This window comes from Desulfocurvus sp. DL1XJH-121, from assembly GCF_054819825.1.
In genome coordinates this window covers 230,686-287,335 of record NZ_JBTVWW010000002.1, presented here as the reverse complement: position 1 = coordinate 287,335, position 56,650 = coordinate 230,686, and the positions used below count along the sequence as shown (strand labels likewise).

General features: G+C 66.3%; 52 protein-coding genes, 2 tRNA genes and 3 pseudogenes (2 of these 57 running past the window's edge). 27 read left to right on the top strand and 30 right to left on the bottom strand.

The features are described from left to right. A protein-coding gene (locus ACYYG1_RS02775) for an MATE family efflux transporter (protein ID WP_461208742.1) crosses the window boundary here: on the top strand, positions 1–709 show its 3' portion. Its footprint begins 677 nt before the window's first position; 709 of the gene's 1,386 nt are visible here — the last part of the coding sequence; the start codon falls outside the window, past its left edge; the stop codon is at positions 707–709. A gap of 128 nt (positions 710–837) precedes the next feature. Continuing rightward, positions 838–3,591 (top strand): excinuclease ABC subunit UvrA, encoded by a 2,754-nt coding sequence (gene uvrA / locus ACYYG1_RS02770; RefSeq protein WP_461208741.1) that lies wholly within the window; start codon positions 838–840, stop codon positions 3,589–3,591. A gap of 271 nt (positions 3,592–3,862) precedes the next feature. Here the strand turns inward: uvrA and ACYYG1_RS02765 are convergent, their stop codons facing one another. Beyond that, a complete protein-coding gene (locus ACYYG1_RS02765; RefSeq protein WP_461208740.1) occupies positions 3,863–4,336 on the bottom strand; it encodes a rubrerythrin family protein in 474 nt (157 codons plus the stop codon). A gap of 254 nt (positions 4,337–4,590) precedes the next feature. On the opposite strand from ACYYG1_RS02765, the gene ACYYG1_RS02760 reads away from it, so the two are divergent. Next, a complete protein-coding gene (locus tag ACYYG1_RS02760; protein WP_461208739.1) occupies positions 4,591–7,047 on the top strand; it encodes a SulP family inorganic anion transporter in 2,457 nt (818 codons plus the stop codon). A 426-nt stretch (positions 7,048–7,473) separates the two neighbouring features. Here ACYYG1_RS02760 and ACYYG1_RS02755 read toward each other — a convergent pair whose 3' ends face one another. Further along, entirely contained in the window at positions 7,474–7,716 is a 243-nt protein-coding gene (locus ACYYG1_RS02755; RefSeq protein WP_461208738.1) for a hypothetical protein, read from the bottom strand. A 498-nt stretch (positions 7,717–8,214) separates the two neighbouring features. Between ACYYG1_RS02755 and ACYYG1_RS02750 the strand changes: the two genes are divergently transcribed. The 5 genes from ACYYG1_RS02750 (at position 8,215) to ACYYG1_RS02730 (ending at position 10,683) form a co-directional block, all read left to right on the top strand. After that, entirely contained in the window at positions 8,215–8,508 is a 294-nt protein-coding gene (locus ACYYG1_RS02750) for an ArsR/SmtB family transcription factor (RefSeq protein ID WP_461208737.1), read from the top strand. Between the two features lie 56 nt (positions 8,509–8,564). Further along, positions 8,565–9,866 (top strand): permease, encoded by a 1,302-nt coding sequence (locus ACYYG1_RS02745; protein ID WP_461208736.1) that lies wholly within the window; start codon positions 8,565–8,567, stop codon positions 9,864–9,866. A 27-nt stretch (positions 9,867–9,893) separates the two neighbouring features. Then, positions 9,894–10,127 carry a thioredoxin family protein gene (locus tag ACYYG1_RS02740; RefSeq protein ID WP_461208735.1) on the top strand — a complete coding sequence of 78 codons (234 nt, stop codon included), beginning with the start codon at positions 9,894–9,896 and terminating at the stop codon, positions 10,125–10,127. A 13-nt stretch (positions 10,128–10,140) separates the two neighbouring features. Continuing rightward, positions 10,141–10,521, top strand: coding sequence for a putative zinc-binding protein (locus tag ACYYG1_RS02735; RefSeq protein ID WP_461208734.1), 381 nt, complete (start codon positions 10,141–10,143; stop codon positions 10,519–10,521). 86 nt (positions 10,522–10,607) lie between these two features. Then, positions 10,608–10,683: transfer RNA gene (locus ACYYG1_RS02730), tRNA-Thr, on the top strand. Positions 10,684–10,745: 62 nt separating this feature from the next. On the opposite strand, the gene ACYYG1_RS02725 is transcribed toward ACYYG1_RS02730, so the two are convergent. Continuing rightward, positions 10,746–11,930 (bottom strand): glycosyltransferase family protein, encoded by a 1,185-nt coding sequence (locus ACYYG1_RS02725; RefSeq protein WP_461208733.1) that lies wholly within the window; start codon positions 11,928–11,930, stop codon positions 10,746–10,748. Between the two features lie 31 nt (positions 11,931–11,961). Then, positions 11,962–12,867 carry an EamA family transporter RarD gene (gene rarD / locus ACYYG1_RS02720; RefSeq protein WP_461208732.1) on the bottom strand — a complete coding sequence of 302 codons (906 nt, stop codon included), beginning with the start codon at positions 12,865–12,867 and terminating at the stop codon, positions 11,962–11,964. Positions 12,868–13,112: 245 nt separating this feature from the next. On the opposite strand from rarD, the gene ACYYG1_RS02715 reads away from it, so the two are divergent. Continuing rightward, positions 13,113–13,766, top strand: a complete 654-nt coding sequence (locus ACYYG1_RS02715; protein WP_461208731.1) for a GntR family transcriptional regulator — start codon at positions 13,113–13,115, stop codon at positions 13,764–13,766. 157 nt (positions 13,767–13,923) lie between these two features. Here ACYYG1_RS02715 and ACYYG1_RS02710 read toward each other — a convergent pair whose 3' ends face one another. From ACYYG1_RS02710 to ACYYG1_RS02650, 13 genes are all read right to left on the bottom strand, one after another. Further along, complete coding sequence (locus tag ACYYG1_RS02710) at positions 13,924–14,838, bottom strand: diguanylate cyclase domain-containing protein (RefSeq protein ID WP_461208730.1); 915 nt, start codon at positions 14,836–14,838, stop codon at positions 13,924–13,926. After that, entirely contained in the window at positions 14,835–15,731 is an 897-nt protein-coding gene (locus ACYYG1_RS02705; protein ID WP_461208729.1) for a M48 family metallopeptidase, read from the bottom strand. The genes ACYYG1_RS02710 and ACYYG1_RS02705 overlap by 4 nt, the downstream gene beginning before the upstream one ends. Positions 15,732–15,737: 6 nt before the next feature. Next, positions 15,738–16,190: a YbjQ family protein gene (locus ACYYG1_RS02700; RefSeq protein WP_461208728.1), complete on the bottom strand. Its 453-nt coding sequence runs from the start codon at positions 16,188–16,190 to the stop codon at positions 15,738–15,740. A 1-nt stretch (position 16,191) separates the two neighbouring features. After that, positions 16,192–16,506, bottom strand: a complete 315-nt coding sequence (locus tag ACYYG1_RS02695) for a YbjQ family protein (RefSeq protein WP_461208727.1) — start codon at positions 16,504–16,506, stop codon at positions 16,192–16,194. Between the two features lie 212 nt (positions 16,507–16,718). Then, the gene (locus tag ACYYG1_RS02690; RefSeq protein WP_461208726.1) at positions 16,719–19,211 is read right to left on the bottom strand and encodes a Lon protease family protein; all 2,493 of its coding nucleotides are present in this window, start codon (positions 19,209–19,211) and stop codon (positions 16,719–16,721) included. A gap of 13 nt (positions 19,212–19,224) precedes the next feature. Then, positions 19,225–19,659: an Hsp20/alpha crystallin family protein gene (locus ACYYG1_RS02685; RefSeq protein WP_461208725.1), complete on the bottom strand. Its 435-nt coding sequence runs from the start codon at positions 19,657–19,659 to the stop codon at positions 19,225–19,227. 183 nt (positions 19,660–19,842) lie between these two features. Beyond that, positions 19,843–20,442 carry a sigma factor-like helix-turn-helix DNA-binding protein gene (locus ACYYG1_RS02680; protein WP_461208724.1) on the bottom strand — a complete coding sequence of 200 codons (600 nt, stop codon included), beginning with the start codon at positions 20,440–20,442 and terminating at the stop codon, positions 19,843–19,845. A gap of 954 nt (positions 20,443–21,396) precedes the next feature. Then, positions 21,397–22,449: a phenylalanine--tRNA ligase subunit alpha gene (gene pheS / locus ACYYG1_RS02675; protein ID WP_461208723.1), complete on the bottom strand. Its 1,053-nt coding sequence runs from the start codon at positions 22,447–22,449 to the stop codon at positions 21,397–21,399. 2 nt (positions 22,450–22,451) lie between these two features. Next, a complete protein-coding gene (gene rplT / locus ACYYG1_RS02670; RefSeq protein WP_461208722.1) occupies positions 22,452–22,805 on the bottom strand; it encodes a 50S ribosomal protein L20 in 354 nt (117 codons plus the stop codon). 83 nt (positions 22,806–22,888) lie between these two features. Continuing rightward, on the bottom strand, positions 22,889–23,098 hold the full coding sequence (rpmI, locus tag ACYYG1_RS02665) for a 50S ribosomal protein L35 (RefSeq protein WP_461208721.1): 210 nt from the start codon (positions 23,096–23,098) through the stop codon (positions 22,889–22,891). Between the two features lie 138 nt (positions 23,099–23,236). After that, positions 23,237–23,761, bottom strand: coding sequence for a translation initiation factor IF-3 (infC, locus tag ACYYG1_RS02660; protein ID WP_461208773.1), 525 nt, complete (start codon positions 23,759–23,761; stop codon positions 23,237–23,239). Then, complete coding sequence (gene thrS / locus ACYYG1_RS02655) at positions 23,742–25,679, bottom strand: threonine--tRNA ligase (protein WP_461208720.1); 1,938 nt, start codon at positions 25,677–25,679, stop codon at positions 23,742–23,744. Before thrS ends, infC begins: the two co-directional genes overlap by 20 nt. Before the next feature lie 124 nt (positions 25,680–25,803). After that, positions 25,804–25,878, bottom strand: a tRNA-Val gene (locus ACYYG1_RS02650). Between the two features lie 194 nt (positions 25,879–26,072). Between ACYYG1_RS02650 and ACYYG1_RS02645 the strand changes: the two genes are divergently transcribed. The 6 genes and pseudogenes from ACYYG1_RS02645 (at position 26,073) to ACYYG1_RS02620 (ending at position 30,408) form a co-directional block, all read left to right on the top strand. Beyond that, entirely contained in the window at positions 26,073–26,357 is a 285-nt protein-coding gene (locus ACYYG1_RS02645) for a hypothetical protein (RefSeq protein WP_461208719.1), read from the top strand. Between the two features lie 244 nt (positions 26,358–26,601). Then, positions 26,602–27,953: pseudogene (locus ACYYG1_RS02640) on the top strand (ABC transporter substrate-binding protein). A 158-nt stretch (positions 27,954–28,111) separates the two neighbouring features. Then, complete coding sequence (locus tag ACYYG1_RS02635) at positions 28,112–28,792, top strand: ABC transporter permease (protein WP_461208718.1); 681 nt, start codon at positions 28,112–28,114, stop codon at positions 28,790–28,792. A gap of 15 nt (positions 28,793–28,807) precedes the next feature. Beyond that, a pseudogene (locus ACYYG1_RS02630) lies at positions 28,808–29,374 on the top strand (oligopeptide/dipeptide ABC transporter ATP-binding protein); the annotation flags it as partial. An 18-nt stretch (positions 29,375–29,392) separates the two neighbouring features. Continuing rightward, positions 29,393–29,695 carry a GIY-YIG nuclease family protein gene (locus ACYYG1_RS02625; protein WP_461208717.1) on the top strand — a complete coding sequence of 101 codons (303 nt, stop codon included), beginning with the start codon at positions 29,393–29,395 and terminating at the stop codon, positions 29,693–29,695. A gap of 92 nt (positions 29,696–29,787) precedes the next feature. Continuing rightward, the gene (locus ACYYG1_RS02620; RefSeq protein ID WP_461208716.1) at positions 29,788–30,408 is read left to right on the top strand and encodes a 3'-5' exonuclease; all 621 of its coding nucleotides are present in this window, start codon (positions 29,788–29,790) and stop codon (positions 30,406–30,408) included. 91 nt (positions 30,409–30,499) lie between these two features. Here ACYYG1_RS02620 and ACYYG1_RS02615 read toward each other — a convergent pair whose 3' ends face one another. Beyond that, the gene (locus ACYYG1_RS02615) at positions 30,500–31,477 is read right to left on the bottom strand and encodes a hydrolase (RefSeq protein ID WP_461208715.1); all 978 of its coding nucleotides are present in this window, start codon (positions 31,475–31,477) and stop codon (positions 30,500–30,502) included. Positions 31,478–31,551: 74 nt separating this feature from the next. Here ACYYG1_RS02615 and ACYYG1_RS02610 point away from each other — a divergent pair, with 74 nt between their 5' ends. Then, positions 31,552–32,946 (top strand): L-serine ammonia-lyase, encoded by a 1,395-nt coding sequence (locus ACYYG1_RS02610; protein ID WP_461208714.1) that lies wholly within the window; start codon positions 31,552–31,554, stop codon positions 32,944–32,946. 168 nt (positions 32,947–33,114) lie between these two features. Here ACYYG1_RS02610 and arfB read toward each other — a convergent pair whose 3' ends face one another. After that, entirely contained in the window at positions 33,115–33,543 is a 429-nt protein-coding gene (gene arfB, locus ACYYG1_RS02605) for an alternative ribosome rescue aminoacyl-tRNA hydrolase ArfB (protein WP_461208713.1), read from the bottom strand. Between the two features lie 99 nt (positions 33,544–33,642). Here arfB and ACYYG1_RS02600 point away from each other — a divergent pair, with 99 nt between their 5' ends. The 6 genes from ACYYG1_RS02600 (at position 33,643) to ACYYG1_RS02575 (ending at position 38,746) form a co-directional block, all read left to right on the top strand. After that, positions 33,643–34,053: a NifB/NifX family molybdenum-iron cluster-binding protein gene (locus ACYYG1_RS02600; RefSeq protein WP_461208712.1), complete on the top strand. Its 411-nt coding sequence runs from the start codon at positions 33,643–33,645 to the stop codon at positions 34,051–34,053. 3 nt (positions 34,054–34,056) lie between these two features. Next, on the top strand, positions 34,057–34,350 hold the full coding sequence (locus ACYYG1_RS02595; protein ID WP_461208711.1) for a hypothetical protein: 294 nt from the start codon (positions 34,057–34,059) through the stop codon (positions 34,348–34,350). A 10-nt stretch (positions 34,351–34,360) separates the two neighbouring features. After that, a complete protein-coding gene (locus ACYYG1_RS02590; protein WP_461208710.1) occupies positions 34,361–34,846 on the top strand; it encodes a YchJ family protein in 486 nt (161 codons plus the stop codon). A 221-nt stretch (positions 34,847–35,067) separates the two neighbouring features. Further along, positions 35,068–35,766: a M48 family metallopeptidase gene (locus tag ACYYG1_RS02585; RefSeq protein ID WP_461208709.1), complete on the top strand. Its 699-nt coding sequence runs from the start codon at positions 35,068–35,070 to the stop codon at positions 35,764–35,766. Positions 35,767–35,906: 140 nt separating this feature from the next. Continuing rightward, the gene (locus ACYYG1_RS02580) at positions 35,907–37,295 is read left to right on the top strand and encodes a sensor histidine kinase (protein ID WP_461208708.1); all 1,389 of its coding nucleotides are present in this window, start codon (positions 35,907–35,909) and stop codon (positions 37,293–37,295) included. Next, entirely contained in the window at positions 37,292–38,746 is a 1,455-nt protein-coding gene (locus ACYYG1_RS02575) for a response regulator (RefSeq protein ID WP_461208707.1), read from the top strand. Before ACYYG1_RS02580 ends, ACYYG1_RS02575 begins: the two co-directional genes overlap by 4 nt. A 740-nt stretch (positions 38,747–39,486) precedes the next feature. Here ACYYG1_RS02575 and ACYYG1_RS02570 read toward each other — a convergent pair. Beyond that, positions 39,487–40,314 (bottom strand): mechanosensitive ion channel family protein, encoded by an 828-nt coding sequence (locus tag ACYYG1_RS02570; RefSeq protein WP_461208706.1) that lies wholly within the window; start codon positions 40,312–40,314, stop codon positions 39,487–39,489. Positions 40,315–40,497: 183 nt separating this feature from the next. Here ACYYG1_RS02570 and ACYYG1_RS02565 point away from each other — a divergent pair. Further along, a pseudogene (locus tag ACYYG1_RS02565) lies at positions 40,498–40,653 on the top strand (transcriptional regulator); the annotation flags it as partial. Between the two features lie 146 nt (positions 40,654–40,799). On the opposite strand, the gene ACYYG1_RS02560 reads toward ACYYG1_RS02565, so the two are convergent. The 6 genes from ACYYG1_RS02560 to ACYYG1_RS02535 all read right to left on the bottom strand — a co-directional run bounded on the left by ACYYG1_RS02560 (position 40,800) and on the right by ACYYG1_RS02535 (position 50,156). After that, positions 40,800–42,251 carry an adenosine deaminase family protein gene (locus ACYYG1_RS02560; RefSeq protein WP_461208705.1) on the bottom strand — a complete coding sequence of 484 codons (1,452 nt, stop codon included), beginning with the start codon at positions 42,249–42,251 and terminating at the stop codon, positions 40,800–40,802. Between the two features lie 179 nt (positions 42,252–42,430). Next, positions 42,431–43,957: a YifB family Mg chelatase-like AAA ATPase gene (locus ACYYG1_RS02555; RefSeq protein ID WP_461208704.1), complete on the bottom strand. Its 1,527-nt coding sequence runs from the start codon at positions 43,955–43,957 to the stop codon at positions 42,431–42,433. Positions 43,958–44,008: 51 nt separating this feature from the next. Further along, entirely contained in the window at positions 44,009–44,590 is a 582-nt protein-coding gene (locus ACYYG1_RS02550) for a flavin reductase family protein (protein WP_461208703.1), read from the bottom strand. A 240-nt stretch (positions 44,591–44,830) separates the two neighbouring features. After that, the gene (gene lepB, locus ACYYG1_RS02545; RefSeq protein ID WP_461208702.1) at positions 44,831–45,430 is read right to left on the bottom strand and encodes a signal peptidase I; all 600 of its coding nucleotides are present in this window, start codon (positions 45,428–45,430) and stop codon (positions 44,831–44,833) included. Between the two features lie 234 nt (positions 45,431–45,664). Further along, positions 45,665–47,470, bottom strand: a complete 1,806-nt coding sequence (lepA, locus tag ACYYG1_RS02540; protein ID WP_461208701.1) for a translation elongation factor 4 — start codon at positions 47,468–47,470, stop codon at positions 45,665–45,667. A gap of 439 nt (positions 47,471–47,909) precedes the next feature. After that, positions 47,910–50,156: a methyl-accepting chemotaxis protein gene (locus ACYYG1_RS02535; RefSeq protein WP_461208700.1), complete on the bottom strand. Its 2,247-nt coding sequence runs from the start codon at positions 50,154–50,156 to the stop codon at positions 47,910–47,912. A 358-nt stretch (positions 50,157–50,514) separates the two neighbouring features. On the opposite strand from ACYYG1_RS02535, the gene ACYYG1_RS02530 reads away from it, so the two are divergent. Beyond that, positions 50,515–51,378: a LytR/AlgR family response regulator transcription factor gene (locus ACYYG1_RS02530; RefSeq protein ID WP_461208699.1), complete on the top strand. Its 864-nt coding sequence runs from the start codon at positions 50,515–50,517 to the stop codon at positions 51,376–51,378. 125 nt (positions 51,379–51,503) lie between these two features. Then, positions 51,504–53,441, top strand: a complete 1,938-nt coding sequence (acs, locus tag ACYYG1_RS02525) for an acetate--CoA ligase (protein ID WP_461208698.1) — start codon at positions 51,504–51,506, stop codon at positions 53,439–53,441. A 215-nt stretch (positions 53,442–53,656) separates the two neighbouring features. On the opposite strand, the gene ACYYG1_RS02520 is transcribed toward acs, so the two are convergent. Continuing rightward, positions 53,657–54,544, bottom strand: a complete 888-nt coding sequence (locus tag ACYYG1_RS02520) for a Tim44 domain-containing protein (protein WP_461208697.1) — start codon at positions 54,542–54,544, stop codon at positions 53,657–53,659. A gap of 153 nt (positions 54,545–54,697) precedes the next feature. Between ACYYG1_RS02520 and ACYYG1_RS02515 the strand changes: the two genes are divergently transcribed. After that, the gene (locus ACYYG1_RS02515; RefSeq protein ID WP_461208696.1) at positions 54,698–54,988 is read left to right on the top strand and encodes a peptidylprolyl isomerase; all 291 of its coding nucleotides are present in this window, start codon (positions 54,698–54,700) and stop codon (positions 54,986–54,988) included. Positions 54,989–55,091: 103 nt separating this feature from the next. Here ACYYG1_RS02515 and ACYYG1_RS02510 read toward each other — a convergent pair whose 3' ends face one another. Further along, positions 55,092–55,295, bottom strand: a complete 204-nt coding sequence (locus ACYYG1_RS02510; protein WP_461208695.1) for a hypothetical protein — start codon at positions 55,293–55,295, stop codon at positions 55,092–55,094. A 221-nt stretch (positions 55,296–55,516) separates the two neighbouring features. On the opposite strand from ACYYG1_RS02510, the gene ACYYG1_RS02505 reads away from it, so the two are divergent. Further along, the gene (locus ACYYG1_RS02505; RefSeq protein WP_461208694.1) at positions 55,517–55,858 is read left to right on the top strand and encodes a NifB/NifX family molybdenum-iron cluster-binding protein; all 342 of its coding nucleotides are present in this window, start codon (positions 55,517–55,519) and stop codon (positions 55,856–55,858) included. Between the two features lie 76 nt (positions 55,859–55,934). Here ACYYG1_RS02505 and ACYYG1_RS02500 read toward each other — a convergent pair whose 3' ends face one another. Both ACYYG1_RS02500 and ACYYG1_RS02495 read right to left on the bottom strand, forming a co-directional pair. Then, entirely contained in the window at positions 55,935–56,033 is a 99-nt protein-coding gene (locus ACYYG1_RS02500) for a MetS family NSS transporter small subunit (RefSeq protein ID WP_461208693.1), read from the bottom strand. A gap of 2 nt (positions 56,034–56,035) precedes the next feature. Next, positions 56,036–56,650, bottom strand: partial view of a sodium-dependent transporter gene (locus tag ACYYG1_RS02495; RefSeq protein ID WP_461208692.1) — the final stretch only. Its footprint extends 888 nt past the window's final position; the window shows 615 of its 1,503 coding nt (coding positions 889–1,503); the start codon falls outside the window, past its right edge — the gene reads right to left on this strand; its stop codon occupies positions 56,036–56,038.

The window sequence follows — 56,650 nt, the reverse complement described above, 5'->3', positions numbered from 1 at the left end:
TCGCACCCGCTCCGCCTGGCGGCCGGACGCCGCGCTCATGGCGCGGCTCCTGCGCTTCGGCGTGCCCGGAGGCCTGCAGATGTTCCTGGACGTGGTGGGCTTCATGGGCTTCGTGCTCATGGTCGGCCGCCTGGGCACGGACCAGCTGGCCGCCACCAACATGGTCCTGTCCCTGAACCATTTCACCTTCCTGCCCATGGTCGGCCTGCACATCGCCGCCGAGACCCTCATGGGCCAGGCCATGGGCGCGGGCAGGCCCGGGGACGGGGCCCAGGCCACCCTGAGCTGCCTGCACCTCTGCGTGTTCTTCGGGCTGCTGGTGGGCGCGGTGTTCATCCTGGCCCCGGGGCCGCTGCTCGCCGCGTTCAAGCCCTCGGCCTACACCGCTGCCCAGTACGCGCCCATCGCGGAAACGGGCCGGGTGCTCCTGATGTTCGTGGTGGCCTACACCGTGTTCGACGGCGCGGCCATCGCCTTTTCCGGCGGGCTCAAGGGTGCCGGGGACACGCGCTTCACCATGCTCCTGGCCGGGGCGCTTACGGTTTTCGGCCTGATCCTGCCCGTATATTTCGTGGTGGTGGTCCTGGGCTTGGGGCTCTTCCCGGCCTGGTCCTGCCTGGTGCTCTACCTGATCATCTACTCCGGTGCCGTGTGGCTCCGGTTCCACTCCGGAGCGTGGAAAAAGCTGCGGGTCGTGGAAGAGGACTGAACCGGATCCCAATATTAGGAATGATTCCTATTTTGCTTGCCTTTCCCCACCAAGTGACTACACTTCAACCCGCACCCGCCGCCCGGGCGGCATAACCTTTCCGGAACACGAGAACCCGACGAACGACCATGAGCCACGAGCAGATCAGCATACAGGGCGCACGCCACCACAACCTGAAGAACCTGAGCCTGGACATCCCGCGCGGCCAGCTGGTGGTCATCTGCGGGCCCTCGGGCTCGGGCAAGTCCACCCTGGCCTTCGACATCATCTACGCCGAGGGCCAGCGCCGCTACGTGGAGTCCCTGTCCGCCTACGCGCGCCAGTTCCTGCCGCAGATGGACAAGCCCAAGGTGGACAAGATCGAGGGCCTGTCCCCGGCCATTTCCCTGGAACAGCAGACCATGTCCCGCAACCCGCGCTCCACCGTGGGCACGGTCACGGAGATCTACGATTTCCTGCGCGTGTTTTACGCGCGCCTGGGCGTGATGCACTGCCCCCAGTGCGGGCGGCCCATCCGCTCCCAGACCTCCGACGAGATCGTGGACGAGATCCGCGCCCTGCCCGAGGGCACGCGGCTGTTGCTCCTGGCCCCCCTGGTGGAACACCAGAAGGGCGCCCACGCCGAGCGCCTCAAGAAGCTGCGCGGCGAGGGCTTCGCCCGTGTGCGCGTGGACGGCGAGGTCCTGGACCTGGAGCCCCTGCCCGAGCTGGACGGCAAGAAGAAGCACAGCGTTGAGCTGGTGGTGGACCGCCTCGTCGTCAAGGACGACATGCGCGGACGGCTGGCCGACTCCGTGGAGCTGGCCCTGCGCTACGGCGGGGGCCGCCTGTCCGTGGCCGTGGTGGGCGGGGACCGGGACGGGGAAATTAGACCCTTCAGCACCGAGTCCGTGTGCGCCCATTGCCGCGTGAGCCTGCCCGCGCTCTCGCCGCAGCTCTTTTCCTTCAACAGCCCCCAGGGCGCGTGCCCCGTGTGCTCGGGCATCGGCAGCGTGGACTATTTCGAGCCCGCGCTCCTGGCCCCCAACAAGGGCCTGTCCCTGGCCCAGGGCGGAGTCATCCCCTGGAAGAACCCGCGCGTGTTCGCGCGCTACGCCGGGGACCTCAAGAAGCTGGGCAAGGCCCACGGCTTCACCATGGACACGCCGCTGACCGAATTCAGCGAGGCGGCGGCCAAGGCCCTGTTCTTCGGCGACGGGGACTGGGAGGGCGTGGTCAACATGCTGGAGACGGGCATGAGCTTCGGCTACGCCTGGCGCGACGAGCTGTCCCGCTTCCGCCAGGCCCGGCCCTGCCCGGCCTGCGACGGCGCGCGCCTGCGGCCCGAGTCCCTGGCCGCCAAGGTCGAGGGCCTGTCCATCTTCGACTTCACCAGCCTGCCCATCCGCCGGGCCCTGGCCTGGCTGGGCGAGCTGTCCTTCAGCGAGCGCCAGGCCCCGGTGGCCGAGCCCCTGATGAAGGAGCTGACCCACCGCCTGGGCTTCCTGGTCAACGTGGGCCTGGACTATTTGTCCCTGGCCCGCAACATGTCCACCCTGTCCGGCGGCGAGGCCCAGCGCATCCGCCTGGCCGGGCAGCTGGGCTCGGGCCTGGTGGGCGTGACCTACGTGCTGGACGAGCCATCCATCGGCCTGCACCCCCGCGACAACGACCGGCTGCTGGGGACCCTGCGGGACCTCCAGGGCCGGGGCAACACCGTGCTGGTGGTGGAGCACGACGAGGCCACCATCAAGAGCGCGGACCACGTGGTGGAGCTGGGCCCCGGGTCCGGCTGGCTGGGCGGCGAGATCGTCTACCAGGGCGACGTGCCCGGGCTGTTCAAGAGCCAGGACAGCCTCACGGCCAAGTACCTGCGCGGGGACATGGCCATCGAAATCCCCGACAAGCGCCGCGAGCCCAAGGGATTCCTCTCCCTCAAGGGCGTGACCACCAACAACCTCCAGAACCTGGACGTGGACATTCCCCTGGGCACGCTGACGTGCGTCACCGGGGTCTCGGGCTCGGGCAAGAGCTCCCTGGTCATGGACACGCTGTACAAGCACCTGGCCCTGGACCAGGGCGTGAAGGTGGACACCCCCGGGCAGCTGGCGGGCATCGAGGGCCTCGGCCAGATCGAGCGCGTGGTCTCCATCGACCAGACGCCCATCGGCCGCACCCCGCGCTCCAACCCGGCCACGTACACCAAGATCTTCGACGAAATCCGCAAGATATTCGCGGGCACCAAGGCCTCGCGCCAGCGGGGCTACAAGCCCGGGCGCTTCAGCTTCAACGTCAAGGGCGGGCGCTGCGAGGCCTGCCAGGGCGACGGCTACGTGCGCGTGGAGATGCACTTTCTGCCCGACGTGTTCGTGAAGTGCGACGTCTGCGAGGGCAAGCGCTACAACCGCGAGACCCTGGACGTGACCTTCAAGGGCCTGAACATCTCCGAGGTCCTGAACCTCACGGTGCGCCAGTCCCTGCAATTCTTCGAGAACCACCCCACCCTGGTGCGGCGGCTGTCCGTGCTCCAGGAGGTGGGCCTGGAGTACCTGCGCCTGGGGCAGCCCGCCACCACCCTGTCCGGCGGCGAGGCCCAGCGCATCAAGATCAGCCGCGAACTGGGCAAGCGCAGCCTGCCCGGCACCCTGTACATCCTGGACGAACCCACCACGGGCCTGCACATGCACGAGGTGGGCAAGCTCATCAAGGTCCTGCACCGCCTGGTGGACAAGGGTGCCAGCGTGCTGGTCATTGAGCACAACCTCGACGTGGTGCGCGCCTCGGACTGGGTCCTGGACCTGGGCCCGGGCGGCGGGGAGAACGGCGGCCGCATCGTGGCCCAGGGCACCCCCGAGGACATCGCCAAGGACGCAAACTCCGTGACCGGCAAGTTCCTGGGCTGACCCCCGCGCCGGAGCCTCGAACCAAAAGCAAAGCCCCCCGCACGATGCAGGGGGCTTTTTCATGGGCCGTCAGACAACAGAAGGCCCCGCCCGAACCCGGACGGGGCCTCCTGAAATCCATCTCAATCTGTTGAACGAATCCTCTTCGCAGGCCGTTCAAAAATAGTGAGATGCAAGGCGCAAGGGCAATGCGAAACCGACGCGTATCCCAATACGCGAGGTTTCGTATTGCTCGCAGCAACGCAGCAGATCGCTGTTTTTCAACGGCCTGCTAGTCGATGCGGTTGAAGGCCTTGGCCGCTGCCTTGCACACCGGGCAGGTGTCCGGGGCGTGGTTGGCCACGGTGTGGCCGCACACGGAACAGACGTAGTAGCAGTCCACGGGCTCGGGGTCGTCCAGGGTCTCCAGGGCCTTCTTGTACAACTCCGCGTGGGTGGCCTCCACCGTGTTGGCGGAGGTGAAGCTGATCAGGGCGGCCTTGTTGCCTTCGGCCTCGGCGTCCTCGATCATGGGCGGGTACATCTCGGTGAACTCGTAGGTCTCGCCGCCCAGGGCTTCCTTCAGGTTCTCCTCGGTGGTTCCGATGCCGCCCAGGGCGCGCAGATGGTTGTGCGCGTGCACGGTCTCGGCGGCGGCCGCGGCGTGTCCCTCCTTGTCCGCCTTGTCGGCGAAAGCAAGGTATTTGCGGTTGGCCTGGGACTCTCCGGCAAAGGCGGCCTTCAGATTCTTTTCAGTCTTGGACATGGGAGGATTCCTCCTTATTGGTAAAAGTTACTGATATCTTTTATCGCCCGTCCGGCGCTCCGTCAAGCGAAAATCCGGAAAAATGGATTTTTGTTTCCCTTTCAATTCCAGGCTGTTATCCCTACGCTTCCTGCCATGCCAGTGCCAAGCCCTCAGCTTTGCGCGCCTTATGCCGATAGGAGAGTACGGACGTTGCGCTTTACCCCGCAACGGGTTTATATGGAAGGTGAATTATCCTCACAGGAGCGAGGCTGGTGGCAGTACTGCAATGCGAAAACTGCGGGTTCAACAAGACCGTACCGGAAGCCTATCTGGACGCAAAGGTCCGTTGTCCCAAATGCAGCCACGTCAACGTCATCCAGCCCGACGCGGACGACCTGGGCCTTGAGGACGTCATCGGCGAACCCGAGCCCCGGGACCAGCCCCAAAAAACCGCGGGCGAAGGCCCGGCCACGGACCTGGAAGAGGCCCTGGCCGCAGGCGGCCCGCCCCCGCCGGACGACACGCCGGGCTTCTTCGAGGGCGGAGCGGCCAAGAACATCCTGGCCGGAGGCGTCTCCGGCCTGCTCACGTTCCTGATCTCCGTGGCCATCGCCGGGCTGATCTTCCCGGACGGCGATCTGGCCGCGCACTTCCCACACGCCGTGAGCATGGCCCTTGTCTGCGCCGTGATCATGAGCCTGGTGGTCTCGTTTCGCAGCAGCATCACATTTTCCGCCGCCGGCCCCGAGAGCCTGGCCGGGCTGTTCCTGTTCCTGATCCTGACCTCGGTGCGCCGGTCCATGGCCGGAGGCGATCCCCAGGCCGTGTACCCCACCATCATCGCCGCAGCCTGCGCGGGCGCCATGCTCACGGGCCTGTTCCTGCTGGCCGCCGGGGCCACGCGCCGGGCCGACTACACGCGCTACATCCCCATCCAGGCCATCGGCGGGCTGCTGGCGGGCATCGGCGTCATGATCGTGGCCGTGGGCATGCGCCTCACCCTGCCCGCCCAGGACAGCGCCGCCGACCTGCTGCTCCTGGCCCAGGACCCCGGCCAATACGTGAAATGGATGCCGGCCGCGGCCTTCGGGTTCTGCCTGTTCTGCGTGCTGCGCTGGGTGCGCAATTCCTATTTCATCCTGCTCCTGGTGGCGGCCAGCGTGGGCGGATTCTTCGGCTGGCTCCACCTCCAGGGCGTGAGCCTGGACGAGGCGCGGAACCTGGGCCTGGTATTCCAGCCCTACGTCCCGGACCTGTTCTGGACCAAATTCTACGACGCCTCGTTCCTCGAGCGCATCGACTGGCTGGTGATCCTCGGCCACAGCGGGCATTTCATCGCCCTGGCCGGGCTGATGGTGGCCTCGGCCATGGTCCGGGTCACGGAAATGGAGAGCATGGACTCGCGGCCCCTGAACCTGAACCGCGAGTTCACGGCCCTGGGCCTGGGCAACATCCTCAGCGCCCTGGCCGGGGGCATGCCCGGCACCATCTCCCACGACCGCAGCCTGGCGCGGCGCTCCGCCGGCGCGCGGGGCCGTTCCTCGGGCCTGATTTCGGGCCTGGTGCTGGTCCCGGGGCTGTTCTACGCCCACGAGATCCTGCCCTTCATCCCGCGCTTCTTGGCCTCGGGCATCCTGGTGGCCCTGGGCCTGGGCCTCATCTGGCGCTGGCTGCTGGAGTCCAAGGGCCGCTTCACCCAGAAGGGCGATTTCGCCGCCCTGTGGCTGGTGTTCCTGCTAACCGTATCCCTGGGGTTGCTCACCGGGCTGGCCGTGGCCGCCGGGCTGGCCGTGCTGGTCACGGCCGGGCGCTACGGGTCCGTGAGCGTGGTAAAGCACGACATGTCCGGGGCCCATTTCCACAGCAGCGTGGACCGCGGCCCCGCGCAGATCGCCCTGCTCAAGGAACACGGCGATTCCATCTACGCCATGACCTTGCAGGGATTCATCTTCCTGGGCACCACCAACGGCCTGACCAACATGATCCACCGCCGGGCCGAGGACGTGGATCGCCCGCGCCTGCGCTACGTGATCCTGGACTTCACCTTCATCAGCGGGCTTGACTCGTCCGTGGCCGTGAATTTCGTGAAGCTCAAGCAGACGGCCGTGCGCCAGGGCTACACCCTGATCTTCGCCAACGTGCCCTTTGAGATGCAATCCCAGCTCGCCCGGGCCGGATGCGTGCTGGACGACATGAAGAACGGCTCCACCATGGTCGTGTCCCTGGACTACGCCCTGGAATGGGCCGAGAACCAGCTCCTGGAAAGGGCGGGCCTGCTCCGCGACAACAAGCAGTCCCTGTCCGAGCTCCTGGCGCCCATCTTCCCGGAAAAGCGCTACATCCCGGCCCTGATGAAGATCCTCAGGCAGGTGCGCGTGAAAAAGGGCGACCCCGTGTTCAAGCAGGGCGCCCCCTCGGACAGCATGTATTTCATCGAAAGCGGCACCGTGAACGTGCAGCTGGAGCTGGAGGGCGGGCGCATGCACCGCCTGAAGAAGATGGGCCCGGGCACAGTGTTCGGGGAAATGGGCCTGTACACCTCGGCCCCGCGCACCGCGTCCATCGTGGCGGCCGAGGATTGCGTGCTGCACCGCCTGTCGGCCAAAGTCATGAGTCTGCTGCAGACCCAACGCCCGGAAATCGCCTCGGCCATCCACCGGTTCATCGTGAGTCTGCTGGCGGACCGCGTGGCCGGGGCCAACGCCACGATTCGCGATTTGATGCGTTGAGCAGGGGGGGATTTGATTTTTAGGCCCGGCCTCCGAGATGGGGGCCGGGCTTTTTTGTTTTTGGGGAGGAATAGGCTCGCTGGCGCAAGACAGCTGGTTCAAACGCTTTCGCATTTGAACCAGCTGCCAAAGGGGCCGGGGGGCGAGCCCCCCAGGCCCCTCTGGACTCCCCTGCCCCCCTTTTGGAGTGGGGGCGTTACCGGGCCAAAGATACTATTGGGCCGCTCCGAGGCGTGTCTTCCCGTGAAGGCCATGCGTGTCGGCGGGGCAGGGGCTTTGGCGGGGCTACGCGATACGCCTCCGCGTCGCCCCTATCGCCCCGATGCAAGGGGTGGGCATGTGCGTCCGACAGTCGTGCTGCTGGAAGAGAGTGGCCGCAGGGTCATGACGCCGAGGGTGCAGGTGGTCCCTGCGTAATTCCTCGGGCTACACGGTACGCCCGGGAATTCGCTTTACGGTCCCGATTTCCGGGGTGGGTATGGGTGTGCGCTGTTGAAATCGGCTGATGAGCTTGGACGTTGAGCGGATGAGGGTCAGGATCATTGGACATTGCCCGACGCTACGGTTCTTATCCATAAATTGCCGCACTACCCAGCGCCGGGTCATCAGACCTCCAAGCCCCGCCGCGATATTCACTTCATGATTATCCGGCATGGTTCGCAGCACCATTCGCGCCCCGCCCTCCGGGACTCCCCAAGCCCCGGCGCGCTGCCCGGCGTAGCGGCTGTGATGGAAATCAGCGAAGCGGAGCCGGACTCGTGCGACGGGACGGCATCACCTGTGCCGCGACACGACGGGGATGAATCATTGAGGGACCGCACCCTCGCGGCGAGCCAGCGCCCCAGGCGGGTGCGGGGGGCGCAACGGCTGTGATGGTAATCAGAAAAGCGAAGCCCCCCGTACACGCATGGGGCGCGGCCGCGTCACCTCCCTCCCCTCATTCCCGACAGACCAACGCCCTACCCGCGAGGGAACGCGGTGGGCGGGCGGGAGGGCAGAAGTGGTTTTGCACCACGACAGAAACAGTATCGCCATTATTACATGCCCTTACGAAAGCATCACGTCTCCCTTCAATTTTCCCCACCCCCACCCCTTGACGCTCCCCAGCCGAAGGGTTATTCCAAACTTACGTTTGGTCATTTTGCCAAATGTTTCAACGGAGCACCCATGCGCAGCATCTACCACAAACCCGAATACGAGGCCCGGGCAGGGATCATGAAGGCCCTGGCCCATCCCGTGCGCCTGTTCATGGTGGAGGAGCTGTCCCATGGCGAACGCTGCGTGTGCGAGTTGACGGACATGGTGGGCCTGGACGTGTCAACGGTGTCCAAGCACCTGTCGGTGCTCAAGAACGTGGGCATCGTGGCCGACGACAAGCGCGGCAAGCAGGTCTTCTACCGCCTGCGCACGCCCTGCGTTTTGAATTTCTTCCAGTGCATCACCTCGGTGCGGGAAGGGTAGATTTTTTTACGACAAACGCTTGGCTATTTCGCCAAACGTGCACAAGGAGAAACGCTGTGCAGTGGAAACGGGAATGGAAACCCCTCGGTTGGGCCGTGGGCCTCTTTCTGGTCTGTTATTACCTCCCCGTGGGCGGGGCGCGGTTCGACAACGCCGTGCTGGAGGCCTTTCACCTGGTCAAGTGGTACGCGCGCGAGCACGTGCTCCTGTGTCTGATTCCCGCCTTCTTCATCGCCGGGGCCATCGGCGTGTTCGTCAGCCAGTCCTCTGTGATGCGCTACCTGGGGCCCAAGGCGCCCAAGGCCCTGGCCTACGGCGTGGCCTCCTGCTCGGGCTGCATCCTGGCCGTGTGCTCGTGCACCATCCTGCCCCTGTTCGCTGGCATCTACCGCATGGGCGCGGGCCTTGGCCCGGCCACGGCCTTTCTCTACGCCGGGCCCGCCGTGAACGTCCTGGCCATCGTGCTCACGGCGCGCATCCTGGGGCCCGAGATGGGCATCGCCCGGGCCGTGGGCGCGGTGCTGTTCAGCGTGCTCATCGGCCTGGCCATGCATTGGCTCTACCGCAACGAGGAAAAGGGCAAGGCCATGGCCATGGCCCAGATGCCCGACGAGGCCCCGGCCCGGCCCCTGTGGCAGACGGCCCTGTATTTCGCCGCCATGGTGGGCGTTCTGGTCTTCGCCAACTGGGGCCGTCCGGATCAGCCCCAGGGCTTGTGGCAGGCCATCTACGCCTCCAAATGGCTGCTCACGTCCCTGTTCGCCGCCGGGCTGGGCGTGATGCTCGTGGCCTGGTTCGGCATGCATTGGGGCCGCGTTGCGCTGGTGGCCGCGGTCACGGCGGCGCTGGCCCTGGCCTTTCCCGGGCATCCGACCCTGGCCTTCACCGCCGCCGTGTTGGGGCTCTCGGCCTTCACCAGCACGCGCAAGGACGAGCTGGGCGAATGGTTCAGCTCCAGCTGGGGCTTCGCCAAGCAGATCCTGCCCCTGCTGCTCTTCGGCGTGCTCGTCGCCGGGGCGCTCCTGGGGCGTCCCGGGGGCGAGGGCCTGATCCCCTCGGAATGGGTGGCCCGAGCCGTGGGCGGCAACTCCCTGGGCTCCAACTTCTTCGCCTCCTTCGCCGGGGCCTTCATGTACTTCGCCACCCTCACGGAGGTCCCCATCCTGCAAGGGCTCATGGGCAACGGCATGGGCAACGGCCCGGCCCTGGCCCTGCTCCTGGCGGGCCCGGCCCTCAGCCTGCCCAACATGCTGGTCATCCGCAGCGTGCTCGGCACGGGCAAGACCGTGGCCTTCGTCTCCCTGGTGGTGGTCATGGCCACGGTCAGCGGCATGATTTTCGGCGCCACATATCCATAGAATCCAATACATCCAAAGGAGAGGACCATGAAGGAGATCAAGGTGTTGGGCACGGGCTGCGCCAAGTGCGAGAAGCTCTACGCCAACGCGGAAGAGGCCGCCAAGGGCCTGGGCATCGAATACGACCTGGCGAAGGTCACCAACATGCTCGACATCTCCACGTACGGGGTGATGATCACTCCGGCCCTGGTGGTGGACGGCGAGGTCAAGGTAGTGGGCAAGGTTCCGGACCCCGAGGCCATAGCGGAATTCCTGAAATAGCGAAGGAGGAGCCATGAGCGACGACAAGTCCTGCGCGTGCGCCTGCGGCGGCGCGCCCAAGTTGATTTTTTCCTGTTCCGGCGCCGCCGACGTGGGCGAGCTGGCCGACCGCGCGGCCCGCGGCCTGACCCGCGAGGGCAAGGGCAAGATGTTCTGCCTGGCGGGCATCGGCGGCCGGGTCTCGGGCATCGTCAAGACCACGGAGGCCGCCTCGGCCATCCTGGCCATCGACGGCTGCCCCCTGGAATGCGCCCGCAAGTCCCTGGAGGAGGCGGGGTTCACGGAGTTCATGCACCTGCGCCTGGGCGACATGGGCCTGAAAAAGGGGGATTCGCCCGTCAGCGAGGAGAACGTGGCCCGCGTGATGGCCGAGGCCGCTGGCCTGCTGGCGTAGGCAGGCCAAAGGCATAACGGAGCTTTTTGCTTGACCCTGGGCGCGCTGATGGATTAAATCGCCGTCTGCGCCTTTGGGCGCACCGGGCCCACGTAGCTCAGTAGGTAGAGCGCATCCTTGGTAAGGATGAGGTCAGCAGTTCAATTCTGCTCGTGGGCTCCACAGGATAATCAAGGCCGTCACCCCAGGGTGGCGGCCTTTTTACGTGGGCGCGGTCGGGGGCGTCAGCCCTGGCCCAGCACGTCCAGGATGGCGGCCACGCGGTGGTCGTAGGTGTGCTCGGCGCGGATGCGCCTGCGCGCGGCCAGGGCCAGAGCGCGGCGGCCTTCGGGGTCGCCCAGCCAGCGGCCCACGGCCTCGGCGATGTCCTCGGGGCCCTCGTAGCAGGCCGACTCCACCCCGGGCTCGAAGAGTTCGTCCATCTGCCTGCGCCGGTCCGTGAGCAGGAAGCCGCCCGCCGCGGGCACGTCGAAGGCCCGCTGGGTCACGGCCCCGGGCATCTGCACGCCCGAGCAGCAGAAGTTCACAGCCGCCTCCCGGTACAGGCGTTCCAGGTCCGGCGTGTAGTAGCCCAGGGGCCCGGCGGTGTCCGCGTTGGCCAGGTCCCCCAGGGCGTCCCGCCAGCCGTCGTCCCCGGCCGCCAGCGCCCGCCCCGGGGCCCGGGCCATGCGCCGCACGCAGTCCAGGCGGTACAGCCGGTTGCCTTCCCAGCAGGCCAGGTGCAGGGCTCCGCGTTGCATGGCCGTGTCCAGGGATTCCAGGACCTGGGCGAAATCCGGGCAGTCCCGCGTGAGGACATCCAGGGCCGGGCCTTGGTAGTCGGTTCGGGCCAGGGCGCATCCGGCGTCCGGGTACGTCTCCAGCACGGCTTGCGGAAAATCGAAGGCCTTGCGGGTGGCCGCGAGCTTGCCTTCCCAGGTGCTGCCCACGAAGGTCACGGGCCCGCGTCCGGGTTTGGGCAACGGGGCATCCAGGTCGAAACGCGCGGCGTCCGCGGCCAGGGGCAGGACGTGCACGTTCGCGAGGCCGGCGGGGGCCAGCTTGGCCCGGGCGTCCGGGTCGCAGCAGAAGACCGTGGGCTGGGCTCCGGGCAGGGGGCGCATGCCGTGCAGGAACAGCTCCGGGCTGTCCACGAACCAGGTGGCGAAGCGCACGCCCGTGCGCCGCAGCAGGTCGAAGAGCGCGCCGTTCTCGTCCGCGCCCAGGAAGTTCACGCTGAAGACGACGTCGGGCCTGAATTCGGCCACGCGCTCCACGAGGGCCCGCACGTACTGGTCCGGCCCACGGGCCTCGCGCTCGGGAAAGAAGGCCCGCACCTCGGCCCGGGAGCGGACGAAGGCGGCCATGAGTTCGCGCTCCAGGAAGTAGCTGAAGCGCAGGAACAGGACGCGGGGGGATGCGGGGGCCATGCCGTGTGGTACGGGAGCGCGGCCCCCGGCGTCAATGGGCCGTGCGCAGCCGCCTGAGCCGGGCGTAGCCGTCCGCCGTGTACACGGCGATGCCCGCCCAGATGAGCAGGAAGGTCATGAGATGGGCCTGGGAGAAGGGTTCGCGGTATACGAACACGCCCAGGAGGAACATGCACGTGGGGGCCATGTACTGGAACACGCCCACGGTCACCAGGGACAGCCTGCGTGCCGCGTGGGCGAAGGCCGCCAGGGGCAGGGCCGTGACCACGCCCGCGCCCACCAGCAGGGCGTCGGTGCCCGTCCCCTGGCTGCCCAGGGCGCCCTGGCCCGTCAGGCCCAGGTGCAGCAGCCAGATCGCGGCGGGCAGGCCCAGGGCCGCGGTCTCGAAAAACAGCCCGGGCAGGGATTCCACCCGCACCACCTTGCGCGCCAGCCCGTACAGGCCGAAGGACACGGCCAGGAGCAGGGCGATCCAGGGCACTTGGCCGTGGGCCAGGACCTGCACGGAGACCCCGGCGGCGGCCAGGAGGATGGCCAGGACCTGCACCCGCCCCGGGCGCTCGCCCAGGAACATGAAGCCCAGGACCACGTTCACCAGGGGGTTGATGTAGTACCCCAGGCTGGCCTCCACCACGTGCCCGGCGTTCACGGCCCAGATGTAGGTGAACCAGTTCACCGAAACCAGGGCGCTGGTCAGGCAGAGGATGCCCACGGTGCGGCGCGAGGCCAGGGCCGCGCGCAGCTCGCCGAAGCGGCGGGTCGCGGCCAGGGCCAGGGCCACGAAGGCCAGGCTCCAGACGATGCGGTGGCAGAGGATCTCCAGGGCCGGGACCTGGCCCAGGCATTTCCAGTACACGGGCAACAGCCCCCAGAGCAGGAAGGCCAGGGTCGCGGAGGCCGCGCCCCGGGTACGGGGGGACGGATCGGAGTCGGGCATGGGGGACCTCGATGAAGCGGTTGCGGCGAGGCACGAAGGTATGCCTCGGGCCGTGGATGTCAAGGACCGCGCCTGCCCGGCGCAGGGAATCCATATTCGAGAATGGATTGCAACACGCAGGGGGGGCTGATACCATCGGCCCCCTCGGGTACAACGAACCCGTGGAAAAGATTTGAAAATCCAGCGTTCCAACGACGAGCCAACCATTCGGCCCGGCGGGTTCCCCCCGGGCCAGGGGGATATCCATGCAGCACGGCATCATCACCAGGCGAGTGCTCAGGGACGAGGTGGGCGACTACCTCGTGGACGCCATCCTGTCCGGCAGCTTCCGTCCCGGGGACAAAATCGTGGAGACGCGCATCTCCAAGGAGTTGCAGGTCAGCCAGGGGGCGGTGCGCGAGGCCATCCGCGACCTCATCGCCAAGGGCTTCCTGGAGACCGAACCCTACAAGGGCACGCGCGTGCGCCGTTTCTCCCCCGAGGAGCTTGGGGACTACTACGACGTACGCATCGAGCTGGAGACCGTGGCCGTGCAATGGGCCATCCAGAAGCACGAGGGCTCTCTCCTGGACGTGGGCAAGCTGCGCCAGTTGGTGGAGAACATGACCCGCTACGCCGAGGACGGGGACACCAAGAACCTGCGCAAGCAGGACATCGGCTTCCACAAGGAGCTGGTGCGCGCCTCGGGCAACGCCTTCCTGCTGGGGGCCTGGGAAGCCCTGGGCAACTACTACTGGGCGCTGCTGGGCGGGCACTACGGGGGCGAGGGCCTGCGGCCCCGGCGCCAGGCCACCCTGCACAACGAGCTCATCGACGCCCTGGAGAGCCGCGACCTGGAGCAGGTGGCGACCGCCATCCGCGATCATTTCTCCGACATCAGGAAGCTGTTCGGCCAGTAGGCCGCCCAAAAAGCGCAATCTGCTTCGTTGCTGCGAAAAGTAAAAACCCTCGCGTATGTCCATATACGCGAGGGTTTGACAATTTTTCAGGAAGGGAAAAATTAGTCGACGTTGCGTAGCTCGTCGCCCGCAGGGCGGCTGGCCAGGGTCCGGCTGTTTAGCCCACCTGGACCTGGTTCCTGCCGTTGTTCTTGGCCTTGTAGAGCATGTCGTCGGCCAGCTTGACCAGGGCCTCGGGTTCGTGGTCCGGGTCGGGGACCATGGTTCCGGTGCCCAGGCTGATGGTCACGTGCCCGGCCACGGCGGAATCCGCGTGGGGGATGCGCAGATTCTGCACGCTGACGCGCATGTCCTCGGCCAGATGTCCGGCCCCCTCGGGCCCGGTTTCGGGCAGCACCACCACGAATTCCTCCCCTCCGTAGCGGGCCACTAGGTCCGTGGGCCGCTTGAGGCAGTCGCTCATGGCCCCGGCCACGGCCTTCAGGCATTCGTCGCCTTGGGCGTGGCCGTAGGCGTCGTTGTAGGCCTTGAAGTGGTCGATGTCGGCCATGATCAGGGACAGGGGCGTCTGGCGACGCTTGGAGCGCAGCCATTCCAGGTCATAGAACTCGTCGAAGCGGCGGCGGTTGGCGATGCCCGTGAGCCCGTCCACCGAGGACAGTTCGCTGAGGATGTCGCGCTGGCGCTTGAGCTCCACGTGGGTGCGCACGCGGGCCCTGACGATGGGCAGGCTGAAGGGCTTGGTGATGTAGTCCACGGCCCCGATCTCCAGGCCCCGGGTCTCCTCCTCCTCGTCGCGCTTGTCCGAGACCAGGATCACGGGGATGGCCGAGGTGGCCGGGTCGTCCTTGATCCTGCGGCAGGCCTCGTAGCCGTCCATGCCCGGCAGGACGACGTTCAGCAGCACGAGATCCGGGCGCTCGGAATCCTCCTGCACGTTCAGCAGGCGCAGGGCCTGCTCGCCGTCATCCACGGTGCGGACCTCGAATTCGTCTGCCAGGGCCTGGGACAGGCGGGCGATGTTGGCGGGCGAATCGTCCACTATGAGGATTCGTTTGGGCTCGTGGTTCACGCGTGGCTCCTTGGCTCTGGACAGGGTATTCTTGTCCCTATCATTGTTGCCTGTGGTTGCGCCAGGGGCGCGGCTTTCGTCTGCAGCCCGGGGTTCACGGGCAGCAGTGGGCCCCGTTCGGGGTAGCCCTTGGCCTTGGCGCGTTCACGCAGGTGGCGCAGGCGGTCGTCCATGTCCGGGTGGGTGCTGCCCAGGCGTTCCAGCCAGGAGGGCTCGCGTTGCCGCCCGAGCCTGTCGAGCACGCTCACGGCCCCCTGCACGTGCCCGTAGAGGGCGAACAGGGCGTCCTGCCCGGCCTCGTCGGCCCAGAATTCCTGGGTCCGGGTGAAGTTCAGGTCCGTGAGCTGGATCATGCCGCCCACGGCCCTGCCCGGCCCGGAGTCCGCGTCCAGCACCAGGGCGCTCATGGACATGAGCACCAGCCCCCTGCCCAGGGCGCGCAGGTGGTCCCTGTGGGCCACGTGGCCCAGCTCGTGCCCCAGGACAAAGGCCAGCTCGTTCTGCGATTGCACGGTCCGGAGCAGCCCCGAGGTCAGGAGCAGCACACCGCCGGGCAGGGCGAAGGCCCCGGGGTGGTCGTCGTCGCGCACCAGCACGCGCACCGGACCGGGAACGTCCGTGGTCCGGGCGCGTACGGCCTCGGCCAGGCCTGCCACGTTGTCCGGCGCGGGCCGGGCCGAGCGCAATATGGGATGGCCGCCCAGCATGTGCATGATTTTCTGCTCGGTGGCGAAGGAGATGCGCGAGGCCGCGTAGTCCACGGCCAGGCCCAGGCCCGCGTAGACCAGCACGGCCAGCGCGGCCAGCGCGCCGAGCATCAGGGCCAGATCCCCCAGGCGCGAGCCGGGGCTGACGTTGACGTTGGTGCGGGGCAGCCGGGGCGTGTACTGCATGCGGCCTCAGCTGTCCCTGAAGCGCACGGCCGTGCCGTAGGCCACGACTTCCACGCAGCTGATGCGCCGGCGCTTGCTGGATTTGCTGATGGAGGAGGTCTCGATGCGCACGTTCACGATGCAGTGGGCGTCGGGGGTCTGTTCCTTCATGCGCAGCACGGCCTCGCGCCGGGCGCGGTCCAGCAAGGGCTCGTAGGACTTGACCCGTCCGCCGAAGATGTTGCGCAACCAGGCCAGAAAGCGTTTGAAATAGTCCACGGAAACCACGGCGCTGCCCGCGACCAGGGCCACGACCTCGGCCCGGCCGGGGTCCACGGGCAGGGTCTTGCCCGTGGTCAGCGGCAGGCCCACGGTGGCCCGTTCGCGTTCCTCGATGCTCCTGTAGTGCCGCCGCTCCAGGATGGAACCGATGAGGCAGCACACGGCCAGGAGCAGCACCAGGAACAGCAGGTCGGACATGCTACTGCACCCGCACGGCCGTGCCGTAGGCGTAGAGTTCCGCGGCCCCGCCCGCAATGCTGGAGGTGGCGAAGCGCACGTTGACCACGGCGTTGGCCCCCAGTTGTTCGGCCTGCAGCACCATGCGTTCCAGGGCCTCCTGGCGCGACTGCTGCAGGAGTTTTGTGTAGCCTTTGAGCTCTCCACCGATGAAGTTCTTGAGCCAGGCGAGGAAGTCCACGCCCACGTTGCGCGCGCGGATGGTGTTTCCCGAGACCAGCCCGAAGTGTTCGACAATGGTCTTGCCGGGTATGCTTTCGATGTTCGTCAGGATCATGGAGACTCCTTTGAATGTCGTATGGGTCATACTGGATACCCGTTTGCGCGGCCGAAAGCAAAACAAAGTACCGTTTATCCCTTTTCCCATGGGATACGAGAAAGGGGCCTCCCTTTCGGGAGGCCCCTGGGGCACGCCCTTCGGGCGGCGGCCCTCGCCCCCGCTCCGTGCGTTGCGCACGGCCCACTCCCCGCGGGGCCGCGTCCGGCGGGTCATTTGCCCTTGGAAACGCTTTTTCCCTTCTTCTTCCCGCTCTTTTTTTTCTCAGGCTTGCCGTAATCGCGCAGCACGTCGGCCAGCTCCTTGAGCCGGGCCTGGGCCAGGGCGAACACGGACCCCCGGGTCCAGCCCGTCTTGGTGCGTCTGCCCGCCTTGGTGCCCGTGAGCAGCTCGACGCCCTCCTCGACAGTGGCCACGGCCCAGATGTGGAACCGTCCCTCCCGCACGGCCGCCACCACCTCGGGCCTGAGCATCAGGTCGCCCACGTTGGCCCGGGGGATCATGACCCCCTGGCGGCCCGTGAGGCCCGCGTGCCGACAGCACAGGAAGAACCCCTCGATTTTCTCGTTGACCCCGCCGATGGGCTGGATATCGCCCTTCTGGTTCACGGACCCGGTCACCGCGATGTCCTGGCGCAGGGGCAGCCCCGAGAGGCTGGAGAGCAGGGCGTAGAGTTCCGTGGACGAGGCCGAGTCGCCGTCCACCCCGCCGTAGGACTGCTCGAAGGCGATGGAAGCTGCCAGGGTCATGGGCACGTCCTGGGCGAAATGCGCGCGCAGATAGCCCGAGAGGATGAGCATGCCCTTGTTGTGCGTGGGCCCGGACATCTCGGCTTCGCGCTCGATGTTGATGATGCCCTCCTTGCCCAGGCTGGTCACGGCGGTGATGCGCGAGGGGCGGCCGAAGGCGTAGTCGCCCAGGGAAAACACGGCCAGGCCGTTGACCTGGCCCACGGCCGCCCCGTCCGTGTCCACGAACAGGGTGCCCCGGTCGATCATCTCCTGCAGGCGTTCCTCCAGCTGGTTGGAGCGGTAGATCTTGGACTCCAGGGCTTGGTGCACGTGGTCCGGGCCCACGGTCCCGGCCTCCTGGGACCGGGCGTAGTAGTCGGCCTCGGCCAGGAGGTCCGCCAGAGCCGGAAAGGCCGTGGACAGCTTTTCGCGGCGGCCCGCCAGGCGCACGGCGTGCTCGGCCACGGCGGCCACGGCCTCGGCCGTGAAGGGCTTGAGCTTTTCCTTGTCCGCCTCGGCCTTCACGAACTTGGCCATCTGGGACAGGGCCTCGTCCGTCAGATCCATGAAGCTCTCGTAGTCCGCGCGGACCTTGAATATCTTGGCCGTGTCCTGGTCGTAGTGCCGCAGCAGGTGGTAGAGGCGCGGGTCGGCCATGACCACCACCTTCACGTCCATGTCGATGGACTCGGGCTTGAGGCTCGCGCCGGTCAGGAAATAATAGGGGTCGTAGGTCTCGATCTCGATTTTCTCGGTCTTCAAGGACCGCTTGAGCGTGGGCCAGACCCCGGGCTCCATGATGGCGTCCAGGAGGTTCAGCACCAGGTAGCCGCCGTTGGCCTTGACGAAGCTCCCGGCCTTGATGCGCGAGAAGTCCGTGTGCCAGCCGCCCGTGCGGTCGCCCACGCGGTCGATGGACCCGAAGAGGTTGCGGTAGGAGGGGTAGGACTCGAAGATCACCGGCGGCGAGCCGCACCCGGAATTGTCCACCACCAGGTTCACCTGGTAGGGGCGCGTGAGCGCCTCGGCGTTGGGGGCCATGGGCAGGAAGGGCAGGCCCTGGGGCGCCTGGGGCGCCTGGCCGCCGAGCATGCGCACGTCGTCAAGGTTCTCGCTCATGTGCTCCAGGACCGAGTCCAGGAAGGCGCGCACCTTCTTGCCGCCGAAGGCCTTTTTCACCGGGGCCATGAACTCCTCGGCCAGGGACAGGAACATCAGCTTGTCCACTTCGTCGTGCTTCTTGGCCACGTCCTTGTGCAGGTCCTTGACCTGTTCCACGATGGCGTCCAGCTGTTCCTTGAGCTCCAGGCGCTTGTCCCGCAGCCGCTCGTATTCCTCCTGCGGGAAGCGGCCCTTGTCCACCAGTTCCTCCAGGTCCACCATGCGCTTGGGCTCGCCGTCCACCAGGGGCACCAGGTCCGGGCGCTGGATGTTGCCCATCTGCATGCGCACCACCACCAGCCCCGTGTCCTGCACCTTCTCCTCGATGGACTTGTAGAATTCGCGCACCCGGCGTTCGTGGGTCTCGGCGATGTCGTTCTTGCGGGCGATGTATTCCTCGCTTTCGAAGAGCTGGGGGATCTCGCGGCGCACGCTGTCCAGGAATTCCGTCATGGCCTTCTTGAACTTCCTGCCCTGGCCCGCGGGAAAGCGCAGCAGGATGGGCTGCTCCGGGCGGGGGAAGTTGTTCACGTAGGCCATGTCGTCCGGGGCCTTGTCCTTGTGGGAGAGGTCCTTGAGGAGTTTCTTCACCGTGGCCAGGCGGCCGCTGCCGGGCTGGCCCGTGACGAAGATGTTGTAGCCCTTCTTGTTCATGCCCATGCCAAAGCGGAAGGCCTCCACCCCGCGCTTCTGCCCGATGATGCCCTCCATGGGGGCCAGGTCGTCGGTGGTCGCGAAGCCCAGGGACGCGGGATCGATGCCCACGCGCAACTGGTCCGGGGACAGTTCGAGGGGGTGCTTGGTGCGGGCCATGAATCCTCCCTGGCTATGTCCGACCGGGGCCGGTTTCGCTGTGGGTGTTGTTCGGGCCGTTCGCCGCCGGGCAGAGGGGGATGTGGATTTCGATCACGCCGTTTTCATAGCCGGACGTGGCCGCGTCGGCCTTCACCCGGCAGGGCAGGTAGAGCTCCCGGCGCACGGAGCGGCAGACCTGCGCGCCGTCCGGGGTGCGCTCGCAGCTGTGCCCGGTGATGAGCAGACGGCGGCCGATGACGGATACGGAGAAATCCTCGGGGGACAGGTTGGGGACCAGGGCCCGGACCACAATTTCCGTGTCCGTGCGCGAGAGGCGCAGGCCGGAGGCGTCCAGGGGGCAGGCCGGAGGCAGGCCGAAATCCGCGCACAGGGCTTCGAACAGCCTGTCCATGTCCTGCTTCATGCGGGTCAGCTGCTCCTCTCCCCAGAGCTTCAAGCCGGGCATGCTCGGACCTCCTTGCGTAACCCCTGGCGGGAGGGGAATCCTGTTCCCAATTTAGCAGAAGAGCCGATAAAAACAAGAGAAAAAACCGAACTTCCCGGAAGAGGGAAGCACACGGCGGGGGGACGGGACCATGGCCGGGAATGGCGGGGCGCGGAGCGGGACCGACGGGAAAACCGATGCGGGTCAGTGGATGCTGGCCGTGGGCGGCGGGGTCATCAGGTGCAGTTCGATGGCCTGGTGGGCGCTACGCTCAATGGTCCGCACCTTGTCGTGGGACACGCCCAGGGCCTGGGCGGTCTCGGACGTGGACAGGCCCTCGCCGTGGCGCATCATGAGCACGGTGCACTGGGTGGAGTCCAGGGGGTTGCCTGTCTCGTCAACCAGGAGGGCCATGCCCATGGCGTCGGCGCCCATGAGGCCCAGGATGCGCGACAGGGGCATCGTGGGGTAGAGCACCGCGCGCACGTATTCCATGGTGGTCTCGCGGGTCAGGCCGTGCATCAGCTTCAGGGCGTCGCCGAAGCGCTCGCGCTCCTCGGCCAGGCGCTGGGGGGGCATGGAGCAGAAGCGGTTGTAGACCGTGTCCACCACCATCAGAATGTCCTTGGAGGGCAGGCGGCCCGTGGCCTTTTCCATGGTATCGGTGACCGTGGTGTAGACCACGCTCCGGGTGAGGGCGAACAACTCGTCGGGGTTCACGGTCTCAAAAGCGGTCTCGTCGCGCAAGGCCCTGTCCAGGGTCACCCAGTCGAGCATGGTGGTGGCTCTTTGTTTGCACTTCATGGGCTGTTATTCGAGCGCGGGGAGGGGAAACATCCATGGGGTGGGGAAAATAGTTGTGGCGTGTGATGGGAAAGTTGTTGGGGAAAATTGTCGTAGCGCAAAACCACTTCCGCCCTCCCTCCCCGCCCGCCGCGTTCCCTCGCGGGTAGGGCGTTGGTTTGTCGGGAATGATGGGGGAGGCGACGCGGTCGCGCCCCATGCGGGTGCGGGGGGCGCTGGGACGTGGCGGTGGTGCGGTCCTCCGTTGATTTCTCCCCTCGTGTCGCGGCACGATCAATACGGTAATTTGTGGCCAAGAGCCGTGGGTCGGGCAATGCCCAATGATCCTGCCCCTCATCCGTTTCACGTCCAAGCTCATCAACCGACTTCAGCGGCACACACCCATACCCACCCCGAAAATCGGGACCGTACAGCGAATTCCCGGGCGTACCGTGTAGCCCGAGGAATTACGCAGGGACCGCCTGCGGCCGGGACGTCATGGCCCTTCGGCCTTTCTCCTCCGGCAACGCACCTGTCGGACGCGCAAGACCACCCCCTGCATCGGGGCGATAGGGGCGACGCGGAGGCGTATCGCGTAGCCCCGCCAAAGCCCCTGCTCCGCCGACACGCATGGCTTTCTAGGCAAGACACGCCTTGGAGCTTCCCAAAAGTATCTTCGGCCCGGTAACGCCCCCGCCCCAAAAGGGGGGCAGGGGAGTCCAAGGGGCCTGAGGGGCTCGCCCCCCCGGCCCCTTTGGCAGCTGGTTCGAATGCGCAAGCGTTTGAACCAGCTGTCCCCCAAGACCATGCTTTCCCTGTCATGGCCAAAACCCACAATCACCTTTTCTCTTCGTCACGCCGCAACCCGCCACCCGCAACGCCCCTCCCCACAGTCCCTCAACTCAACACCCAAAACAAAAAGGCCCCCCGCTTTCGCGGGAGGCCTCGATGCGTCGTCGTCGGATCAATCTCTAATCAGGCAAACTGTCCAAGGAAGCGGGCGTCGTTCTCGAAGAACATCCGCAGGTCCCCTATCCCGTACTTCAACATGGCCACGCGCTCCACGCCCAGGCCGAAGGCGAACCCGGTGTAGGCCTCGGGGTCGTAGCCCACGGCCTTGAACACCTCGGGGTCCACCATGCCGCAGCCCAGGATCTCCACCCAGCCGGTCTGCTTGCAGACCCGGCAGGGCTCGCCGTCCACCTCTCCCGCGCCGCCGCACATGCAGCAGCTGATGTCCACCTCGGCGCTGGGCTCGGTGAACGGGAAAAAGCTCGGACGGAAGCGCACGCGCGTGTCCGCGCCGAAGATGCGCTGCACGAAGCTGGTCAGCATGCCGCGCAGGTCGGCCATGGAGACCTCGTGGTCCACGAGCAGCCCTTCGATCTGATGGAACATGGGCGTGTGCGTGATGTCCGAGTCGCGGCGGTAGACCTTGCCCGGGGCGATGACCGCCACCGGAGGCTTCTGCTTGACCATGGTCCGCACCTGCAGAGGCGAGGTATGGGTCCTCAGCACCACGTTGTCCGTGATGTACAGGGTGTCCTGCATGTCGCGGGCCGGGTGCTCGGGGGGCAGGTTCAAGGCCTCGAAGTTGTACCAGTCCGTCTCGATCTCGGGACCGGAAACCACCTCAAACCCCAGGCCGGAGAAGACCTCGCAGATCTCCTCCATGACCAGGGTCACGGGATGCAGGGACCCCATGGCCGGGGTGCGCCCGGGCATGGTGGCGTCGAAACGCGAGAGGTCCTGGTCCGCGCCCGCGCGGGACAGCTCGGCCTCGCGCGTCTCGAAGAGCTGGGTCAGCTCGTCCTTGACGGCGTTGCCGGTCTTTCCCGCCAGGGGCCTGTCCTCGGGGGACAGGTCCTTGAGGCCCGCCAGCTTGGCAGCCAGCAGGCCCTTGCGTCCCAGGAACCGGACGCGGATTTCCTCCAGGTCGCCATTGCCGGAAATTCCGGCCAGGGCCTCGGCGAACTCGGGCACCAGGGCCTCGAGTTCGCTCACCAGCGTGGAACCCGCTTCACTCACGACTAATTCACCTTGGATTTGGCCACTTCGGCGATCTTGGCGAAGCCTTCCTTGTCGCGCACGGCGATGTCGGCCAGGACCTTGCGGTTCAGCTCCACTCCGGCCTTCTTCAGGCCGTCGATCATCCGGGAGTAGGACAGCCCGTGCTGGCGGGCGGCGGCGTTGATGCGGATGATCCACAGCTTGCGGAACTCCCGCTTGCGGACCTTGCGGTCGCGGTAGGCGTAGACCAGGGCGCGCTCCACGGTCTCGCGGGCGGTGGTGTACAGCTTGCTGCGAGCGCCGCGGTAGCCGCGGGCCAGCTTCAAATATTTCTTGTGGCGCCTCTTGGCCACAGTTCCTCTTTTAATGCGCATCGTTCATTTCCTCCTTGTCGGCCCGCACTCCTGGGTTACCCCGGCCCTGCAGGCAGAACGATATGACGTGATTGTTTCGGGTCCTACTTCTTCAACGTGGCCACGGGCACCATGCGGCGCACCGCGCCCTCGTTGGCGCTGTCCACCAGGGCGGGCTTGCCCAGGCGGTTCTTGCGGGCGCGGCTCTTCTTGGTCAAGATGTGCCGCAGGCCCTGACGGCGGCGGCGGATCTTGCCGGAACCGGTGAGCTTGAACCGTTTGGCGGCGCTCCGGTTGGTCTTGATCTTGGGCATCTCTGTTCACTCCTTAAAGGGGTCTCGATCTTCCATGACGACGCTCCGGCAAAGGCCGGAGCCCGGGCGGCTCGCGCCGCCCGGAAATTTCTGCGCCCCGCGCGGGCGCTTGCTGCTTCCCGGGGAGGAGGCCTGCGGCTAGGAGGACTTCACAGGGGCAAGCAGGAGGCTCATGGTCCGGCCTTCGGAACGCGGCAGCTGCTCCACCTTGGCGATGTCGCCCACGGCTTCCACCATGCGCTCCAAGACCATCAGTCCGCGATCCTTGTGCACGATCTCGCGGCCCCGGAAGAACACGGTGACCTTGACCCGGTCGCCGTTCTCCAGAAAACGCGTCACATGCTTGAGCTTGGTGTTGAAATCATGGTCGTCGGTTTTGGGCCGGACCTTGATCTCCTTGATCTGCACCACGCTCTGTTTCTTCCGGGCCTCCTGCAGCTTTTTCTGCTGCTGGTACTTGTATCGCCCGAAGTCCATGATCTTGCATACCGGCGGACGGGCGTTGGGCGCCACTTCCACCAGATCCAGTCCCTGCTCCTCGGCGAGGCGCAGGGCGTCCTGTGTAGGCATGATGCCCGCCTGATCGCCGTTGGCGTCGATCACGAGCACCTCGCGCACCCGAATCTGCCTGTTGCACCGGGCGTTAACGGCTGCTGAAGCTATAGCTCATTCCTCCTCGTTTGAACGGTTCGGCACTCTCGTCCTGAACCATTCCCACAGCCTCGTCCAAGGTCTTGAGGCCGAGATTTTCGCCGCGCAGGCGCACGTTGACGCCGCCGGCTTCCACTTCCTTGTCCCCCACCACCAGGATGTAGGGTATCTTCTGCACCTGGGCTTCACGCACCTTGTAGCCCAGCTTTTCATTACGCAAATCCGCCTCGACGCGCACCCCGCGTTCCTGCAGGGCGGCCAAGGCGGCCTGGGCGAACTCCTGCTGTGCATCGGTCACGGTGACGATGCGCGCCTGCACCGGAGCCAGCCACGTGGGGAACGCTCCGGCGAAGTGCTCGGTGAGCACGCCGATGAACCGTTCCACCGATCCCATGATGGCTCGATGCACCATGACAGGACGGTGCCTCTCACCATCGTCGCCGATGTATACCATGTCAAATCGTTCTGGCAAGGTGAAATCGACCTGAATCGTGGAGCACTGCCACTCGCGGCCCAGGCAGTCGCGCAGCTTGACGTCGATCTTGGGACCGTAGAACGCGCCGTCGCCCTCGTTGATCTCGTAGGGCAGGCCCATGTCGTCCATGGCGTCCATGAGGGCGCGGGTTGCGCGCTCCCAGTCCTCGTCGGAGCCGATGGACTTCTCGGGGCGGGTGCTGATCTCCATCAGGCACTCGAAGTCGAAGAGCCCCATGAGGTCCTGGATCCAGTGCATCACGCCCTTGATCTCGTCCTGCAGCTGGTCCGGGCGGCAGATGATGTGCGCGTCGTCCTGGGTGAACTGGCGCACGCGCAAGAGGCCGTGCAGCACGCCGGACTTCTCGTGGCGATGGACCACGCCGAACTCGAAATAGCGCTTGGGCAAGTCGCGGTAGCTCTTCCTGCCCGTGTTGTAGATCAGGATGTGCCCCACGCAGTTCATGGGCTTGACCCCGTAGGGGGTCTCGTCGATCTCCGTGAAGTACATGTTCTCGCGGTAGTTCTCGTAGTGCCCGGAGGTCTCCCAGAGCTCGCGCTTGAGGATCATGGGGGTACGCACGATGTCGTAGCCGCGCTTGAGCATCTCCTTGGCCACGAAGTCCTCAAGGATGGTCCTGAGCAGCGCGCCCTTGGGATGCCAGTAGGCCATGCCCGCGCCGCCTTCCTCGTGGAAGCTGAACAGGTCCAGCGCCGGGCCGAGCTTGCGGTGGTCGCGCTTCTTGGCTTCCTCAATCTGCGCCAAGTGGGCCTTCAAGGCCTTCTCGCTGTCGAAGGCGGTGCCGTAGATGCGCTGGAGCATCTTGTTCTTCTCGTCCCCGCGCCAGTAGGCCCCGGCCACGGACAAGAGCTTGAAGGCCTTGAGGCGGCCGGTGCTGGGGATGTGCGGGCCGCGGCAGAGATCGGTGAACTCGCCGTGGGTGTAGAGGGTGAACCGCTCCTCGCCCAGGTCTTCCATGATCTCGGTCTTGTAGTTCTCGCCCAGCTCGTCGAACAGCAGCGTGGCCGCGGCCTTGGTGGCCACCCGCGCCCGGAAGGGCAGGTCCTGGCCCACGATGCGCCGCATCTCGGCCTCGATGGCCTCGAGGTCGTCGGGGGTGAAGGGACGCTCGTAGTCGAAATCGTAGTAGAAGCCGTTCTCGATGGCCGGGCCGATGGTCACCCTGGCCTCGGGGAACAGGCGTTTGACGGCGTCGGCCATGATATGGGCCGCGCTGTGGCGGATGATCTCCAGGCCTTCGGTCGTATCCTCGAACACGGGCTCCAGCTCGGCGCATTCGCCGTTCACGGGGCGGAACAGGTCCACGACCACGCCGCACGAGCGGCAGGCCACCACCTGCTTGAACTTCTTCTTGGACAGCGCCCGCTCCAGAACTTCGGAGCAGGTCTCGCCGGCCTGCGCCTGGACCGGTTGACCGGCAACCATGATCTCCACGACACGTCTCCCGCGCAATTTCCTTATAATATAATGGGGAGGCCGCAGAGCCTCTGGGCTCCGCGTCCGTCCCGGACACAAAACAACTCAGGGAGGCCTCTGGGCCTCCCTGTCAGTCAAAATTTGGTAGGCCCGAGCAGATTTGAACTGCTGACCCCTTGCGCGTCAAGCAAGTGCTCTCCCCCTGAGCTACGGGCCTACTCCCTGATGGGGAAGAGAACGTATATTTCCACGTTCCCCGGCTGTCAAGCATATTCTCCCCTTTTTCCTCCCCGGGCCCCCGGGGCGGGCCAAATTCCCGTCCGGGGCTGGACAAAGCGCCCCCCGGGCCTTAGTTGCCTGGGATCGGCAGAGAATCAACTCTCGCAACGCACAGGCCCCAAGGGGGAAACCATGTCCTTGAACGAGATCGCCACCGACCATACCTGTCCGCACTGCGGAAACACGCTGCAACCCTGGGACGGCCCCCCGGAAACGGGCTGGGGCAGGATCCTGGTCTGCTGCAACAATGACTGTCCGTTCTTTCGCGGCTCCAACGCCGACGTGAACCAGTTCAACCCCGAATCCAAGCTCGGGTTCCGCTACGCCGAGGACCCGGCCAACGGCTACAAGTCCTTCAACCTGGCCTCCTATTGCGGCGACACCTTCATGCAGATGTGCGACGCGGACAAGCCCTGACGCCTTTCGCCAGCCCCTTCCCAAGGCCCGCAGCCCGAGCTGCGGGCCTTTTTCCCGGACCACGGGGAAATCGCCCTCCGACCACCTCCATCAGACCAGACTCCTTGTTTTTTTAGCGGAAAACACGTATCAGTTTTGTTTCAATATTCCGCCCATCCGGACGTCCTTACGTGCTCGGAGCGGCGGTAAACCGAATTCAGGTACAGGATATGAGGGATCGGCGCGGACCGGGGAAGCCCCGCCCGTGTGCGCCGCGCTGCTGCTCGGCTTCGCCGGCCTGGGCAACGCCGAAACCTTGAACATGGCCTTCGATGCGGCCCCGGTGTCCCTGGCCCCCCACGTCCAGCTCTCCGCAGGCATGATCCAGTACTCGCACATGGTCTTCGACCCGCTGGTCGCTGGACCAAGGACATGCAGTTCGAACCCCGTCTGGCCGAAAAATGGGAACGCCTTGATCCGCTCACCGTGCGCTTTCACCTGCGCAAGGACGTAACCTTCCACAGCGGCGCCCCCTTCACCGCCAAAGACGTGGCCTGGGCCATCGCCCGCCTCAAAACGAGCCAGGATTTCAAGGGGCTGTTCGAGATCTTCGACACGCCCGTGGTGGTGGACGACCAGACCATCGACATCAAGACCAAGGTGCCCTACCCGCTGCTGTTGAACATGGCCACCTACATCTTCCCCATGGACAGCAAGTTCTACACGGGCGACGCCCCGGAGACGGGCAAGACCAAGGACGCCATGGACAAGACTTCGCCCACCTTCGCCCCGACCCACGAGTCCGGCACGGGCAAGTACATGGTCACCCAGCGCGAGCACGGCGTGCGCATGGAATTCACCCAGTACAAGAACTACTGGGACAAGAACACCGGCAACGTGGACAAGATCATCCTCACGCCCATCAAGGAGGACGCCACCCGCCTGGCCCCCTGCTCTCGGGCGACGTGGACTTCATCATGCCCGTGCCGCCCCAGGACTACGGCCGCCGGGCAGCAGGCCCCCGAGGGCTTCCTGGGCTACACGCCCGAGCTCAAGCCCCGCTTCGACCTGGACAAGGCCAAGAAGCTCATGAAGGAGGCCGGGTACGAGGGCGGCTTCACCTGCTCCATGATCGCCCCCAACAACCGCTACGTGAACGACAAGAAGATCGCCCAGGCCGTGGCCTCCATGCTGGCCAAGATCAACATCAAGGTCGACCTGAAGACCATGCCCAAGGCCCAGTACTGGGACGAATTCGACGCCCAGGTGGCCGACATCCAGCTGATTGGCTGGCACCCGGACACCGAGGACTCGGCCAACCACACCGAATACCTGCTCATGTGCCCCAACAAGGACGCGGGCATGGGCGCCTACAACTCGGGCAACTACTGCAACGCCAGAGTTGACGAGCTCGTCGCCAAGTCCAACTCCGAGACCGACGTGGCCAAGCGCACGGCCATGCTCCAGGAGATCGAGCGCATCGCCTACGACGACGCGGCCTTCATCCCACTGCACTGGCAGCACCTGTCCTGGGCCGGGTCCGACAAGCTCGTGAACCCCGACGACATCGTCAACGTCATGAACTTCCCCTATTTCGGGGACCTGAACATGCAATAGCATCCCGTGCGGCGGCCGGGGGGGCTTGCCACAAGCCCCCCCCAGGGTGTATCGCACCCCCGCCCGAGGCTTTCCACGGCCCGCGGACCCCGTCCGCGGGCCGGCACAAAGCCCGGACCAAGCCCTCGGCGCCACAACACCAAACATACCGGCTCCCGATGTTCGCATTCACGGTCAGACGCATAACCCAGGCCTTCATGGTGATGCTCGTCATCAGCGTCATCGGCTTCGCCATCAAGCAGGCCGTGGGCGACCCGGTGCGCGACCTGGTGGGCGTGTCGATCCCCGTGTTCCTCACGGCCATCATGCTCATCTACGTGTTTTCCGTGATCCTGCACTGGCTGCCGTCCTACGGGCGGGGCGAGACCGTGACGCTCTTCGGCTGGTGGGACTCGGGCCTGGTCACGGCCGACGGCCTACGCCACCTGATCCTGCCGGGCATCTCCCTGTCCTCGGTGATGCTGCCCCTGTTCATCCGCCTGGTGCGCGCGGAGATGAAGGAGGCGCTGGAGGCCGAATACATGAAGTACGCCCGGGCCAAGGGCCTCAGGCCCTGGCGGGTGCTCCTGGTGCACGGATTCAAGAACACGCTGCTCCCTGTGATCACCGAGGGCGGCGTGCAGCTGGGCACCATGATCGCCTTCACCGTGCTCACGGAGACGGTCTTCCAGTGGCAGGACATGGGCTTCATCTTCCTGGAGGCCGTGGAGCGGGCGGATTCGTCGCTGCTGGTGGCCTATCTGGTGTTCGTGGGCGCGGTGTTCGTGTGCGTGAACACAGTGGTGGACATCATCTACGGCGTGGTCAATCCCATGGTCCGCGTGGCGGGGAGGAAATAGCCGTGGTGCATCTGGCCCATGTCGGGCAGCGTGTCCTACGGCGGCCAGCGCATCGACACCCTGAACCCCAGGGAGATGCAGCCCTACCGGCGCAGGATGCAGATGGTCTTCCAGGACCCTTACGCGTCGCTGAACCCGCGCATGACCGTGCGCCAGATCCTGGTGGAACCCCTGATGTTCCACAATCCCGGCCTGGGCCGGGCCGAGGCCGTGGAGCGCGGGCTCACGTACCTGTTCATCAGCCACGACCTATCCGTGGTGGAGCACATCTCCACGCGCGTGGCCGTTATGTACCTGGGCTGCCTGTGCGAGCTGGCCGGAACCTCCGACCTGTTCGGCACGCCCCTGCCCCCCTACACCCGGGCGCTGCTCTCGGCCATCCCGCAGCTGGGACAGCCCGGCAGCGGCCACGTACGGTTGTCCGGGGACGTGCCCACGCCCATCAACCTGCCCCCGGCCTGCGTGTTCCACGGCCGCTGCCCCCACGCGGACGAACGCTGCCGCAGCGAAATACCGCAGCTCCTGGAGCCCGCTCCCGGGCATTTCACGGCCTGCCACGCCGTGAAGGAAAACCGCATCTGAAGGACGCCCCCGCACCCCATGACCGTTCCCTGTGAACACCCCTGGCACGTCTACCTCCTGCGCTGCGCCGACGGCACCCTGTACTGCGGGGTGACCACGGACCTCTCGCGCCGTGTGGACGAGCACAACGCGGGAACAGGGGCGAAATACACCCGCGCCCGGCGTCCCGTGCATCTGGTGGCCAGCGCCGGGTTCCCGGACCGCTCCGCGGCCCAGAGCGCGGAATACGCGGTGAAACAACGGCCATCGAAACAAAAGATTATATTTTTGGATATGTTGGCAAAGGCCAGTCACGAAAAATCGAAAAAACAGGACCCCTGAGGGGTTGGAAAAACCGGCCGCGAAGGATATGGAAAAACGTATCCGTCAGCCGCCGCCCCTCTACGACGTAGTGAATAATTATGAATGCCGAAGTGATAGAACAATACCAAGGCAAGATCAGCAAGGAAGACATCAACGAGCTGCCCCTGGTGGGCTACGACGGCGACATCCGCCTGGTGACAGGCGCCCTGGCCGCTGACGAAGCCGCCCAGGAGATCGCCCAGGAGCCCGTGATCGGCTTCGACACCGAGTCGCGGCCGTCCTTCAAGAAGGGCCGCTACTATCTGCCTTCGCTGATCCAGATCGCCACCAGCGAACGGGTCTACATCTTCCAGCTGAGCAAGATCGCGTTCCCCGAATCCCTGAAGACCGTGTTCGCGGACAAGGGCATCCTCAAGACCGGCGTGGCCGTTGGCGACGACGTCAAGGACCTGCAGAAGCTCTCGCCCTTCCCGGACGCCGGATTCCTGGACCTGGGGGCCCTGGCCCTGAAGCTCAAGCTGGAGACCCACGGCCTGCGCAACCTGGCGGCCAAGTTCCTGGGCATCCGCATCTCCAAGGCCGCGCGGTGTACGAACTGGGCCAGCCCGAACCTGTCGCGGGCCCAGATCCGCTACGCGGCCACGGACGCCTGGATCTCGCGCGAACTCTACCTGAGCATGGACCAGGCCGGGCTGATCCCGGAAAACGGCGACGCCGCCCTGAACGGCTGACGCGCCGCCACTCCGCTCTCCACCCGGAGAAGCAGCGAGCCCCGCAACGGACTTCCGTAGCGGGGCTTGCTGGTTTTCGGGCCTGGCGAAATCAGGCGAAGGGGGCCAGGAACTCCACGGCGCGCCGCTCGTCCCAATACGGCCCCGAGGCGCCGTTGAGGGCGAAGCCCACGTGGCCGCCGGACTCCGGGGTCTCCAGGTAAATCCAGGCGCTGGCCAGGGCCTGCTCCCGGGGATAACACTCCGGGGCCAGGAAGGGATCGTCCTTGGCGTTCAGGACCAGCACGGGGGTGCGGATGGAATCCAGGAACTGCAGGCTGGAGCAGCGGGCGTAGTAGTCCGAGGCGTCGGCGTACCCAGCCAGGGGCGCGGTGTAGGTGTCGTCGAACTGGCGGAAGGTGCGCATTCCCGCGAGCCCGGCCAGGGACAGGCTGTCCGGGAACAGGGCGTGCTTGGCGCGGACCTTGGCCTTGAGGCTGCGCAGCAGATAGGCCTGGTAGACCTGGGCGAAGCCCGTTTCCAGCACCCGGCAGCAGGCGTCCAGGGCGCAGGGCGCGGACACGGACACGGCGGCCGCCAATTCCTTGGGCAGGCGCCCCGGGTCCTCGCCCAGGTACTTGAGGATCTGGTTGGCGCCCATGGAGAAACCCACCAGCGCGGCCCGCTCGTATCCACCCCGATCCAGGGCGTGGGTCAGCGCGGCGTGCACGTCGTCCGTCTCGCCGCTGTGGTAGAACCGGGGCAGACGATTCATCTCCCCGGAGCAGCCCCGGTGGTTCATGGCCACGCAGTCCCAGCCCGCGGCGTTGAGGGCCCGCACCATGCCGCGCACGTACTTGCGCCGGGAGTGGCCCTCCAGCCCGTGGATGACCAGGGCCAGGCGGCCGCCTTCCCCGGGGGCCGGGCTCCAGTCCAGGTCCAGGAAATCGCCGTCGTCCAGCTCCAGCCGCGTGCGCTGGAAATCCACCTCCGGGCGGGGCCGCAACAGCACGGGGGTGAGGGTCTGCAAGTGGCCGCTTCGCAGGTGCAGGGCCTTGGGCTGGTAGGCGGATTCATGGATCACGGGCATACGGATTAGTATATCACTCTCCCCGACAACTTTAAACCCCGCACGCGCCCCTCCCCGGCTGGACGGTGGTTGCCTTGGCCCCGAACCGAGGCTACATCCTGTACATGAGCGCCATCACCACCTCGGTCTTCGACCTCTTCAACATCGGACCCGGCCCGTCCAGCTCCCACACCATCGGCCCCATGCGCGCGGCCTACGACTTCCTCACCCGGGTGCGCGAACTGCCCGCCGACGCGCGGGCGCGGGCCGACGGCCTGCGGGCCACGCTGTTCGGGTCCCTGTCCGCCACGGGCGACGGGCACGGCACGGACAAGGCCGTGCTGGCGGGGCTCCTCGGCCACCAGCCCGAGACCGTGCCCCAGGAGGTCATGGACTCGCTCCTGGCGACGCCCGGGCAATCCTGGCCCCTGCCCGTGGAGGGCTGCGGCCTGGCCCTGGGCGCGAAGACCGTGGTCTTCGGCAAGGTCCGCCACAAGTTCCCGTACAGCAACACCCTGGTCCTGGCCCTGCGCGCGGACGGCGAGGCCCTCCTGGAGTTGGAGTACTATTCCACGGGCGGCGGGTTCATCCACTGGAAGGGGCGCGAGGAGCCGGACCTGGGCCGCCCGCCGTATCCCTACTCCAGCATGGCCGAGCTCAAGGACCGCCTGCGCGAAAGCGGGCTGCGCCTGTACGAGTTGATCCTGGCCAACGAGAAGGCGCTCCACGGCCGCAGCGAGCGCGAGATATTGGAGAACATCGACCGCATCGCCCGGTCCATGGAGAACGCGGTGGCCCGGGGCTGCGCCACCGAGGGCGTGCTGCCCGGGTGCATCGGCCTGAGGCGCAAGGCGCCAATCCTGGTGCGCCGCGCCAAGGAGGCCTCCCACGGCGCGGACCGCTTCCTGATGCTGCTGAACGCCTACGCCATGGCGGCGGCCGAGGAGAACGCCGCGGGCCACGTGGTGGTCACGGCGCCGACCTCGGGCTCCTCCGGGGTCATCCCCAGCGTCCTCTACGCCCTGCACAACCACATGGGCATCGACCGCGAGACCATGCGCACGGCCTTTCTCACGGCGGCGGCCGTGGGCTTCCTGGTCAAGCACAACGCGTCCATCGCCGGGGCCGAGGTGGGCTGCCAGGGGGAGATAGGCACGGCCAGCGCCATGGCCGCGGCCATGCTGGCCCACGCCAGGGGCCACCGCTTCCAGGTCATCGAGAACGCGGCAGAGATCGCCCTGGAGCACCACCTGGGCCTGACCTGCGACCCGGTGGCCGGGCTGGTGCAGATCCCCTGCATCGAGCGCAACGCCATGGGCGCGGTCAAGGCCTACAACGCCTACCTCATGGCCAGCCTGGGCGACCCGGCAACCCAGGTCATCGACCTGGACAAGGCCATCTGGACCATGAACCAGACGGGCCGCGACATGAACAGAAAATACAAGGAAACCAGCCTGGGTGGCCTGGCCGTGACCCACCCCAGATGCTGAGGCCCGAAGCACGGCGCGGCCTGACATGGCCAATTGGTAGAACACCCCAACTATAGGGATTCCCAGCCTTCAGCCCTTGGGCCGCATGGGAGCGAAGCGAGCATTCGGCCTTAGGGATGAGGACAGCAGCGCCAGGGGGTTACCCCCTTTGGCCGCCGGAGGCGAAACCTACTCGTCCCCGCGTACCCTGCCGCGCAATTTCTTCACGGCGGCGCGGGTCTTCTTGGCCTGCAGGCGGCGGGTCTTGGAGGCCCGGGTGGGCCGCGTCCTGCGGCGGGGCTTGTCGCGGTGCAGGGCCTGGCGCAGCAACTCGGCGAAGCGCTCCACGGCCAGCTCCTTGTTGGCGGCCTGGCTGCGGGTGTCCGAGGCCGTGACGCGAAGGACCCCGTCCTGGCTGATGCGGCCCGCCAGGCGCGAACGGATGCGCGCCCGCCGGCCCTCGTCCAGGGACGGCGAGGCCTCGACATCGAAGGCCAGGGCCACGCTGGTGGAGACCTTGTTCACGTGCTGGCCCCCGGGCCCGCCGCTGCGCACGGCCGTGAAGGACAGCTCCGAACGGGGGATGCGGAGCTCCGCGTTTATCTCGACGTATTCCATGGCGTGTTCCTCGGCCGCGCGGCCGCACGAATCCTGGCATTGACCCCTAGCGGTCAAGTCTTATACAGCGAAGGCGAAACGAACGAAAGGAGGACTTCCGTGAAGCTTGCCATACCCACCAAGGTCGACGCCAACGGCGCCCACGTGGTGGATTCCCATTTCGGCCACTGCGAATTCTACACCCTCCTGACCGTCGAGGACGGCCTGGTAAGCGTGGAGGAACACCTCTCCGCGCCCCAGGGCTGCGGCTGCAAGTCCAACATCGCCTCCACCCTGGCCGAGGAGGGCGTCAGCCTGCTCCTGGCCGGAAACATGGGCCAGGGCGCGGTGGACAAACTCAAGGAAGCGGGCATCGAGACCGTGCGGGGCATGAGCGGCCCGGTGCGCGGGGCCCTGGACAGCTGGCTGGCCGGAGACATCCCGGCCCAACCCGACATCTGCGAGCACCACGGCGACGACGGCCACGAATGCGGCAGCCACGCCCTGGAAGAGCTCCAGACCCGGCGCTAGGCCGTGCCCCGGCCCGAGCCCGAGGTGCGCGTGCAGCGCTTCCCCCTGGACAGGGAGTTGTCCTTTTTCCGCCTGACCCTGACGGACCGCGCGCGCACGGACGTGCTGGCGCTCTTGGCCGAGGCGGTGGAGAAGGCGCTCGCGCCCGTGACCCACGAGGTCAAGGTCAACCTGTCCGAGGACGGCGGCGCGTTCATCATGGCCTTTCTGGCGGACAAGCGCCCCCTGGACGAGCAGGCGGTGCACGAACTGCTGACCCCGGAACTCAAGCGCCACGGCGCACGATTCGATACCTGAAGGAGTATACATGAGCGATTGTCCCTGCGGCTCCGGCCGCGCCCTGGAAGAATGCTGCGGCCCGGCCCTGGACGGAACCACCCCCGCGGCCACGGCCGAGGCCCTGATGCGTTCGCGCTACTCGGCCTACGCCCTGGGCAACATCGACTACGTCGAGTCCACCCTGGCCCCGGCCCAGCGCCGCAAGTTCGACTATGAGGGCGCGAAGCACTGGTCCGAGTCCGCCACGTGGCAGGGCCTGACCGTGCACGAGACCCAGGACGGCGGCGAGGCCGACGAGACCGGCGTGGTGGAGTTCACCGCGGCCTTCGAGCTTTCGGGCACGGCCCAGGAGCACCACGAAGTGGCCAAATTCTCGCGCCAGGACGGGGCCTGGGTGTATGCGGGCGGCGAGGTCACGGGCACGACCTTCCGCCGCGAGACCCCCAAGGTGGGCCGCAACGAGCCCTGTCCCTGTGGAAGCGGCAAGAAGTTCAAAAAATGCTGCGGCCGCTAGCAGGGCGTCCAGAAACAGCGATCTGCCGCGTCGCTTCGCTGCTGCGGGCGATGCAAACCCTCGCGTACGGGGGTACAGCTCTGCTCTCGATATCTGTAAGGCTCGAAGACTCGCCTAACAGCTAGTCGGTCGTCGGTCTTGCATTTTTCTTGCGCCTTGCATCTCACTATTTCTGAACGCCCTGCGCGACAACCTGTTCACGAAAGATTGAAGGGCGGGACATGGCCGAACCCTACACCGTACGCGAGAGCGCCCGCGCCAGGCGCGTGACCCTGCGGGTTTCGCCGCGCCGGGGGGTGGAGGTGGTGGTGCCCCGGGGCTTCGACCGGGCCGCCGTACCGGGCATCGTGGCCCGGCGCGAGGGCTGGATCGAGGCCCAGGTGCAGCGCCTGCGGGACAAGGGCTGGAGCGAGTCGCCGCCCGGGCGGCCGGAGGTGCTGCCCCTGCGCGCCCTGGGCCGCGAGGTGCGACTGGAGGCCGTGCACGCCGCAGGCCGGGCCACGGCCCTCACGCCCCGGGGGCCGGACAGGCTGCTGCTCTCCGGGGACACGGAGGACCACGCCGCGGGCCGGGTCCTGGTCCTGGCCTGGCTCAAGACCCAGGCGCGGCTGCATCTGGTGCCGCGCCTGCGCGAGCTTTCCGCGCGCCACGGCCTGCCCTTTGCTGGCGCGCAAGTGCGGGCCCAGGCCTCGCGCTGGGGCAGCTGCTCAGCGCGCGGCGCCATCAGCCTGAACTGCAAGCTCTGTTTTTTGCCGCCGGAGCTGGCGGAGCACGTGCTGCTGCACGAGCTGGCGCATCTGCGGCATCTGGACCACTCCCCGGATTTCCACGCCTTCCTGCACCGCCTGGACCCCGAGAGCGCGGCCCGTTCCCGGGCCCTGGCCGACGCCTGGCACCACGTGCCGGGCTGGCTGGACTGAGCTCCCCGGCCCGCTCCCGCCCCCGCCCCGCCTCCCGGGGATTCTTGCCGCCCGGCGGTTTTTGCCCTTGTCCTTGCAATTCCCCGCAGATTTGTCATTATTCTTATGTCCCCCAACTTCCAGACCACGGATGCCAGGACATGAGCACAGACGAATATCCGAAACCCTTGTTCCACCCGGAGGACGAGGGCGGCGAGTGCCCGGGGGCGGAGCGCGCCCGGCCCATCGCCGAGCGCATCGAGGCCAAGACCGAGGACTATGCCAGCTACCAGTTCACCGAGCCCCAGACCCGGGCCCTGAACATCTTTTTCGATCTGGTGCAGGAGTTCGACGACGAGAAGGACTTCCTGGCCATCTGCGTGATGGTGCCCAAGATCATCTTCGGGCTGGACTGCGCCCTGTACCTGGTGACCAAGGACCTGGACCTGGCCTGCAAGGTCTGCACGGGGAGCGCGGCCCTGCGCCCGGGGGCGTCCGCGCCCCTGCATCCGGACAGGCGCGACGGGCATTGGTACTTCCCCATCCGCGCCAACCCCAAGCATCTGGAGCAGCTCCCGTTTTCGCCGCCCGAGGGCGTCATCGGCTGCCTGGAGGTCCATCCAGCCGAGCGCATGCAGGCCGGGGACAGCCTGTTCTGGGAAAAGTTCGCCAACCGCATCGGCTTCCAGATGCACAACCGCATGATGCACGACGCCAACAGGGTGCATCTGCGCTTCATCCGCAACCTGGCCAAGGACATCGGGCACAACGTCATCGTGCCCAACATGTACTTCAAGCTGTTCTTCAACCGCCTGAAGCGCAGCATCGACGGCCTCGGGGAGCTCAAGGCCGACATGGTGGCCGCAAGCGACCCCCACGGCCTGCGCATCACGTCCCTGCACGCGGACCTGGAGGCCCAGTTCGAAGAGATCGCCAGCCACTACGAGCAGACCAGCCTGTACCTGGAGACGCTGCTCAGGCAGAGCCATTTCGAAAAGGGGCACTACGTGCTGGAGCGCCGCCCCTGCGACGTGGCCCGGCAGATCATCGACCCCCAGCTGCACCACTTCCTGCCCCGCTTCGAGGAGCAGTCCATCGCGGTGGACGGCTGCCCGGGCCCGGAGGTGGACGCGGGCATCCTGATGGTGGACGTGGGCCTGTTGGCGCAGGTCTATTCGAACCTCTTCTCCAACGCCCTGAAATACACGGGCCCGCCGCCGGACGGCCAGGGCCGCAAGCGCATCTCCTGCACCATGCGCCGTGAGAAGAACGCCTTCGGGCCAGGACAGGACGGAATCCTCTTCGGCGTGTTCACCACGGGCAAGCCCATCCCCGAGGACAAGGGCGCGAGGCTGTTCGAGGCCGGGGTGCGCGGGGACGACGCGAACCTGCCCGAGGGCTCGGGCCACGGCCTGTTCTTCGTGCGCCAGATCGTGGAACTGCACGGCGGCAGGGCCGGGCACGCCCCCCGCGCCGACGGCAACGAATTCCACATCCTCCTGCCCTGCGCCCAGCCGGAGGCCAGGCGCCCCGGAGGCCGCAGGCCATGAACGCGCCCCCCGCCCGCATCCTGAGCGTCGAGGACGATCCCCACGTGCGCCGGTCCATCATGGACTGGCTCCAGGACAGCGGGTTCGAGATGCGGGCCGAGGCCACGGGAAAGGAAGGCGTCGCGGCCTTCGGCGAGTTCGAGCCCGACCTGGTGCTCCTGGACATGGGCCTGCCGGACATTTCCGGCCTGGAGGTGCTGGCCAGGCTGCACGAACGCTCCCCGGACACGCCCGTGGTCATCGTCTCGGGCGGGGCGCAGATATCCGACGCCATCGGCGCGTTCAAGGCCGGGGCCTGGGACTACGTGACCAAGCCCATCATGAACTTCGACGCCCTGGAGCAGACCATCCGCAACTGCCTGGAGCGCAAGGCCCTGAAGGAGGAAATCCGCCTGGCCGAGGCGCGCTACAGCCGCCTGCTGCAGAACCTGCCCGTGGTCATCTTCTCCCTGGACCGGGACCTGGGCCTGTCCTTCATCAACGACACCAGCCTCGAGGTCCTGGGCTACACCCCGGACGAGATGCTGGCCGACCCGCCCTGGTTCACCTCGCGCATCCACCAGGAGGACCTGGCCAAGGTCCAGGCGGCCTTCGAATCCGTGCGCTCCGGCCGGGAGCGGGGCTTCCGGCTGGGCTTCCGCTTCCGCCACAAGAAGGGCTACCTGCTGCACCTCTCGGCCCAGTCCCTGCTCATGGCGGACAACGACGCAGAAGGCGGCGGGCAGGCGGACGCCCTCTCGGGCATCATCACCGACGTCACGGAGCGGGTGTTCCTGGAAAAGGTGTTGGTGCAGCGCGAAAAGCTGAACACCCTGGGGGCCATGTCCCACGAGCTGGCCCACGAGATCCGCAACCCCCTCATGTCCCTGGGCGGGTTCGCGAAACGCCTGGCGGACAAGCACCCCGAGATTCCCGAAACGGGCATCATCCTGGAGCAGGCCGTGCGCCTGGAAAAGCTCATGAACCGCATCAGCGCCTATGTGGCGCCGGTGCCGGTGAAGACCCAGCAGGTCAACGTGGCCGCGGTGCTGACCTTCTGCCTGGACAGGCTGGCCCCCGGGCTGGTGCGCGAGGGCCTGGACATCCGGCCCCGGCTGGACATGGCCCTGCCGGACATCCATTCGGACCCGGACCTGCTCACGGACATCCTGGCGGGCATCCTCAACTATCTGGCGCGGATCATGACGGCGGAGAACTCGCTGATCATCCACACCCGCCAGAGCCCGTCCCACGTGAGCGTGGAGTTCGAGCTGCAGGGCCCGGCCGAAGGGCTGCCCGCCAACCCGGACTCGCTGCTGCTGCCCTTCGACGGCCAGGGAGCGGCCATGGACTTGGCCCTGGCCTACCGCAATCTGAAGAATCTCGGCGGGATGCTCGCCCTGAGCCGGGAGCGGAAGGATACCGCCGTGCTCACGGCGTCGCTGCCGCTGGGGCGGAAGGCCGGGGGCTGAGCCGACGCACGGGCGGTGCCATTTCTTTCCTTTCTTCAACGCAAAACCAAACGTGCCCTCCCGCCCTCCCGCCGCATTCCGCAACAGGTATGACGGGGTGGTCTGGAGGGAGGGTTTGTAGCGCTGCAGGCGCGTGGCGCGGGGGAGGCGCGCTCCCTTCGAAGGATTTCCCCCGCCGCGCGGCTGCGCCGCAGGGGCGGGACAAATCCAGGCAGTCGCACACCTCTCCCGCGCCACGCGCCGGGCATTGCTACAGAGCCTCCCGACCCGAGAACGCGACAGGGAGAAAGGAAAAGTATCCTACCCGATGATGGAGACGAGGGCGCTGGCCAAAAGCATACTTGGCCCCATGGTGTCGTGCTATTTGCGATGCGGCCCCACCTGCTCCCCAAGCCCCGGCGCGCTGTCCGACGAAGCGGCTGTGATGAAAATCAGCGAAGCGGAGTCGGGCTCGTGCGACGGGGCGGCACCACCTGTGCCGTGACACGAGGGGCAGAACCAACGGAGGACCGCACCACCGCGACGACCCAGCGCCCCGGGCGGGTGCGGGGGGCGCAGCGGCTATGATGGTAATCAGAAAAGCGAAGCCCCCTGTACCCGCCTGGGGCGCGGCCGCATCACCTCCCCCCTCATTCCCGGCAAACCAACGCCCTACCCGCGAGGGAACGCGGCGGGTGGGGAGGGAGGAAACCGTTGGTTTTGCGCCACGACTCCCAAAAAGCAAAGCAAACCGCTCCCCGTCAATTATCCGAAATCACATGCACATCCCGCTGCGGGAAAGGAATGGAAACGCCGTTCTCGTCCAGGGCCTTCTTGATGGCCTCGGTGAGGTCGAAATAGACCCCCCAGTAGTCCGCCGTCTTGACCCAGGGCCGCACCACCAGGTTCACGCTGCTGTCCGCCAGCTCGGAAACGGCCACCACGGGAGCGGGGTTCTGGAGCACGCGGGGCTCGGCCGCCAGGACCGCGCCCACCACGGACTTGGCCTTGTCCAGATCGTCGCCGTAGCCCACGCCCACCACTAGGTCCACCCGGCGGGTGTCGTTGGCCGTGGTGTTCTGGATGATCTCACCGGTGATCTTGTTGTTGGGCACGATGATCTTCTGGTTGTCCGGGGTAGAGAGCACGGTCACGCCCAGGGTCAGGTTCTTCACGGTGCCCGAGACCCCGGCCACGGTGATGTAGTCGCCCACGGTGAACGGCCGGGTCAAAAACAGCACCACGCCCGAGGCGAAATTGGCCAGGTTGTCCTTCACGGCTAGGCCGATGGCCAGGCCCAGGGTGCCGACGATTGCCAGCAGCGAGGTGGTGTTCACGCCCAACTGGCCCAGGGCCGCCACCAGGACCACCACCATCAGCGCGTAGTAGCCAAGGTTGCCCACGAACCGCGCCAGCAGCACGTCCACTCCGCGCTTCTCCATGCCCCCGCTTACGCCATGGGCCAGGCTGCGCGCCACCCAGTGGCCCACCAGGATGATGAGCAGGGCCACCACCAGATCGATGCCGTTGGCCGTGAGCCAGGCAATGATCTGGTCGCTGTAATTATTGATATCGAAATTGAACTGCATGCGGCCTCCCTCCCGGGCAGAAAGTTGAGCAAACCCGCCGTTGCGGCGCCCATTGGGCAGTATGCCACACGCCCCGAGCCCCGGTCCAGACGCCCGCGCTCCAGCCAATCATTTTTTCTTTTGACCCTCGGCCTGCCATATCTTAATAGTAATCAATTCTAATTATTAACAAGAAGCATTTCAATGCAGGACAAGATTCTCGAAGCCATGCAGGCAGCCGGAAAACCCGTTCGCCCCGGCGACATCGCCAAGCAACTGGGCCTGGAGTCCAAGGACGTTTCCAAGGCCACTCAGGAACTGAAAAAAGAGGGCAAGGTCCACTCGCCCAAGCGCTGCTTCTGTGCCGCGTCCTTGCAGGCCGCCAATCCTCCCTTCACTGTCGTGCCCGTCCCCCCCTGGGGGACGGGCATTTTTTACGCATTTCGACGGGGAAACGAAAAGGCCCGCCACCGCAACGGTGGCGGGCCCCGGCTGGCAGGTCCGGTCTAATTGAGCCCGTGCAGATAGGGCGGAGCGTCTTCAAACCCATTAAACAGAGTCTCCAACACCATCTGCTTCATAGCTTTCAAGTTGGCCGCCACATAATCGTGGCATTGCCTACTCTGAAAGCTGCCCTGGCAGGCGGGCACAAGGGTGAAATCGACCGGGTTCTGCCACAGGCTGTTTCCGGGCAGGAAACTGTATTCCAGGCTATTGCGGGCCAGATTCTTCAGCTTCAGGTAGTCCAGCTTATGCTCCACAGCCGCGCGCCAGAATTCGTTCGTGAGGTCGATGCGCTCGATGCCCTCGTCGTCGGTGTTCAAGGACACGGGCACCCCCTGGTTCATGTACAGGGCGAGGGGATGATCCCTGCCCTCCAGATGCAGAATCTGGGCATTGCTGGACAGGCATATTTCAACCAAAATCCTCCTCTGGGCCATCTGTTGCAACAGGTTGTAAGCGTCGGTCTCGCAGATAATGTCCGCGCCGTGGCCGATGCGCTGCGCCCCCGCGACGCGCACGGCCTGGGCGATATGGTCGCACAGGGCCTCGGGCGGCACCAGGCCCAGGTACAATTCCCCGGCATGCAACGTCACGTTCACATTGGCATACTCGGGCTTGGCCTTGAGCCACTGTATCATCTGCATGTGCTTGGCGTAGTCGCGAACGGCCCTGGGGTTGTCCTCGGGCGCCACCAGGTTCAGAGCCACCACGCGGGCGTCCCGCCTGCACAGTTCGCAGGCGAAAAGCAGTTGCGTAAACACCGAGTTCGGTTTTCCGGTCCTGCCGACTTGGTTGATGAAGCGGGTTTCCACCCCCCTGCCTCTTTCGACCATGCGCGCCTTTGCCGCCAGCACACCGGTCAACCAGGTCTGCACTTCCCCGCCCGGCTGGGCGGCCCGCAGCAGTCCGCTGGCCACGAGGCTGTTGTACATGGCCGGGACGCTGTCGTCCTCGCGCGTGCTGTTGCTCGTGTATCGGTCGAGTTTGTCGGGGTACAGGCTGAGCATGATCTCCTGATACATGAGTTGTTGGTCGTAGGCGCGATCCGCCACCCGGGCCAGGAGCGCGCCGGTGTTGGACTTGGCGTCTCCGAACTTGCCGAAGGCCGCGAAGAAGTGGTCGTGTCCCCACAGGCGCGGGTCCGGCTTCCAGTCCCTATCGGACAGGGCGTTGACCACGGCCTCGTATTCGTCGGGGTGGTTGATCAGCTCCGAGGCGGGGATGATGGTGGCCACGCCCGTGGGCCGGCCCACGAACTTCTGCTTTTTCATGTCCCAGAACAACGTGGAGTTGGTGGAATACAGCGTGGCGTTGGACGCGAAGTCTATGTAATCCTCCGCGTATATCGCCCCGGTAAGATGGGTGTGCAATTCCGCGCCCTTGGGCATGGCCATGAGGAACGGCCGCAAGGCCATGGGCCAGTTGTCGCGCATCTGTATGAATTTTTGGTTCACAATCTCCGGGTCATCCGCCCTCGCCACGGCCGCAGCCAGCAACGCCACCGCGACCGCCACCACGGCCAAGCCCCTTGTCCAGACCTTACCGCAACGCATAGCGTCCTCCATGGTTTTACTATATAGTATTTACTATAGGGCACGGCGCAAGCCATGGCAAGACAAATCCCCGGGCGGAGCTACGGTCTGCGGTCCAGGGAACGGTAGTTCACGGCCTCGGCCAGCTGGGGAACGCCGATGGCGTCCGCCCCTTCCAGGTCCGCGATGGTGCGCGCAATGCGCAGCACCCGCGTGTGGGCGCGGGCCGAGAGGCCCAGGCTGTCCACGGCGCGCTGCAAAAAGGCGTGGCCCGCCTGTTCCAGGGCGCAATGCCTGTCCAGAGGCGCGCCGGAAAGGTCGGCGTTGATGCGCGCGCTCGTGCCCGCGTAGCGCTCGGCCTGTACCTGGCGCGCGGCCTGGATGCGCGCACGCATGGTGGCGGAATCCGCGCCACCGCCCACCCCCGCCAGATCCTTGTAGGGCACGGCCGGGACCTCCACGTGCAGGTCGATGCGGTCCAGCATGGGCCCGGAGACCCGGTTGCGATACGCGGCCACATGGTGCGGAGCGCAGGTGCAGACGTGGGCCGCGTCCCCCAGGTAGCCGCAGGGGCAGGGGTTCATAGCCGCCACCAGCATCAGGTCCGCCGGATAGGTCAGGGACACGGCCGCGCGGGAAATGGTCACGCGCCCGTCCTCCAGGGGCTGGCGCAGCACCTCCAGGACGTGCTTCTTGAACTCGGGCAATTCGTCCAGGAACAGCACGCCCCGGTGGGCCAGGCTGACCTCGCCGGGACGGGGATACGCGCCCCCGCCGATGAGCCCGGCGTCGGAGATGGTGTGGTGCGGGCTGCGGAAGGGCCGCGTGACCTTCAGGGACTCCCCGTTCAGCAGCCCTGCCACGGAGTAGACCTTGGTCACCTCCAGGGCCTCCTCGAAGGCCAGGGGCGGCAGCACCGTGGGGATGCGGCTGGCGAGCATGGTCTTGCCGCTGCCCGGCGGGCCCACGAACAGCAGGTTGTGCCCGCCCGCGGCCGCTATCTCGATGGCCCGCTTGGCGTGCTCCTGGCCCTTGACCTCGACGAAGTCCAGGGCATGGGCCTCGCGCCCGGCCCACAGCCCCGCCGCGTCGCCCTCGGCGGGCGCGAGATCGTCCTCCCCGGCCAGGAAGCGAACCACCCCGGCCAGATCGTCACAGCCGTACACGGCCACGCCCTCCACCACGGCGGCCTCCGGAGCGTTGCGCAGCGGGACCACCAAGCCGCGCGCGCCCTCGTCCCGGGCGCGCAGGGCCAGGGGCAGGACCCCGGGCACGGCCTTGAGCCGCCCGTCCAGGGACAGCTCCCCCGCCAGGAACCAGCCCGCGAGCCGCTCCGGATCCAGGGCCCCGGACGCCGCCAGCAGGCCCATGGCCAGGGGCAGGTCGTAGGCGCTGCCCTCCTTGCGCATGTCCGCCGGGGCGAGGTTCACGGTGACGCGCGCCGGGGGCAGCCGGAACCCGGAATTTTTGAGCGCGGCCAGGACCCGCTCCTTGGACTCGCGCACCGCGCCCTCGGCCAGCCCCACCATGGTGAAGGCGGGCATGCCGTGGCGCGCGAAGTCCACCTCCAGGTCCACCCGGTGGGCGTCGATGCCTAACAGGGCGGCCGTGGCCACGTGTGCGAGCATTAAACCTCCTGCTTGTACGCGAGCCGCCCGGGGCGGCCTTTCCCGGACGGCCTACTCCCCGGCCTTGAGCCGCTCCTTGAGATCCTTTCCGTCGTGCCAGGCGCGGCCAACGGCGCGGCCCAGGGCCCAGTAGCGGTTGTCGGGCATGGACAGCATCAGGGGCCGGACCTTCTCGATATCCACGTACCCGTCGCTGAGATAGCGCTTCTCGGTCCAGGCCCCCACCAGTTGGCCGATGAACACGGTGTTGGTGTCCAGGGGCACGGTCTTGACCACTTTGCATTCCAGGGACAGGGGGCAGTCCTTGATGAGCGGGGCGCATTGCAGCTCGCCGTAGTGGACGTCGAAGAACTTCGACTTGTCCACGCGGCTGCCCGAGACCAGGCCCATGAGGTCGGTTTCGCGGTGCTGCCCCTCGTGGGGCAGGTTGATGGAGAACTCCCCGCACTGGGCGATGCCCCGGCCCGTGGCGTGGGCCGTGTTCACCGCGATGGCCAGCAGGCAGGGCTTGTAGTTGACCCGCGTCATCCAGGCCAGGGCCATGAAATTGGCCCGCCCGTCCACGTGGGTGCCCACGATGGCCTGGGGTTCGGGCAGGATGAAGGCGTTGTCGCCGATGTTGATCCGTTCCATGCGGCTGCTCCCCGCCCGCGCGGGCGGTCCCGGCCGACCCGGGCATCGGTTTGCTGGATACCGGCTTTCTGTATCCCGGAACCAGCTCCCGGGGCAAGGCCCGAAGTGCCGGATGTTTCTCCGGGCCTGCACACAGCGGCCAGGGCCCTGGCCGTGCTCCTGCCGGACCGGGCGGAGGGCGAAAAATAGGCGGCGCTCCCGGGGGAACGCCGCCTGGAAAGCGTGGAAGGGATGCGCGGGCTACTGCACCAGCTGGCCGATGCGGCCCCAGCGGACGTCGGTCAGCCCGGCCCAGGACCAGTAGATGCGCCAGGCCTTGCCCACGATGGCCGAACGGTCCACGAAGCCCCAGTAGCGGGAATCCATGGAATTGTTGCGGTTGTCCCCGAGCATGAAGTACTTGCCCTGGGGCACCTCGATGGGCCCGAAATGCGTGCGCGCCAGGGGCCCCTTGGGCGGCAGGCCCGAGATGTAGGGCTCGGCCACGGCCTCGCCGTTGCGGATGACGTGGTTGTCCACCACCTCGATGGTGTCCCCGGGCAGGCCGATGACCCGCTTGATGTAGTCCATGCTCGGGTCGCGGGGATACTCGAAAACGATCACGTCGCCGAACTCGGGGTCCGAGACCGGGATCATGGTGATGTCCGTGAACGGGATCTTGATGCCGTAGATGAACTTGTTGACCAGCAGGTGATCACCGATTTGCAGGGTCTGGAGCATGGAGCCCGAGGGGATCTTGAAGGCCTGGACCACGAAGGAGCGGATGAACAGGGCCAGCAACAGGGCGAAGATCAGGGCCTCGGCCCAGTCGCGCACCACTTCTTGCCATTTGGGATTCATGGATATTCCTTGATTGCCTTCCCGGGGGAAGGGGTTGTGCTCATGACGAATCCGGACAGGGTAGGCACCCGCGCCCCGGGGGTCAAGCGCCAGACCGCCCAGAAACGCGCGATTGCCGCGTTGCTGTGGGAAATTCAAACCTCACGTATAGTAAATACGCATCGGTCTTGAATTTCCCTTGCGCCTTGCACTCGCACATTTCTGAACGGCCTGGCGGGGAATCACGCACACGGCCTAATCCTCGTCGGCCTTCAGCGCCGCGAGAAACGCCTCCTGGGGTATCTCCACGTTGCCCATCTTCTTCATGCGCTTCTTGCCGGCCTTCTGCTTTTCCAGGAGCTTGCGCTTGCGCGTGATGTCACCGCCGTAGCACTTGGCCGTGACGTTCTTGCGCAGGGGCGGGTTGCGCTCCCGGGCGATGACGCGCTGGCCGATGGCCGCCTGGACCACCACCTCGAACAGCTGCCTGGGGATGGAGCGCTTGAGCTTCAGGGCCACCTTGCGACCGTACTGGGTGGCCCGCTCGCGGTGCACGATGATGGACAGGGCGTCCACGGGATCGCCGTTGATGAGCATGTCCAGCTTGACCAGGTCCGCCTCGCGGAACTCGTTCACTTCGTAGTCCAGCGACGCGTAGCCCTTGGTCACGGATTTCAGGCGGTCGAAAAAGTCGTAGACCACTTCGTTGAAGGGGATGTCGTAGGTGATCATCACCCTGGTGGCCGTGAGGTAGCGCATGTCGCGCTGGATGCCGCGCTTCTCCTCGCAGAGCTTCAGGACCGCGCCCACGTACTCGTTGGGCACGTGGATCTCCAGCTTGGCGAAGGGCTCGGCCATGGACTGGATCAGCGTCGGGTCGGGCAGCTTGCTGGGGTTGTCGATGAACATGGTCTGGCCCTGGTTGTTCACCACCTTGTAGGCCACGGACGGGGCCGTGGTGATGAGCTGGGCCCCGAACTCGCGCTCCAGCCGCTCCTGGATGATCTCCATATGCAACAGCCCCAGGAACCCGGCCCGGAAGCCGAAGCCCAGGGCCTGGGAGGTCTCGGGCTCGTACCAGAAGGCCGCGTCGTTGAGCTGCAGCTTCTCCAGGGCGGCCTTGAGGAGCTCGTATTCCGAGGGCTCCACGGGGTACAGCCCGCAGAAGACCATGGGCTTGACCTTCTTGAACCCGGGGAAGGGCGTGTCCGTGGGCCGCTTGGCGTCGGTGATGGTGTCGCCCACGGGCGCGTCGGAGAGCTCCTTCATGCTGGCGCAGAGAAAGCCCACCTCGCCCGGGCCCAGGGACTTCACGTCCATGGCCTCCGGCGAGAACACGCCCAGGTGCGTGACCTCGAAATCGCGCTTGGTGGAATGGATGCGGATCCGCTGGCCCTTGGACACCGTGCCTTCGAGCATGCGGAAGAGCACCGTGACCCCGCGGTAGGAATCGTACCAGGAGTCGAAGATCAGGGCCTTCAAGGGCGCGTCCGCGTCGCCCCCCGGCGCGGGCAGGCGCTCCACGATGGCCTCCAGCACCTGGTCCACGTTCATTCCGGTCTTGGCCGAGACGCTGATGGCTCCGGCGCAGTCCAGGCCGATGATCTCCTCGATGTCCGAGATGACGCTCTCGGGGTCCGCGCTGGGCAGGTCGATCTTGTTCAGCACGGGGATGATTTCCAGATCGTGGTCCAGGGCCAGGAACACGTTGGCCAGGGTCTGGGCCTCCACGCCCTGGGTGGCGTCCACCACCAGGAGCGCGCCCTCGCAGGCGGCCAGGGAACGCGAAACCTCGTAGGAGAAGTCCACGTGCCCGGGGGTGTCGATGAGGTTCAGGATGTATTTCCTGCCGTCACCGGCCGTATAGGGGATGCGCACGCTCTGGGCCTTGATGGTGATGCCCCGCTCGCGCTCCAGCTCCATCCTGTCCAGGTACTGCTCGCGGCGCTCGCGCTCGCTGACCAGCCCGGTGATCTCCAGGATGCGGTCGGCCAGGGTGGACTTGCCGTGGTCGATATGCGCAATGATGCTGAAATTGCGGATGTGGTCTTGGCTGCTCATGGGCTCTCGCTACAGGGAAGTCGTCCCCGGAGGGACCCGGGGCGTGGCCCCTGTGTAAGGTATTTGCCGCCGGAAGTCTAACAGGCCGTTGAAAACCGGCGATCTGCCGCGTTGCTTCAAAAAATTCAAACCCTCGCGTAGCGTAAGCGCGGGGAGTACAGCTCTGCTCTCGATATCTGTAAGGCTCGAAGACTCGCCCAACAGCTAGTCGGTCGTCGGTCTTGACAATTTTGCCGGAGAGCAAAATTGGTCGATGCGGCGAAGCGCATCGACCGCAGGGGCGCTGGCCAGGACGGCCAGCGAACAATTTTTCTCGCGCCTTGCATCTCACCGCTTTTGAACGGCCTGTGCAAAATTACGGGCCGAAGAGGCATCCCACGATAAAGCCCCCGCGCGGAGGCCGCGCGGGGGCTTATACGATTGCGTATGGAAATCGCGGCTAGTCCTGCATGCCGCTGATCACGTCGTTCAGATTGCCCGAGAGCTCGGCCAGCCCGTTCACGGCCTGGGCGGACTCGTTCATGGCCTGGGCGATCTCCAGGGCCGTGCCGTTGATCTCCTCGGCGGAGTGGGAGATCTGCTCGCTGGCCGCGGACTGCTCCTCGGCGGCGGTGGCGATCTCGCGCACCTGGTCGGAGGTCCGCTCCACGAAGCCCACGATTTCCTCCAGGGCCTTGCCCGCGCTGGCGGACATGGTGGAGGAGCGCTCGATGGCCTCGGTGGTCTTTTCCGTGGCCTTGATGTTGCGGTCGGCGCTGTGCTGGATGTTCTGGATGTAGTCGCCCACCTCGCTGGTGGCCTGCATGGTCTTCTCGGCCAGCTTGCGCACCTCGTCGGCCACCACGGCGAAGCCGCGTCCCGCGTCCCCGGCGCGCGCGGCCTCGATGGCCGCGTTCAGGGCCAGCAGGTTGGTCTGGTCCGCGATGTCGCTGATGACGTTCATGATGGTGCCGATGCCCTCGGCCTGACGTCCCAGCTCGGCCATGTCGCGGCTGAGCTCCTCGGCCATGCCGCTGAGTTCCTCGTTGGTGCGCACCATGCCCTTGACGATGTCCTGGCCTTCCTGGGCCTTGTTGCGGGCTTCGAGGGCCAGCTCGGCCGAGGACGAGGCGTTGCGCGCGACCTCCAGGACCGTGGCGTTCATCTCCTCCAGGGCCGTGGCCACCTCGCTGGTACGCGTGCGCTGCAGCTCGGCGCCGGTGCTGGACTGGTCCACCTGGGCGGCCAGCTCCTGCAGGGCCGAGGCCACCTGCTCGGAGATGCCGTTGGCGTCGGTGGCCGCCTGGGCGATGGTGGCGTTCTTGTTCTGGATGAATTCCTGCTGCCGGTGCTGCTCGGTCTGGTCCACGCAGAGGGTGATGGCGCCCTGGATCTCGCCGGACAGGCCGTGGATGGGCGTGGCGGCCACGCGCATGTGGCGCTGCTGGCCGTCCAGGGACGTGAGGGACGAGACCATGTCCAGTGTCTCGTCCGAGGACAGGACCTTGCCCGAGGTGGTCTGGGCGTCCTCCTCGTCATAGGAGAACCGGGACATGGACCAGCCCAGGTAGTCGTCCGGCGCGCCGTCGCGGGCCAGGAAGTCCATCATCTGCTGGTTCACGAAGGTCAGGTGGTCGCTGGGATCCACGGTGGCGCAGGGGATGGGGATGGATTCCAGCACGGCCTGGGAATAGCCCAGCTTGGCCTTGATCTCGCCCACCATGGCGGTGATGTCCCCGTGCAGGGAGCGCAGCTCGCCGCTGAAGCCGTCGGCGGAAATCTCGCTGAAGTCGCCGCAGGCCACCTGCTGGGCGTAGGCCTGCAGGCGGGACAGGGGGCCGACGATGGAGCGGATCACGGTCAGGACCATAAGCAGCAGGGCCACGGCGGTGACGCCCTCCACGATCATGGAGACCTGCTTGGTGCGGGTGTTGAGTTGCGCGGACGCGGCCTCGGCGTTCTGCTGCAGCTGGTCCATCAGGGGCAGCAACTCGTTGATGCTCGTGCGCAGGGCCTGGCGGTTCGTACGCAGGGTCCCGTCACGCTCCACGTAGCTCTTGAAGGCCGAGACGTACTCGTCGGCCAGATTGACCATGCCCTCGACCTTCTCGTTGATGGTCAAGAGGGTGTTGGACTCGATGAGGGCGCGCAGGGTCTGGGCCGTGATGTCGAAGGCGGCCACGTCGGCCTCCTTGTGGGACAGGAAGAAATCCTTTTCCATGCGCCGGAGTTCGGCCAGGGTGGTCAGGATGTCGCCCATGCCCACGCCCACGGCGCGGACCTGGTTCTCCAGGCCGCCGATAGCCTTGGTCAGCCGTCCCTGCAGGCCGAGCTTGTTGGTGTAGCCCATGATCTTGGTGGAATCCACGGCGCCCTTGAATTTCTCGGAGCAAACCGCGCCGCGCGCCTTGATGTCCGAGGTCAGTTCGGCGTACTCGGGCGCCAGGGAAGCCACCCTGTCGGCCTGTTCGTCCAGGGCCTTCATGCTCTGACCGAACTGCTCCGCCAGCTTGTCGTCAGGCGCGGCCTGAAAGTCGTTGGCCAGGCGCAGGGCCTCCAGCAGGGACATCTTGGCGCCCAGGGCGGCGCGCTCCACCTGCTTGGCCTCGCTTTCGTACTTTCCGCCCACAAAGGACACCACGAAGATCACTGCCAATGCGCCCAGGGCCGTGGCCCCGATGAGCGCCAGCTTGCTTTTGACTGTCATTTTCCTTCCTCTCTTCTCGACGGCGTGAGTGATACAGGCATGTTTCCCGATTCCGTACGCAGGTGATAAACAAATAACGGGGTTGATTATTAAGAGGACGCAGTCACCTAGTCAATGTACAATCATCTGTTTTCATTGATCAACGCCCCGCAGACGACACGGGGGCTCAACCATGTGCGCAAAACCACTGCAAGTGGCCATGCAGAATAAACATATCGGCCAACAAGTCCGTTTGCTATAGCAAAACCCCTGGCAAAAGCCAATTTTTCGTTGCTGGCACATCTGACGGGGCCGCGCCCTTGCATAGGACAAGCTTTCCGGATAGTTCAAAGCAGACAACCCCCAACCCCGGTGCCGCATGCACTATCTGAACACCTTGCTCCTGCACCCGGACCCCGAGGTGCGTTCCGCCTTGCGTGCGCGGCTCGCGAACGTGGATTTCCTGCGCGTGCTGGGCGAGGCCGTGGGCGCATTCGAGGCCCTGCAGATGCTGGAGCACGTGCCCTACGGGGTGTTCTTCCTGGGCCAGGACCTGCCCGACGGGGTCAGCGGCTTCGAGCTGGCCCAGATGCTCACCGGGCGCAGGCACAAGCCCGCCCTGGTCTTCCTGGCCACCGACGAATCCAAGGCCTATTCCGCCTTCGAGCTGGGGGCCACGGACTTCCTCATCTGGCCCGCCTCCGAGGAACGCTTCGCCCAGACCATCGCCCGGCTGAACCAGTTCCGGGCCCACTTCAAGGAAATCCCCGCCCCCGAATGGACGGACGACGGCGAGGAGATCGAGGACGAGCGCACCCTGCGCCTGCCGCTGGGCGAGGACGAGGAGGACCGCTTCCTCTCGGCCCTGTCCCAGGCCTGGGAATTCTCCAACATGGCCAAGCCCATGGAGATCGAAAAGCTGCCCATCAACATGGACGGCCGCACCATCCTCATCCCCTACCCCCAGATCATCTTCGTGGAGGCCTTCGAGGACTATTCCTACGTGCACACGGCCAACCAGAAATACCTGACCTCCTATCGCCTGAAGACCCTGGAGGACCGCCTGCGGCGCCACCGGTTCTTCCGCGTGCACCGCAAATATCTCGTCAATCTGGAAATGGTTACGGAAATCGGGTCACTGCCCGGCAGCAACTTCATGCTCAGGACCCAGGGCAAGACGCGCATCGAGCTGCCCATCAGCAGACGGCGCATAACGGAACTGAAGAAGATCCTCGGGCTGTAGCTCCCCGCAGGGAGCTACCGTTCAACGCGGCGTACGGGCCTTTGGCCGAATTTCGGCGCAACGGACGGCCCCCCGCGCGGTACAAGAGGACCGCGCCGCACGAGGTCTGGCACAAGGAGACGGACATGGATCAGACCGGAGCACTGGACGCGCTCCTGCAAGAGGAGCGGGTCTTCCGCCCCCTGCCGCAGCTGGTCAGGGAAGCCAACGTCAACCCCCAGGATCTCGAAAGGATCCAGGAGCTGGCCGACAGGGACTACCTGGCCTATTGGGAAGACGCGGCCCACGAACTGGACTGGTTCAAGAAGTGGGACAAGGTCCTGGACGACTCCGAGCCGCCGTTCTACCGCTGGTTTCCCGGGGCCCAGTGCAACATCGTGTACAACGCCCTGGACCGCCACATCGAGACGGCCAACAAGAACAAGCTGGCCCTGATCTGGGAAGGCGAGCCCGGGGATCAGCGCAAATACACCTACTACGAACTCTACCGCGAGGTGAACCGCTTCGCCAACGCCCTCAGGTCCCTTGGCTTGGCCAAGGGCCAGCGCGTGGTCATCTACATGCCCCTGTTGCCCGAAACCCTCATCGCCATGCTGGCCGTGGCCAAGATCGGGGCGGTGCACAGCCTGATCTACGGCGGGTTCTCGGCCAAGGTCCTGCGCGAGCGCGTGCGCGACGCCGGGGCCAGGCTGGTGATCACGGCCGACGGCTTCTACCGCAACGGCCGGGTGGTGAACTTGAAGGGCATCGTCAACGAGGCCCTTATCGGCGCCAGCGCCGAATGCGTGGAGACCTGCGTGGTGGTGCACCGCGCGGGCGTGGACGCGGAGATGCAGGAGCCGCGCGACCTCTGGTACGAGGATCTGGTGCGCCGCGAGCGCCCCGAGTCCCCCACCGAGGTCATGAACTCCGACGACGAACTGTTCCTGCTCTACAGCTCGGGCACCACGGGCAAGCCCAAGGGCATCGTGCACACCCACGGCGGCTACATGGTGGGCATCTCGCGCACCCTCAACTGGGTCTTCGACCTGAAGCCCACGGACATCTTCTGGTGCACGGCGGACACGGGCTGGATCACCGGGCACAGCTACGTGGTCTACGGCCCCCTGGTGGCCGGGACCACCACGGTGATGTACGAGGGCCACCCCCTGTATCCCCAGGCCGACCGGCTCTGGGACGTGGTGGCCCGCTACGGCGTGACCCTGCTCTACACCTCGCCGACCATGGTGCGCACGCTGATGCGCTTCGGCACCCAGTACCCGCGCGGCAAGGACCTCTCCACCCTGCGCATCCTGGGCAGCGTGGGCGAGCCCATGAACCCCGAGGCCTGGGTCTGGCTGCACAAATACATCGGCCGCTCGGTGTGCCCCATCATGGACACCTGGTGGCAGACCGAGACGGGCATGTTCATGATCAGCCCCATGCCCGTGTCCCTGCTCAAGCCCGGCAGCGTGAACAAGCCCCTGCCCGGCATCGAGGCCGACGTGGTGGACGCGGGGGGCGAGCCCGTGCCCCCGGGCAAGGGCGGCTTCCTGGTGCTCAAGAAGCCCTGGCCGGGCATGATGCAGACCGTGGACAAGGACCCCGAGCGCTACAAAAAGACCTACTGGGAGCGCATCCCGGGCATGTACTTCGCCGGGGACGTGGCGCGCCGCGACGAGGACGGCTACTACTGGATCCAGGGCCGGGCCGACGACGTCATGAACATCGCGGGCCACCGCATCGGCACGGCCGAGGTGGAGAGCGCCCTGGCCAGCCACCGCTTCGTGGCCGAGGCCGCGGTCATCGGCGTGCCCGACACCATCAAGGGCGAGGTGGCCAAGGCCTTCGTGGTCCTGGACGAGGGCTGGGACCAGGACTTTGAAACCGGCGAGGACCTGGTGGCCTCCCTCACGGCCCACGTACGCCGCGAACTGGGGCCCGTGGCCGTGGTCCGGTCCATCGAATTCCGCGACTCCCTGCCCCACACCAGAAGCGGCAAGATCATGCGCCGGGTGCTCAAGGCCGAGGAGCTGGGACAGGACGCGGGCGATCTCTCGTCTCTGGAACCGCCCGAAGAGTAGCGCCAAAAGACGCAATCTGCTTCGTTACTGCGAAAAATGCCGACCCTCGCGTATGTCCAGATACGCGTCGGCCCGGCATTTTTCTTGTGCCTCGCATCTCACGCCTTTTGGCGCTCTCTTCTCCATATTTCAGATGAATATATGCTTCCACGGTAAAAAAAGGGCGACCCCATGGGGCCGCCCTTTATACGTTCATTTGCCTCTGAAAGGCGCGCTCAGTTCTCCAACTGCTGCAGGCCGTCCAGGATCCAGTGGCCCTGGGCCCCGTCGTTGCGGAAGTGCCAGACCTCGCGCACCTGTTCCGTGGAGCCGCCGCGATCCTCGCGCATCAGGGCGTCGAAGTACACCGTGGCCAGCACGACCCCGCCCTCCTGCTTGGCCTCCAGGAGCCGGGCGTTGACCATCAGCACCTCGGTGCGCGACGGGTTCGGGTCCTGGGCGGCCTGGCTGCGCACCTCGTCCAGCACGGCCTTGCTGGCGAACTGGGCGATGTCGTCCATGTCCCGCGCGTCCCAGGAAGCCTGGAGGCGGTTGAAGGCCAGCTTGGCGCCCTTCAGGAATTCATCCACGTCGAAGCCCGGGGGCAGGTCGATGCCCTGGGCCGCGTCGGCCATGCCGCCCTGGGAGCCCAGACCGCCCCAGCCGTCGGCCATGCCCGAGCGGTAGGTGTTCTGGTCGTCCATTGGTCCGCCCCCGCCGTAGGACATGCCGCCCGTGCGCCCGGCGTGCTGCGCGGCCGCCCGCCCGCGCCCCAGAAGGCGCATGAGCAGGAAGATGCCGCCGCCGATGAGCAGCAGGTCGAACATGCCGACCCCGCCGAAGGGATGGCCGAAGAACAGGGAGCCCAAGAGCGATCCGGCCAGCAGGCCGCCGAGCAGGCCGCCCATGCCGCCGAAGCGCGAGGGACTCCGCATGCCCTGCTGGCCCGTGAACGCGCCCTGCTGGCGCAGGGGCGAGACGGGCTTGGACCAGCCCCGGCTGAAGGACCGGCTGCCCCCGAAGGAGCGCCCCCCGCCGAAGCGGGCCTCGGCCGGGGAGGCGTCCAGGGCGGCCACGGCCGCCAGGAGCAGAATCACTATGCAAATTTTCACTATGCTGCGCATTGTCGTTTCCCGGGTTGGGGTTGCTCGAAAGTCCCGGATAAGGGCCCCGGGTGGTCCTGTCAAGGACGCCCTTGTCAAGGCCGCCAAGCCGTGACACTGTGCCGCACTACGCACAACCGCGGCATGCGCCGCACGCACAAGGAGGAAGGGAACATGTTGACCTGCAGCGCCCGCCATATTCTGGTGGACACCGAAGAGGCCTGCCTGGACCTCAAGAAACGCATCGAGGAAGGGGCGTCCTTCGAGGACGTGGCCAGGGAATATTCCAAGTGCCCGTCGGGCCGCAGCGGCGGCGACCTGGGCGTGTTCCAGCCCGGCATGATGGTGGAGGCCTTCGACAAGGTCTGCTTCAGCGAGGAAGTGGGCAAGGTCCACGGCCCCGTGCAGACCCAGTTCGGCTACCACCTGATCCTGATCACCGAGCGCAGCGGCAAGGCGGACTAGCCGCCCCACGCGCGCCGGACCAGACGACAACAAGCCCCCGCCGGACGCGTCCGGCGGGGGCTTGCGCGTTGCCGCGAGTCGGGACGCGGCCGCCGCATGACGGCTAGCGGAAATGGTCCATTTCCATGTCCACCACCTCCCGCGCGCGGGCCAGGGCTTTGGCCTGGGTGTCCCCGGCGGCGCTGAAGTGCTTCTTCTTGCCCTCGGGGCTGGTCAGGGTCATGGCAAAGCGTGCGCAGTACTCCTGCGTGGGCCGCAGGAGGATGGTCCAACCTCTGTATTCCTCGGACTGTTGAGTTTCAGCCATGACGGTCCTCCTCAGGTTGGGGTTGTCCACCTCTAGAGTACCCTCTTCAGCGTGGGATGCAAGCCTGCTTTCCACATAGACCCGGGGCAAAATGACGCGTTTTCATCCCGGGCAAGACGCATTATGCGCCCATATTTCCAGGCCCGAAACGGCAAGCCCCCTGTTTCCGTGGCGATCCTCCCTGGCACCGACCTTGTAAGGCGCTCCCCGGGAGGACGGACATGCGCATAGCCATAGCAGCCGACGGACCGAACACGGACAGCCGGGTCGAGCCCGTTCTGGGGCGCGCCGACTGGTTCGTGATCCTGGACGCGCGGGGCGCACGGGTGGAAGCCTTGCGCAACCCCCACCGGGACCAGCGCGAGGGCTGCGGCGCGGCCGTGGCCTCCCTGCTCCTGGCCAAGGGCGTGTCCGCCGTGCTGGCCGGCAACTGCGGGCCCAAGGCGGCCCTGGCCTGCCGCAAGCAGGGGCTTTCGGTATCCTTCCCCTACGAGGGCGCCGTCGGGGACGCCGCCGCGCGCTTCCTGCGACACCTGGAAGACAATTCCGCATCGGCGTCCTGACATCCCGGCCGGACGCCGACCATGAAAAAGGGGACGCCCAGGCGTCCCCTTGTCATTGGCGTTGTTCCGGCCGGGCCTAGTCGCGCCCGCCCATGGCCTTGGACAGGCACAGCGCGGCCCCGCCCCAGGTGATGCCGAAACCGATGATCATCATGATGATGGCTCCGCTGGTCATGTCTATCTCCTGATCTCGTTGTCGGTCTTGAGTGCGAATCCGGCGCGCGCGTGGCCGTGCTGGAACCAGACTCCCAGCAGCACGCAGCAGAGAACCACTCCCCAGCCGTAGAGCCACAGGGCGCCCAGGTCGTAGCCGCCGTAGTGCGCCTTCACGTCGCCCACCACGTTGCTGGCCAGAAGCACGCCCAGGATAACCACGGTCAGGTAGCGCAGGCAGAACTCCCACCAGCCGCCCACGGCGAAGTCGGAGATGCGGTTCACGTAGTCGCGCACCACGTCCAGGCGGCACATCCAGGAGAGGAACACGATCTCCAGGAAGGCGGAGCCCAGAATGCCGAAGTTGTTGATGAAGTGATCGACGATGTCGAGGATGTACAGGCCCCCGCCCATGCAGAAGACCAGGGAAATAAGGAATCCGCCGAGGCAGAGCACGTTGGCGGTCTTCCTGCGGCCCCAGCCGAACTTGTCCATGAAGGCCGCGATGCAGGCCTCCACGATGGAGATGTGCGAGGAGACCCCGGCCATGGTCAGGGACAGGAAGAACAGGGTGCCGAAGAACGCGGGCATGGGCATCAGGTTCACGGCCATGGGGATGGTCACGAAGGCCAGGCCCAC

Coding starts and splice junctions, on each gene's coding strand:
- uvrA (WP_461208741.1), top strand. CDS start 838: ATGAGCCACGAGCAGATCAGCATACAGGGCGCACGCCACCACAACCTG.
- ACYYG1_RS02765 (WP_461208740.1), bottom strand. CDS start 4,336: ATGTCCAAGACTGAAAAGAATCTGAAGGCCGCCTTTGCCGGAGAGTCC.
- ACYYG1_RS02755 (WP_461208738.1), bottom strand. CDS start 7,716: ATGGTGCTGCGAACCATGCCGGATAATCATGAAGTGAATATCGCGGCG.
- ACYYG1_RS02750 (WP_461208737.1), top strand. CDS start 8,215: ATGCGCAGCATCTACCACAAACCCGAATACGAGGCCCGGGCAGGGATC.
- ACYYG1_RS02740 (WP_461208735.1), top strand. CDS start 9,894: ATGAAGGAGATCAAGGTGTTGGGCACGGGCTGCGCCAAGTGCGAGAAG.
- ACYYG1_RS02735 (WP_461208734.1), top strand. CDS start 10,141: ATGAGCGACGACAAGTCCTGCGCGTGCGCCTGCGGCGGCGCGCCCAAG.
- ACYYG1_RS02725 (WP_461208733.1), bottom strand. CDS start 11,930: ATGGCCCCCGCATCCCCCCGCGTCCTGTTCCTGCGCTTCAGCTACTTC.
- rarD (WP_461208732.1), bottom strand. CDS start 12,867: ATGCCCGACTCCGATCCGTCCCCCCGTACCCGGGGCGCGGCCTCCGCG.
- ACYYG1_RS02715 (WP_461208731.1), top strand. CDS start 13,113: ATGCAGCACGGCATCATCACCAGGCGAGTGCTCAGGGACGAGGTGGGC.
- ACYYG1_RS02705 (WP_461208729.1), bottom strand. CDS start 15,731: ATGCAGTACACGCCCCGGCTGCCCCGCACCAACGTCAACGTCAGCCCC.
- ACYYG1_RS02700 (WP_461208728.1), bottom strand. CDS start 16,190: ATGTCCGACCTGCTGTTCCTGGTGCTGCTCCTGGCCGTGTGCTGCCTC.
- ACYYG1_RS02695 (WP_461208727.1), bottom strand. CDS start 16,506: ATGATCCTGACGAACATCGAAAGCATACCCGGCAAGACCATTGTCGAA.
- ACYYG1_RS02690 (WP_461208726.1), bottom strand. CDS start 19,211: ATGGCCCGCACCAAGCACCCCCTCGAACTGTCCCCGGACCAGTTGCGC.
- ACYYG1_RS02685 (WP_461208725.1), bottom strand. CDS start 19,659: ATGCCCGGCTTGAAGCTCTGGGGAGAGGAGCAGCTGACCCGCATGAAG.
- ACYYG1_RS02680 (WP_461208724.1), bottom strand. CDS start 20,442: ATGAAGTGCAAACAAAGAGCCACCACCATGCTCGACTGGGTGACCCTG.
- rplT (WP_461208722.1), bottom strand. CDS start 22,805: ATGCGCATTAAAAGAGGAACTGTGGCCAAGAGGCGCCACAAGAAATAT.
- rpmI (WP_461208721.1), bottom strand. CDS start 23,098: ATGCCCAAGATCAAGACCAACCGGAGCGCCGCCAAACGGTTCAAGCTC.
- ACYYG1_RS02645 (WP_461208719.1), top strand. CDS start 26,073: ATGTCCTTGAACGAGATCGCCACCGACCATACCTGTCCGCACTGCGGA.
- ACYYG1_RS02635 (WP_461208718.1), top strand. CDS start 28,112: ATGTTCGCATTCACGGTCAGACGCATAACCCAGGCCTTCATGGTGATG.
- ACYYG1_RS02625 (WP_461208717.1), top strand. CDS start 29,393: ATGACCGTTCCCTGTGAACACCCCTGGCACGTCTACCTCCTGCGCTGC.
- ACYYG1_RS02615 (WP_461208715.1), bottom strand. CDS start 31,477: ATGCCCGTGATCCATGAATCCGCCTACCAGCCCAAGGCCCTGCACCTG.
- arfB (WP_461208713.1), bottom strand. CDS start 33,543: ATGGAATACGTCGAGATAAACGCGGAGCTCCGCATCCCCCGTTCGGAG.
- ACYYG1_RS02590 (WP_461208710.1), top strand. CDS start 34,361: ATGAGCGATTGTCCCTGCGGCTCCGGCCGCGCCCTGGAAGAATGCTGC.
- ACYYG1_RS02585 (WP_461208709.1), top strand. CDS start 35,068: ATGGCCGAACCCTACACCGTACGCGAGAGCGCCCGCGCCAGGCGCGTG.
- ACYYG1_RS02580 (WP_461208708.1), top strand. CDS start 35,907: ATGAGCACAGACGAATATCCGAAACCCTTGTTCCACCCGGAGGACGAG.
- ACYYG1_RS02575 (WP_461208707.1), top strand. CDS start 37,292: ATGAACGCGCCCCCCGCCCGCATCCTGAGCGTCGAGGACGATCCCCAC.
- ACYYG1_RS02570 (WP_461208706.1), bottom strand. CDS start 40,314: ATGCAGTTCAATTTCGATATCAATAATTACAGCGACCAGATCATTGCC.
- ACYYG1_RS02555 (WP_461208704.1), bottom strand. CDS start 43,957: ATGCTCGCACACGTGGCCACGGCCGCCCTGTTAGGCATCGACGCCCAC.
- ACYYG1_RS02550 (WP_461208703.1), bottom strand. CDS start 44,590: ATGGAACGGATCAACATCGGCGACAACGCCTTCATCCTGCCCGAACCC.
- lepB (WP_461208702.1), bottom strand. CDS start 45,430: ATGAATCCCAAATGGCAAGAAGTGGTGCGCGACTGGGCCGAGGCCCTG.
- lepA (WP_461208701.1), bottom strand. CDS start 47,470: ATGAGCAGCCAAGACCACATCCGCAATTTCAGCATCATTGCGCATATC.
- ACYYG1_RS02535 (WP_461208700.1), bottom strand. CDS start 50,156: ATGACAGTCAAAAGCAAGCTGGCGCTCATCGGGGCCACGGCCCTGGGC.
- ACYYG1_RS02530 (WP_461208699.1), top strand. CDS start 50,515: ATGCACTATCTGAACACCTTGCTCCTGCACCCGGACCCCGAGGTGCGT.
- acs (WP_461208698.1), top strand. CDS start 51,504: ATGGATCAGACCGGAGCACTGGACGCGCTCCTGCAAGAGGAGCGGGTC.
- ACYYG1_RS02520 (WP_461208697.1), bottom strand. CDS start 54,544: ATGCGCAGCATAGTGAAAATTTGCATAGTGATTCTGCTCCTGGCGGCC.
- ACYYG1_RS02515 (WP_461208696.1), top strand. CDS start 54,698: ATGTTGACCTGCAGCGCCCGCCATATTCTGGTGGACACCGAAGAGGCC.
- ACYYG1_RS02510 (WP_461208695.1), bottom strand. CDS start 55,295: ATGGCTGAAACTCAACAGTCCGAGGAATACAGAGGTTGGACCATCCTC.
- ACYYG1_RS02505 (WP_461208694.1), top strand. CDS start 55,517: ATGCGCATAGCCATAGCAGCCGACGGACCGAACACGGACAGCCGGGTC.
- ACYYG1_RS02500 (WP_461208693.1), bottom strand. CDS start 56,033: ATGACCAGCGGAGCCATCATCATGATGATCATCGGTTTCGGCATCACC.